This is a genomic window from Rossellomorea vietnamensis, from assembly GCF_008180415.1.
Taxonomy (GTDB): domain Bacteria; phylum Bacillota; class Bacilli; order Bacillales; family Bacillaceae_B; genus Rossellomorea; species Rossellomorea vietnamensis_C.
Genome location: NZ_VTEI01000013.1, coordinates 57672 through 115342, shown reverse-complemented (window position 1 = coordinate 115342; position 57671 = coordinate 57672). Strand labels below are relative to the sequence as shown.

Genomic DNA, 57671 nt, shown 5'->3' with positions numbered 1-57671 from the left:
GGACGCTGCTTCATTAATTCCTGTGGGAGGGAAACTAAGGGCTGGATGCTCCTTTCCCTGTCCCTGTATCTTGTTGACAACGGCTTCAGGAAAACTTGGGAATTTTCCTTTGGAAATGGAGAAGGAATCTTGAAGCGATAGTCCTCATGTTCTCCGCCCAGCAGCTCGAAATAGTACTGAAAGGGCGACAAGGTGGCTGAAAAAAATACGGCTGAAGAGAAGCTTTTGCTTGTGCGGCTTAGAAGTTCAGATGGATTCAGACAGAAAAGCCTGATTATCGTCTCTCTTTTGCCACTATCAATATAGGTAACATAATTCTCATTATATAAGGAGGAAATCTTAATGAAATTATGTGCTGCAAAGTAGGTCTCGAGCAAGGTGCTCTCCCCGCTCTGTCCCGCCAGCTCTGTTTCAGCACTTCCTATGAATCTCTCAAGCAGTTCCAAAAGCTCTGGAAAAGCTTCTTTATAAACTTCCATTCCTGTTTCCTCATACTGCTTTCTCAAACTGATAAAAAAACGATTGATTTCATGGCTGACCGCATATAATTCTTTGTTCTTTTCCTTATAACTGCGTTTAAGCTCTAAGAATGAAGACTTCTCCAGCTCGGCTGAAAACATCGCCCTTCCCCTGTCTACAAGATTATGGGCTTCGTCTGTTAGGAGGACCGTCCGTTTTTTCTGTGAATCAGATAATCTTTTCAAGGAGACCCGCGGGTCAAAGATATAGTTGTAGTCACATATGACAGCATCCGCTATATAGGAAAGATCAATGGAAAATTCGAAGGGACAGACTCTGTGCTTTCTTCCATATTGCTCTATGATCTGCCTGGTCATCCTTGTTTCATTCCTGATTATATCCATTACTGCTTCATTGATTTTGTCGTAATAGCCTTCAGCAAATGGGCAGGAGCCGCTTTGGCAGAGGCCCTCTTCCTTTAAACACGCCTTATCTTTGGCTGTAATAGTAAGCGTTTTGGCCGCCAATCCTTTTTGCTCAAGCATTTCAAAAGCTTCTTCTGCCGTTGTTCTCGTTATCGTTTTTGCCGTTAAATAATAGATTTTGTCTATAGATTCTTCCGCCAATACCTTTACGCTTGGAAAGATCGTAGAGATGGTCTTTCCTGTACCAGTCGGCGCGTTGGCAAATAGGGTTTTCTTTTCCTTTATGGTCTTATAGACAGCTCCTGCAAGATGGCGCTGCCCTTTTCTATATTCAGGGAATGGGAACGGAAGCGCGGCTGCCGATTCATTCCTTTTCTCCTTGTGGGTGGTCAGCAGTTCAGCGAAAGGATAGTAAACTTCAATTGTCTTTGACGCAAAGTCCTCAAGCTGGTTCAGCGTAAAGCGCTGCAGGTAATGAATCATTTCCTCTGTTTCCACGTGGATGTATGTAAGCTTGACCGAAATTTCTTGAAGATTATGATCCTTGGCATAGATATACGCATAAAACTTCCCCTGCGCCCAGTGAACCGGATATGAATCTTCTGCCAGATCACCCAAACTGGACCGGGTCGATTTTATTTCTTCAATGATTACGTCTTCTTCTTCAAAAATGAGTCCGTCACATCTGCCTTCCACTATAAAGGACAAATCATCAAACGGGAGAACAGTGCTCAAAAACTCCTCTGCCCGGTCTCCCTCTTTGTAGTTTTTCTGGATTTTCTTATGAAGACGAGTTCCTTCAGTCATCGAGGAGGTGGTGTGGAATTTCTGATCGATGCTGCCGCTCTTATAAACATACTCAACTAGATTCCTTACAGAAACTCTCACTTCCTTCAAGCCTGGTTCCTCCTCTTCACTTCACTGATGCCTTGTCAAATTTTAAACAAAGGGTATTGTTGCAGGGCTAATGGCGGAATCGTAAGACCCACAGCGGCTTTTAGACCGTATTCGTTCATAACGTATGTTCATTACTTAATCTTTTGAATGAATACTACTTTCAGGTAATCTCCCTGTTTGAACTGGCTGATAGTACGAAAATCTTCAGGAAGGGAGAATTCCTCCATCAATTTATAGGCACTTCCTGATTCTTTAAACGCTTTGTCAATAAAGCTTTTGAATCTTTTCATATCAAAGATGCTTGCATTTGTAGAGGCAACGATGATTCCATTTTTCTCCGTAATGGCTATGGTCTGTTTCAGCAGATCGGTGTAATCCTTTGCTGCTGAAAAAGTATGCTTTTTCGAACGCGCAAAGCTCGGCGGATCGAGGATGACCATATTGAATTTAAGCTGTTTTTTCACGGCATACTTGAAGTAGTTAAAGACATCCATAACAATGATGTCCTGCTCCTCGTAGTCAATTCCGTTTATGCTGAACTGCTCGATGGTCTTGGCTTCGCTCCTGTTTGCCAGGTCAACACTGGTTGTCTTCACCGCTCCGCCGAGGGCAGCAAAGACGGAAAATGCGCCTGTATAAGAAAAGGTGTTGAGAACCGTTTTTCCTTCCGCATACTTGTCCCGAATCAGTTTCCTTACATCCCGCTGATCCAGGAAAACGCCCACCATGGCTCCATCGTTTAAATATACGGCAAAGCTAGCTTCATTTTCTTTCACTATAAGAGGAAATTCTGCTCGCTCACCTGTGACAAAATCATCATCATCTATATACTTTCCGCTTTGGGCAAACCGCTTCTTCTGATAGATGCCTTTACTATCAACAAGCTGCTTCAGCGAAAGAATGATATCATTTTTGAATTGATAAATGCCTTCACTATACCAGTTGATCAGATAATAGCCGTTAAAGTAGTCGATGGTCAGTCCACCTATACCATCACCTTCTCCGTTAAATACACGAAAGGCATTCGTTTCGTCACTTTGGTAAAATTCAAGCCTTTGGCTGATCGCGTTGTTCAGCTTTCTTTCAAAAAAGCCCTGGTCGATCCGCTCTTGCTCCTTCCAGCTCAAAATCCACCCCAGCCCTTTATTCTGTTTGCCGTAATAACCTCTGGCGATAAATTGCTTGCGCCTGTCTACCAGCTTGATGATGCTCCCTTCTTCTTGGAGTCCTGCTGCAGATGCAAGCGCATCGCCGCTGATAAGAGGGAAGCCTTTTTTAAATTTATCTTCGAATTTGGGATTCACGGTCAATATGATTTCTTTCATGATTTCATCCTATCCTTTGTATAATTTAGGCGTTACTACATATATTTCACAGAGAGGGACAAGTATACTCTTTATGGCGCCTCATCGCGGTAAAGCACTGATAAGATTTTCCCTCTTTTCACTTTAAAGCGGTAATGTACATTTCTTATTTATTATCGCATTTTTTATGGTTACGTAAAAATATTTTATAAAGGAAGTTATCTATGAGAGAACGAACGGTCTTTTTCTTTGTGGGGTTAATGATACTCACCTTGGGGGTTGCGTTGATTATCAAAGCCAATTTAGGGGCCTCATCCTGGGATGCGCTGGCCGTCGGGGAATCAACTACTTTCGGGATAACGGTCGGTACCTGTGTCTTCATCAATGGTATCATCCTTATTTTTATCAATGCATTTCTGCTAAAACGGAAGCCTGAACTGCTTGCTGCTCTTTCCATTTTCATTATTGGATTGATGATCGATTTTTGGCTCTTGATCGGTTTGAAAAACTTTGCTCCTGACCACCTTGGTGTGCAAACAGCTGCACTTGTGATTGGAATTCTCGCACTTGGTGTCGGGATTGCAGTGTATTTGCAGGCAAAGTTCCCCTCCAGCCCGATGGACACCGTCATGGTCGCCATTTCTGAAAGGTTTGGATTAAGCCTGCGCAGCTCTCGGCTGATCAGCGAAGGATTGGCCCTTGCTCTTGCTGTGGCGTTTGGAGGCGCAGTGGGGATAGGCACTGTCATCGTAACTCTTTCCCTTGGATTCATCGTCCAGTTTTTCTTCCCTAAGTTTGAAGGCCTGCTTAAAGCCTGGAGCCAGAAGCTTTCTTTTAAGTAGCTCATTTGTTATAGTGGTTTTTGGAAAATAACTACGTATCGAAACTGCCATCCTGGCAGTTTCTTTTTTAACACTTTCAAGAAGTAACGAATCTACCGTTTGGGAGGACAACATGACAAATAGAAATAAGGGAATCCTGCTCCTGCTGGTTTCTTCATTTGGCTTTGCCATGATGGCAGCATTTGTGAAGCTTTCAGGAGACTTGCCCACCGTCCAGAAAACCCTGTTCAGAAACTTGATTTCTGCCATCATATCCTTCGGGTTTGTCATCTACTATAAGGAAAGGCTGTTTGGCAAAAGAGAGAATCAGAAATTCCTTCTTCTTCGTTCAGCACTGGGTACGCTTGGCATAGTTTTTTTCTTTTATGCGATTGATGAACTCGTCTTATCGGATGCAGACATGCTCAATAAATTAAGTCCGTTTCTGACGATTATCTTCTCAGCCATTTTCCTGAAAGAGACAGCCCGCAGATTTCAAATTATCGCCATTATTATCGCATTTCTTGGAACACTGCTAATTATCAAACCTGAATTTTCTGTGGATACGATTCCATACTTGGCAGGTATTTTGTCAGCCGTTTTTGCCGCTGGAGCCTATACCGTTCTCAGAGTATTGGGGCAAAAAGAAAAATTCTATACAGTGGTTTTCTATTTTTCCTTCTTTTCTACTGTCGTTCTGCTTCCATTTGTCATCATGTGGTATGAACCAATGGAAACGCGGCAATTGGTTTATTTGATTCTTGCCGGTATCTTTGCGACTTTAGGCCAGTTTGGGATCACGATTGCCTACAAGTATGCTCCGGCAAAGGAAATCTCGATTTTCTTCTATTCAACCGTCGTGTATTCAGCACTGATCAGCATTGTTTTATTCGGCCAAATCCCGGACATCCTGAGCATTGTTGGATATATCATCATTTTCAGTGCCTCCTTCTATATGTTCATGAAAAATAAAGAAGGTGACAAAGCAGGAGCCTGAAGAAGAGACTTCAATACATTACAGCACTAAAAGGGACTGTCCCTCTCAGTGCTTAAAGTAAAAAAGGAGCGCGGAATAGATTGATTCCGCGCTCCTTTTTGCAGTTTGGAAGGGTTGAAAGTTATTCAAAAACCACCGTCATAACTCGCTCGAAATATCTTGATAAGCAACCAGGAAAGAGCTGCTCTCTCTGTTCTGTTCAAAGCTCCCGCAAATCAAATTTTCCCCATTCTAAATAGGAAGGCAGCCCATTCTATTTAAATGATTTTAATTCCCCGGTGCCCTGCTCCTTATTTGCATTTTTTTGGAGGTGCATGTTTCCCTTTCCTTGAAACTGTCTGTTCAATGGCAAGGCAACTCTGACTTCTGTCCCTTTGCCAAGCTCGCTTTTATAGGTGATTTTCCCCTCCATCGCCTCGACGATCCTCAGCGATACCATCGTCCCCAATCCTGTTCCTTTGTCTTTAGTCGTATAAAACAAGGTGCCGATCCGGCTGAGCTGCTCTTTGGTCATTCCTTTTCCGTTGTCTTTTACAGTAAGCCTCACATCCTGGTCATCAGATGATAGGATAACATTGATTCTTCCCCCAAGTGCGGTAGCTTCTATGGCATTTTTAATGATGTTGACAAGAGCCTGCTTGAATTGGTTGCGGTCTGTGTGTAGATATACTTCTTCTTTCAGTTGGCTGTCCAATTCAACTCCCTGTTTAATCGCCAAGGGTTGAAGAAGGGCAATGACATCAGACATGATTGAAGAAAGTTCCAGCCTTTCAATTTTTTCAAACTGCGGTTTGGCAAAATTCAAGTAATCATTAATAATCGCCTCAGCCCGGGCGAGCTCACTCAACACCAGGCTGAGATATTGGTAATTATCATTCTTTTTTTCCTGGCTTTTCATCAGCTGTAGAAACCCTTTTACAACAGTAAGGGGGTTCTTTACTTCATGGGCTATGGAAGCAGCCAGCTCTCCAAGGGTATTCAGCTTTTCAGCACGCTGCATTTCCTTCCTCATCATGCGCCTTTCAATTACAGCTTCGTGAAGCATAGAAGCAAAACCGATGCCTACAATCTGGATTACGCCAAATAGAAGGACATATACCATTAACTCCCGAAGGTCATTGACAGGATTCTTGGAAAAAATCAGCCAGGAAATCAAGATTGAAAACATAATAAATGATGGCCAAATCCCCAGCCAGATAGCTGTTATAATTCTTTTCCTAGCCTGATACCTCCAAAACCGCTTTACAAATAAAAACGGAACGGATGCAGCAAGGCTGGCACTGATATAGCCAAACAACAGAGCATCGCCGCTCATAAAAGTCCTGGCTCCAATAATCGAAATAAAGGTGATGACCCCTGCGACAGGACCTCCATATAAAACAGAAAGAACCAGAGGAACATAGCGGAGGTCCCAATATAGACCGTAGCTGTAGTATGAAACAGTAAGACACAATACAGCTGAAACCCCATACATCATTCCTATAAAATATGGTGACTGTCCAATGCGCCGGTTTTCAAAAAAGGAGGTGTACACCAAAATAGGAGCCAATATGACAAAAACGTGCAATAACAGCTTTTCAGCAAGCATCAGATTTTCCTCATCTCTTGTAGTATATTGTAAGAATACGACAAGTTCTGGAAATCCCCTGCAAAAGTACTAATATTTTGTTGGATTAGGGTATAAGCATATCTAATTAACAGGCCCTCCGCAGGATACTGGTAGGCCTGACGAAATAAATGTCCGCTGCTGTGGAATCGTATGCATAAATCCATAAAGATGCTCTTTCTCAAAACCTTAATGGCCATTGAGACGGCCTGGCTTGAGAGATATTGGGCCGCAAACCTTCTTTACGGGCCAGTGAGATGGCCTGGCTTGAGAGATATTGGGCCGCAAACCTTCTTTACGGGCAAGTGAGACAGCCTGGCTTGAGAGATATTGGGCCGCAAACCTTCTTTACGGGCCAGTGAGATGGCCTGGCTTGAGAGATATTGGACCGCAAACCTTCTTTACGGGCCAATGAGACGGCCTGGCTTAAGGGATATTGGGCCGCAAACCTTCTTTACGGGCCAATGAGACGGCCTGGCTTAAGGGATATTGGGCCGCAAACCTTCTTTACGGGCCAATGAGACGGCCTGGCTTAAGGGATATTGGGCCGCAAACAAAAATTATGGGCGAGTGACCTGCCCTAATTTAGTAAATAATGAACCATATATTAAATTAACCGGCCAGCGGACAAAAATCCATTGATATACCTGCGGCCCCCTGACAGCAGCCATAAAAACAAAAAACCTCCGAATATTCGGAGGTTCTCCTCTTTATCAAGAAACTTTTTCTTGATCTGGTTTTGCTTCATTTTCCCAGAAGTCAGCATTTTTAATACCCAATTTAACCGGATCAAACACCGGATCAATTCCTTGCTTTTTCTGCTCTTCATAGTCTTTCAATGCTTTCAGTGCAGGCTTATAAAGGAGGACAATCGCAACCATGTTCAGCCATACCATAATGCCAAGACCTACATCACCCAATGCCCATGCAAGTGCAGCTGTTTTCACTGCGCCATACATCGTCGCACCGAGAAGGACAATTTTCAACGCAGGGATAGCCCATTTATTATTTTTTCCTTTTAAAATGTAAGCTACGTTTGTTTCAGCGATATAATAATAGGCCATGATCGTTGTGAAAGCGAAGAAGAATAGTGCGACAGCAACAAATCCTGCGCCGAACCCCGGGAGTACACTTTCAATGGCAGCCTGTGTATAACCAGGACCAGCTTCGACTCCGTTAAGGTTGTTGACGAGCATTGTTCCATCTTCTTTTTCAACATTGTACATTCCTGTAAAAAGGATCATGAATGCAGTTGCTGAACAGACAAGCAGGGTATCAATATAAACCGAAGCGGACTGTACCAATCCCTGCTTGGCAGGATGAGATACTTCAGCTGCCGCAGCAGCATGCGGTCCAGTTCCCTGTCCAGCTTCGTTGGAGTAGATTCCGCGCTTTACTCCCCATGCAATTGCCATACCGACGATTCCGCCAAATGCAGAATCCAGAGCAAAAGCACTTTTGAAAATAAGAGCAAATACAGCAGGCAGTTCCGTGATATTCATGACCACGATGATCAGAGATAAGAAAATATATCCTATTGCCATGAAAGGTACCGCATATTGGGCAACCTTTGCTATACGTTTTACGCCGCCAAAAATGATGACACCAAGAAGAATGACAAGACCTATGGCAGTGATCCATTTATTAAGTCCGAATGCGTTTTCCAGTCCCAAAGCGATTGAATTGGATTGAATCCCAGGCATCAGCAATGCCATTGCTAAAATCGATGCAGCTGCGAAGATGACTCCATACCATCTCCAGCCCATTCCTTTTTCGATATAGTAGGCTGGCCCCCCGCGGTATTGTCCGTCTTGCTTTACTTTATAAATTTGAGCAAGAGTTGATTCAATAAATGCTGAACTTGCTCCTATAAAAGCGATGGTCCACATCCAGAAAACCGCTCCCGGTCCTCCAAACGCGATGGCCGTTGCTGTACCGGCGATATTCCCTGTCCCTACACGCCCTGATAATGACAGCGCCAAAGCTTGGAAGGATGAAACCCCTGCATCTGAACTCTTGCCTTGGAACATCAGTTTAAACATATCCTTGATGTGCCTAACCTGAAGAAAACGAGTCATAATTGAAAATACAAGTCCTATTGCCAAAATTAAATAAATGACAGGCGAACTCCACAACACCCCATTAAGCCAACCTACAAACGCCTCCAAGAATACTCCTCCTTTAACTTTCAGAATTTTGTTTCTATTCGAATTATATTTCATAACTGGAGATTTAGACAATCTTTTTTTTCATAATTTTGATTTTGGCATCCACTTGCAGGCTTATATGGGGATAAGGAAACTTTCTTTCTGTCTGTATGTTGCTGCCAATAAATGAGTAAAAGGCACAAAAAAAGCAGGACACATTCTGCCTGCTTTCACTTTTACTTAATTACCGCCCAGCCTCTGCTTTTTCCAGCAGCGTATTGGATAGATGTGCAAGTGCTTCAGTTGTAAGGTTTATTTCTTTGATAGACTGAACAATGCTGTCCAAATCTGCCTTGTTTCGCTGAAACATATGTATGTATTGCTCCATCTCCATTTTGACAGTGATAAGACCGCCTTTTACATGCTGGACTTTCGATTGTGAATCTTGAGCAGATTGACTCATGGAACTCATCCGGCTGTCCAGATTACTTACCTGTTTGTTGCTTTGGCCAATAAGCGCATTGATGCGGCTGCTCAACTCCTTGGAGCTTTCCGCAAGTTTTCGTACCTCTGTTGCTACAACGGCAAATCCTTTCCCGCCTTCACCAGCCCGTGCCGCTTCAATTGAAGCATTCAGTGCAAGGAGGTTGGTTTGATCCGCGATGGCTTCAATTCCCTTTGTCATTTCAGTAATGGATCCTGATATATCTTTTAACAGGGAGATTCCTTCAAGAGAATGCTTTACATCATTTGCAACTTTTTCGAAGGCTGCAATTAGTTCCGTCATCTGAGTTTCATTTAAATCGGTTAAGTTTAATAAGTTCTTGCTGCTTTTTTCGGTTTGCTCTGTCTCTTTTAAAATCTGCTCAGCTTTTCCGGTGGTTACAGCCATGGAAGCTTCTGTCTGCTGAACGGAGGCTGCCACTTCCTGACTGATGCCGGTAAGCTCAGTTTGGAGCATGCGGTTATATTCATTCAGCTCATTCAACTCTGTTATTCTGGAGTTTATGTAATTCTCCACCACAAGCTGGGAATCAAGGTTGGTCACGTGGGTTACAGCCAGCAATGCTTCCGAAAGCCTATCCGGCATTGTTTGAAGATGCGATACCAGCTGAGGAATCAACAAGGTATTTATTGCGGAATAAGTGCTGATGAACCACTCAACCGGAAGTCCTGCGCCATTATGCGTTCTTCCGATTCTTTTCCTCATTTCAAAAAATTCTTCATCAAGCCTTCCGCTTAGCAAACTTTCAAAGTAGCGGATGAATACTGCGCGCAGCCTGTCTCTATTGGATGATGCTTTCACAATTCCTGCAAGCGCCGGCACTTCGAACAATTGATCCAGCACTTTATTAAGAAGGTCATCCAGCAGCGGAGTAATGGCAGGACTCAACTCTTGTAAAATGGTTAAATGGTTTTTGGAAAATCCCATGTATGCGAGGCGTTCTGACAAGTGGTCATAAGGAGTGGAAATTTTATCTGATGAATCCGGAAACTTCATTTCTGGCTGAAATTGAACAACCTTTGCTTTGCGCTTAACAAACAACATTGTTGTTTCACCTCTGTGTTTTATTTGTATAACTTTTGTACTACTATTATATACCTATTATGTACAACAACAGATTGAATTGCAATAGATTACTAGAGTAGTATAAAAAGTATTTTACTTTTGAGATAGGCTTTTTTTGTAAAGATTGAACCTTAAACGTTATTGATATACATCTTAGCGGATCTGTTACTGATGCTCCCCTCTTACTCGATTTCCTTTTTTGTCCAACTTAAAAAGCATGTGCACACTTATCATTAATAAGCGTGCACATGCTTGGATGGTCTTGCTGCCGGGATTACTTAGGCAGCACTGTTTTAGTTAAGTTACATATCGCCTCGATAGTCATTCCCTCTAAACCTATTATCATTTAAATTTTCGATGTTCTTGCGATCTCTTCTTTCTTTTTCGGAACCGATTCCATCCGTGTCTGTTATTCCTTCCTGACCAGTCACGAAGGGATCATCGTTAGAAGTTCTGTTAAGTGGTTCATTATTACTTTTTTGGTTCAGTCTCTCTTCTCCCTGAATGCGGGAAGAACCCTCTTTATCTAAGTGTACTTCTTCTTTTTTCACAGTATCATGGATATGCTCGGTTTCTTCTGTAGTACGTTTACCGATGACAACCTCATCCGTTACAACAGGCTTTTTCTTGACCTCTACTTTTTCTTCCACAACCGGTATCCTTATTTCCTCTTCATCTCCAAGGTCCGCAGCTGTCCTTGTTTCACCATCCGCTAAATGTCTTTTCTCCACATATACTTCCTCATGCCTTACTGGTACATCCACACTTCTTTCTTCTTCGACTACATCTTTTCCGATGGTAATTTCACCAGTTTTGACTTCCTCTTTATCTACACTTAGGCGCTCTTCACGAAGTTCCATGGATTCTTCTTGATCGGCGGTATTAGTCGTTGAAGAGGTAAACTGATTACTTTCAGTTCCAGGGTTTCCTGGGACTGTCCTGAATTCATCCAAACCAGTCGCAGAATTTGCTTCAACTGCAATAAGTATTTTTCCGTCATTTAAGTCCGATTCGTATCGTCTTGTATCTGTTTCCGAGAGATCATATTGGGAAAGGCGGTTATTGGAAGAAGTCTCTTCATCCATTGTAAAAGCTTCTTTGACTTTATCCCACATAGACTGGTCGTGCTGTGCCGATTCACTCTGTTCTACCTGAAGTCCTGTCTTATTTTCTAAAGAACCGAGACGATCTCTATTAGAAACAACCAGGATTTCTTCCGGAGAATAGCCTTTTCTTGACAGCTGGTCCACTACTGCTGCTGCTTCATTAGTCGAATCATATGCTCCAATAATATGTTTTTCCATCATAATAACCTCCTTCAATTTTTTGATCTTACATATAAGGAATTACCCGTTAGGTTTTGGTAAAAACCCATTGTATTGCTGTAACTTTAACCATTTGTGCTATAAATTACATGTTTAAATTCCTTTGTGTTACTTCTTCGACTCTTTAAAGCATTAAACGGGACAGTCTCTCTTCGCGCTTTAAAGCACTAAAGCGTTTGAAACAAATAAAAAACCCGTTGCGGGCAGCGGGTTTTTACTATATTAAAAATCTCCTCGATAATCATTTGCTTTGTATCGTTCTTTCTGATCTAGATTTTCTGTATTTTTTTCATCACGGTGTTCTTTTTCAGTCTGGTCTGCAGGGCTGTCATCCAGACCCTCTTGTCCAGTAGAATTCCTCTGGGAGGATTCTAGTTTTCCTCCAAGTGTGTTGCCGACATTTCCGCCAATGGTATCTTCTGTTGTATCCACATTTCCTGAACGGAGGTCTTCAGGTTCTGCACCATGGTTGCCAATACTTTTGCCTGCTGTAGGCGAACTGCGGAAGTTCTCTGCCGAAGTATGGTTCCTAGTATGATTTACGTTCCTTACATCATCGTCTTTCAAGTCTTTCTCTTCTCTGGAAACAGGTTCGATAGTTGATCCGGAATCAACCACTTCACCGCCATTGCTCAAAGCATATTTATCTTTGGCGGAAACGGCCACAAGGATTTTTCCATCGTGGAGTTTACTCCGGTAGGTTCCCACTTGATTAAGTGGAATATTATATTGAGAAAGATCGCGATTTTCATTATCATCTTGTTCACTTACTCTGAAGGAATCTTTTATTTTTTCCCACATACTGCGGGACTCTTCATGATTTCCAGACGGGTGTTCTACATGAAGTCCGGCTGTATGATCCAGTGATTGAATGTCTCTTCTATTTGAAATGACGAGGATGTCATCCTCAGTGTATCCGTCTTTTGTCAGACTATTAATTACATCCATTACTTCTTCAGTGGAATCATATGCACCAACTATACTTTTTTCCATCATTTCTTCCTCCTTGAAAGCTGGATGCTGCCTCAGCTTTAATTTTGTCTACACAAGAGATTTACCCTCATAAAAAAAAGGCTAAACCAATCTACATTTCCCAGATTCCTCCACATTCTGAACAGTTTAAAGTTTTGATTGTTCAGAGTAAGGGTAAAGGAACGGAAAAACATTTTATGAAAAAGAGGAGATACTATGACGACTGCAATTCAACACCGCTTGCTGACAAAGGAAGATATGCTAAATCCTGAAAAAGTGCCTCAATGGCTGATTGAAGAGTATAAAACCTTCAGGGATACTGTCACAGACAAAACATTTCCATGCTATTTCGGAATGGCAGGCGAAAAAAAAGGGGAATTGAGGTATTCTTACATAACTCATGAGGACTGGTCCACACTGCCTCAAACACTGGAGCAGTTCAATTCTTTATTCAATAGTCCGAAGCTTATACGACACGGCCTGTTTTTATTCGTGGAACCTGAAAAAGAGGAAAAGGATATTCCTTATTACCGCGAATATTTCTGGAATATTCTTCAATTCCTGCACCACAATGACGAAAAGCCATGGCCTGAAGATTATCCGCAAGACCCTGACCACCACCTTTGGGCTTTCTCTTTTGCGGAGGAACCTTACTTTGTTTTTGGTAATACACCTGCCTATAAACAGAGAAAAACACGTGACCTCGGTAATTCCCTCGTTCTGGGCTTTCAGCCAAGAAGGATATTCGAAGGGCTTGAAGGAACATCTAAAGGGGGAGTCATGTCACGCGAGAAAGTCAGGGAGAGGGTCGAAAAATGGGATAACCTTCCGAAGCATCCCAACATCAGCCACTACGGAGATCCTGAACATCGTGAATGGAAGCAGTATTTTATCGGAGATGACGTAGAACCCATTAAAGGAAAATGCCCGTTTCATCATAAATGATTAAATAACTATATACAGCCTGGGGGAAATAAAAGTTTGTTTATCCTTTTATTCTCTCCAGGCTTTTCTATTCCCGGTTCCTGCTGATTACAAAAGACTGAAGCAGAAAAGAGCATATTTGAAAACTATTTCTTCCAAAAAAAGCAGCCTGATTACTGCTTTTTTTGGGGATCCCCGACAGTACTATCCATACTATCTTTTTAGATGGCTGTTTTCGCATATATTGTTGCTTTCGGATATCCCCGGATACTAAGAGTTTTATCTCTTATTGTGGGAGAGCAGCTCTTTTCTTTTCGGTGTTACCAGTTCCCCCCCTCTTAATAGAGTTATTTTTTCGGAATTAGTATCAAACAGCAGCAAAATTTACGAAAAGAGCCTTTTAGATAGCCATTCGAAACAGCCACTCCATGTATATTCTCTCACTTAAAAGCCAAATTAAGTGAAAGGAGGCTGAATGATGAAGCTGTCGCGAATTTTGATATTACTCTTAATGGCATTTTCCTGGACAATGCTTCCGTTTGCAGGATGGCGCTCCATTAAAAGATTTTTTCCAGCAGCCATGTTTATGAGTTTATTGCTTGTAATCGAAGATTTCATTGCAGAAAAGCTGAAATGGTGGGTAATATACCCCAACCTTTCAAGAAACCTTAGGGGAATGGTTCCCTTTGCAATAGGCCCTTTTTTCACCGGAAGTATCTTTATTCTTAAACTTACATACGGAAGATTTTCCAGGTTTTTTCTTCTTAACCTGGCTGTAGATACCTTTTTTGTTTATCCTTTTTACAGCTGGTTCAAGAAGCTTGGCGTTTGGAGACTTGTGCGAATGAAACAGTGGCAGCTGTTAACGCTTTTTCTGACAAAATCAGTTTTGATGTACGGATTTCACCATATCTTTATTAGCAAAAAAAAATCAATAAGATAAAAAGAACGTCAAGAAAGTTCCCGCGGAATCTTCCTTGACGTTCTTTTTGTCAATCTTCTTCGCTCAGTTCCGCTGATGAATAAAAGACTCTCACTGCTTTCCTCCGGTTTTTATCCCTTTCAGGAATACATCGATCATCCTCTGAAAACTCTCATTTATGCTCAAATCCATTTCAAATCCGCCTTTGTTCTCTAAAGATGCAAAGCCATGAAAAACGCTTCTTAATCCCCGGACAGCATGCAGGGCATCCTGCTCCGAAATCTCCAGGTAATGGAGTGTTCCTAGTGCCAATTCTACTATGCGGTTCCCTGCTGCTTGTACATCCGTATTTCCTGGTTCTGGAGCAAGCAGGGCCGCTTCATATAACCCAGGATGGCTCCTTGAGAAAGCCAGATAGGAATCCCCTAATGCATGGACAGCCTTATCTCCTTCCTTACCTCCTAAGGCCTCCTTCATTTCGTCATGAAGCTGATTTAATCCATAGATCGCCATAACCGTTTTAAGTTCATTCAAGCCTTGTATATGATTGTATAAAGAAGGGGGTTGGATCTTCAGCTTTTTCGCCAGATTGGCAATTGTCACAGATCCTATTCCATCACTATCTGCCATATTTGCTGCTGTCTCCATTATTTTATCTTTAGTCAGTCCCATTCTTGGTGACATCAAATCCCGTCCTTCCTTACTTGTTCATTCTCAATTTTTTACTTGCAGACATTACTGCCTTGTTAATTTCCTCCGCTGGGTTTTCAAGCATTTTACCATGTCCTGCAGCCAGCAGGGAAGGATTATGGCTTTTGATTTATTCAGCGCTGGCCAGCGCCGTTCCTTGCACCAGGTCGCCATGGCAGGGAATGGGAAAGAGAGCACCATGTGCCCGGAAACCGCTGTGCGCCCTCTAGTTTGAAAGGCATCCTCCACAATTACCTGCTGATCCCAGCTATCCAAAAAGGAAATGAATCCTGGCGTATGCTCCGGGGTTTCAAGAGCAATAAAAGAACCGATTCGATCTCCTTCTTTCATTAAAATATCCGCTTTTATGTTCAATTTTTTTGGGAGGCCGCCTTTAATAGGAGTTTGTGATTCATCTGGTTCCAGGCTCCTGTCCCCCCTCATCATCCGTTCTTCCCGCTTCGGATCCATAACTCTATATTCGGATTGATCGCCTTCATTTTTATGAGTGCCCCAATATGAAAGTCCAATCTAGCGGGCTGTCATCACAATGGAATTGGCACAATGCGGCAGAGCTGAATCAATAAATGTTAAACTGTACTCTTCTTCGACCATGTAGCAGTTCACTGGAAAAAATCGGCCATAAATGTTTTATATTAACTAATGCCATTAGTTATTGCACTTCTTTTCATCAAGTTCTAAGCCCAATCTTTTTTCAGCAGCGCAAACTGAAGATGACTTTCCCATGCACCCTTGATCAAAATATTATCCCTCCTGAAGCCCTCCTTCTGAAAGCCTGCCTTCTCGAGCACCCTGATTGAAGGATAGTTCCTCGGCATAACCTCAGCGGATAATCTATTGAGCTCCAAGGTGATGAAGGCGAAAGGCAGAATGAGTCTCAGGCTTTCTGTACCCAGCCCTCTCCCATTGAAGTTTTTATCAAGACAATACCCGATCACTCCTGATTGAAAGGGACCCCGTTTTACTTCATAAAGATTGATAATTCCTATAAGGTTGTGTTTTCTCTTTGTAAAAATTCCAAATGTAAAAAACTGACCCTGCCCCATCCCTGTTTGGAAGTAGCGGATGTTCTGGAGCTGGCCTTCAAATGTATAGTAACCCTCCTGCCAATCGGGTTCCGTTTCGCCCCAAAAGGATTTATTCCGTGTAATGAGTTTATACAAGATCTCTGCATCACTCTCTTCAAATGTCCTCAAATAGATTCTTTCACCTGTCAATACCATGATGAGCACACTCCTCATTGTGTTTTGAATAAATCACTGAGCTCCTGTGAATAGCCGGGGCAGTTTTTTTCCCAGGCGGAAGTGAGGGGTTTTCGAGCTATTGAACTACCAAGAACACCCTAAGTTGCTACAGAAACTTGTTCGACAAATTCCGGGTCGTGACTGCCACTGAGAGACGGGTTTGTGATATAGTATTTCGAGTAACTAAATATTCGTAAGGTTAGCTGGAGGTGTATCTATGAAAAAACCATCTGAAACAGAAAACGAAAGTTATTTCAAAACGGTTATTATTTTAAGCCTGGCGATTTGGCTGGTCGTCATGAATACAACTATGTTCAATGTAGCGCTGCCGAATATTTTACGTGATTTTTCCATAACAGCTTCAGAAGGTGCATGGGTTGTTTCCGGCTATTCTATTGTTCTGGCAATCTGTACCATTACATATACAAGACTCTCTGACTATCTGCCAATCCGCCGGCTGATTGCCATAGGGATTTTGCTGTTTGGCTTATCATCCATTCTGGGATTCTTTGCAGAGAGCTACAGTTTACTGCTATTGGCCCGTATGATGCAGGCTGCTGGTGCTGCAGCCATTCCAGGTTTATCCATGGTATTTGCGAGCAGATTCATCCCTATTTCCAAGAGGGGACGGGCCATGGCGATGATTGCCTCTGCCTCGTCCCTCGGTTTTGGTCTGGGTCCGGTTGTCGGCGGTATGATCACTGAGCACCTCTCATGGAACTACCTGTTTGTCGTAACGCTTTTAGTGACCCTGCTGGTTCCGGTCCTGCTTCGTATTTTACCTAAAGAAGAAGTACAGAAAGGCAAGTTTGACGTTATGGGAGCTGTATTGACGGGCTTTTCCGTCACAGCCTTCCTGTTGTTCCTATCTACCTTTAATTGGTTGTTTTTCGCTGCTGGGATACTAATGTTGTCCTTGCTCTGGCTGCGGATCAATAAGGTTGAGCTGCCATTCATACAGCCCGACCTTGTTAAAGACAAGAGATACCGCCTGCTCCTATATATCAGCTTCCTGGGATTCTTGACTCACTTTGCGATACTCCTGCTCATGCCTTTAATGCTGGGAGTCATTTTTTCGAAAAATCCTTCTGCAATCGGCTTCATCATCTTTCCGGGAGCTATGTTTTCTGCGGTGGCCGCCATTTATGTCGGCAGGCTTATTGACCGTTATGGTAATTACACCGTACTATTGGGCGCACATGGACTGCTTTTGATTTCAACCGTCATCTTCTTTTTCCTTTCTCCAGTGAGTGAATATTGGATAATGGCCGGCTACATGTTCACCAGTTTTGGGTTTTCGAGTCTTTCTTCCAGTTCGACGAATGAAACCTCCAGGATCCTCTCTAAAGAATATGTAGGTTCCGGCATCGGAATGAAGCAATTAACTCATTTTGTCGGAAGTGCTTCCGGTTCCGTGGCAGGTGCCATCCTGCTGGAGTGGAATGGAGATATTTTTACCACAGGAGATTTCCAGAGGGCATATCTTGTCTTGATTGCCGCAATGGCCGTTTCCCTGCTCTTGCTGTTAGTTTATAAAAGACAGGTATAATGAGGGTGAAGGGTTCCGTTTTGAGGTGCTTTTCGAATAAATCAGATTGAAACTGACTTATGAATTGGCATAGGTCAGTTTCTTATTATATCAAGATGGATTAGGCCTCTATCGAGGGAAAATGGCAAGTCAAATGGCAACACTTTCATTCTGGACAACAGCTATTCCCCTCAAAAAAAGGGGTCAAAAATTGTCAATTTCGTGGCCGTTTTCTCAGTCAATGATTACATCAAAAATGTTAAATCAGTAGTCCTTCCTGTGGTAAAATAAGGATAGGTAAATATTGCGAACATTCCATTAACAGTTTAATGGAACATTCCAAAACTAAATCATTGGGGTTTTCCGTCTAATTATTAGCATTAGTTATTATTTAGGAAGGGATGAATTGTACAAAAATTAGCTTAGCGTACTAAAGTAAGGGGTGATTTTTTGGAAGAAAAGACCAACGGAAAAGCAGTTTCATCAATTTTGCTTGGTGCATTATCAACTGTTACACCCTATATTGGCATATTTCTTGGTGTAGTTGGGTTGGTGGGTTCTTTCATCGCACTAAGGGAAATTAAGAACAGCAGGCTAGACGAGGGAGTACATCAAAAAGGTGAAAGTATAGCAGTAATCGCAATTATGCTTTGTATCATTGGAATATTATAAATTTTTATTCTATATTTCACTTTAAACAAATGGGTGCTTTAATTGAAGATCGTTATACCGTCCCCAATTAATATTACAAGGAAAGGACTCGTCAATCGACGAGTCTTTTAAGTTTTTATAGTTGCCAATTTGGGTGGCGATATGAGTGCCATTAGGGCTTGTTTTTTGGTTCGAGCACTTCAAAATGGAACCCTTTATAATGAGGGTAAGGAGTTTTTTTAAAGGCGCGGCGTGTAAGACCACTTGGGTTATTTTCCGGGAGAAGTGGTTTTGAAGCGGAATCTTGAGACCACTTCATACTCGGTTTCTCTCCCAACTGGTCTTTACACGTATCCTTAAGACCGGTTCGTTCTCGGTTTCTTTACTAACTGGTCTTTAAAAGAACCTTTAAGACCACTTCACTTTGGGCTTCTTCTTCAACTGGTCTTAACACGAATTCTTTATAAATCTAACCAAAGCATTCAAACTGGAATCCCACACAACATTCCATGTTCCATCCAACCACAAAAAAACAGGATACCCAGCAAATACGCTGGACATCCTGTTTTCTATTTCAGCTGATTTCCCTCAGCTGGCTGTTGTACAGTTCATAATAGAAACCTTTTTGCTGCAGCAGTTCATCATGGGATCCTCTTTCTGTGATTCTTCCGCTTTGCAGCACGAGTATCTGGTCAGCCGATTGAATGGTGTTAAGACGGTGGGCAATCACGATGCTCGTTCTGCCTTCCATCAATCGCTGAAGCGCCTCTTGGATTTTCACCTCAGTAACGGTATCGATACTGCTCGTCGCTTCGTCGAGAATCAGCAGAGATGGGTCTGATAGAATGGCCCTTGCAATCGAAAGCAGCTGTTTCTGACCCTGGCTTATCCCGCCTCCATCATGGGAGAGGATCGTATCATATTGTTCGGGCAGTTTCATGATAAAGGAATGGGCATTCGCTTCCCGGGCAGCTCTTTCCACTTCAGAGTCACTGGCATCCAATCTGCCGTATCGGATATTCTCTCTGATGGTGCCTTGGAAAAGAAAGGAATCCTGCAGCACAAACCCCATATTTTTCCGCAGGCTCTCCCTTTTGATATCAAGAAGATTCTTTCCGTCTATGGTGATGGTGCCATCGTCATGATCATAGAACCTGGAAAGAATGTTGGTGATGGTCGTTTTTCCAGCACCGGTCGGTCCTACGAGCGCAATCGTCTGGCCTGGTTCGGCTTTAAAAGAAATATCTTCAACTGTTTTTGTTTTCTTATCATAAGAGAAGGTGACATGGGAAAACTCGATTTCACCAGAGATTCCCTCAACAGAAACCGCGGCGCCTTCATCCTTCTCTTCTTTTTCCTCATCAAGAATCTCAAAAACCCTCTCTGCACCAGCGACGGCTGATAACAGGGTGTTGAACTGGTTCGCCAAGTCGTTCAATGGCCTTGTGAACTGGCGGGCATATTCTGTAAAGATGACAATGACCCCGATTGTGATGACACCTTGGACGGCAAGGATGCCCCCCACCCCCGCAATGACGGCAAAGCTGAGGTTATTCAGCATGTTCATCAATTTAGGAATGAAGCCCGAATAGGTCGACGCCCAGTAAGCAGAAGTTTTTAACCTGTCACTTTTCACAAGAAAATCATCCATAACCTTTTCTTCTTGAGAAAACGTCTTGACGATCCGCTGTCCGGAAACCGTTTCTTCTATGTAGCCATTGAGATCTCCAAGATTTTTCTGCGTCTCTTTGAAAAGCTTTCCGGTCCTGTTCGTAATCCATTTAAGTCCGAGGAACATGGCCGGGATGATGAGCATGGTGATAAGGGTCAGAAGCGGGCTCAGCCAAAGCATGACCCCGACAGTACCAACCAGCGTAAGGATACTGGAAAAAATCTGGATCACTGAGCTGTTGAGTGTCGAGCTCACATTTTCCATGTCATTTGTGACTCTGCTCATCAGCTCTCCATGCTGCCTGCGGTCAAAGAATGGGATCGGCAGCTTGTGCAATTGTTCAAAAAGCTCCGTTCTCATTCGAAACACTGTGTTTTGGGCAATCCCGATCATCCAATAGGCCTGCAGCCACATCGCAGTAGAATAGACGATATAGACGACGATCAAGCCAAGGATGAGCTGCATCAGCCCGCTTGCATCACGCGTAACGATAAAATCATCAATTGCCATACCAACCAGGAATGGTCCGAGCAGCCCCAAAGCGGAACTAATCACGACCATCAGGATGACAAGGCCCAATAACCCTTTTTCTTTGGAGAGATAACGCCAAATCCGTCCAACTGTACTTTTCCAGTTTTTAATTTTTGGTTTGTTTTTCGGTTCCTTACTGTAGTGCCTTGGCATGCTCGAGGTTCTCCTCTCCGAATTGAGATTGAAAAATTTTGCCGTAAAGCTGGGACTCATTTAGTAATTTTTCATGACTTCCTTCGGCAATGACCTTTCCTTCTTCAATCAGAAAAATTTTATCCGACTGGATAGCCGTACTAATCTTCTGGGTCACAATTAGAATGGTGCAGGAATAACCGCCGATTGCCTGGATCAGCTTGGACTCTGTCTTTAAGTCCAGCGCACTCGTACTATCGTCAAGAATCAGGATTTTCGGTTTCCTCACCAGGGCACGCGCTATCGAAAGCCGCTGCTTCTGCCCGCCTGAAAGGTTGACTCCTTTTTGTCCGAGGACAGTATCATATCCGCCGGGAAACCCTTCGATTAAATCATGGATCTGCGCTGACCTGGCCGCTTCCACGATTTCCTCCATGGACGCATCTTCCTTGCCCCACGCAATATTTTCTTTTATGCTTCCTGAAAACAGAAGTGCTTCCTGTGGAACAAATCCGATACTCTTCCTCAGGTTCTCCAGTTTGTATTTTTCTACCGGCACATTGTCAATCAAAACTTTGCCGCCTGTGGCTTCATACAGTCTTGGAATCAGCTGGAACAAGGAAGTTTTTCCCGATCCAGTCGCACCAAGAATTGAAATGATCTCACCCTGTTCCACTTTCAGATTGATTTCATCAAGCACATCAGTGTTGGTGCCCGGGTAATGGAAGGATACATCTTTAAACTCAATTTTCCCTTTTTGAACAGCGAGCTTGGGATCACTGTCTTCCGAATCAACCAGATCTATGTCAGTTTCGAGCACTTCCTCAATCCTGCCCGCAGAGGCCCTTGCTCTTGAAAAGCTCATGATAATGAAGGCAAAAACAGAAAAAGCTCCGGTGATTCTTGTAGCATAGTTGACAATCGCCACGACATCACCGACTGCGGCATCGCCATTTGCCACTTCTATATTTCCCATCCAGAGAATGAAAAGGATACTCCCATTCATAACAATGAACAGCACAGGCATAATCGTTTCCATAAGTCTCAAGGCGCTCACAGTTTTTTTCATCAACGTCTTATTTGCCTGGATGAATCGGTTGTTTTCATGATTTCCCCTAAGAAGGGCCTTGATGATCCTCATGCCTCTTAGATTTTCCTGAATGACATCGTTTACGGAGTCAAGCTTCTGCTGAACAAACCTGAACATCGTCCACCCGCTGTTCAGAACCCATAAGAGGAAGACCAGAATAAACGGTATGACAAGCAGCAGGATGAGCCCAAGCTTCACATCGACAACCAGCGCCATGATGGTTCCCCCAAGGACGAGAAGCGGTGCTCTCATCATGATCCTCAGCGCTGTAAAAATAGAATTTTGCAGCTGCGTAACATCATTGGTCAACCTGGTGATCAATGATGAAGACGGAAACTTGCTGAAGTTTGCGAAGGAGAAGTTCTGGATCTTCTCATACACACTTTTCCTGATATCATAGCCTGCCCCCTGGCTCACATGAGAGGCAAAAAAAGAATTCGTCACCCCTGCAGCAAACGCAGTCAGCGCCAAAGCAGACATAATGCCGCCCCAGTACCAGACAGCATCCATATCCTTTGGCAGGATACCTTCATCGATAATCTTCGCCATAAACAATGGCAGCATCAGCTCCACTGACAATTCAATCAGCATCAATGCCCAGGCAATCCCCATCGCCAGGCGGTAATCCTTCAAAAAAGAAAACATTTTCTTCATCTGTGTTCCCCCATAATCCTGGATGCACTCTATTATTTCGGAATCCGTATTTTATCCTATTTATTATAAAGGCTTTTCTCTATTTTTAAAAATAGTTTGAATTTTATTCAGCGCATTAAAGCACGAAAAGGGACAGTCCCTCTTCGTGCTTTAATGCGCTGAAGCAAAAAAACAGCCCAAATAGAAATGACCTGAATATTTCATCATAAAGTCAAAAGACCGTTCTTCCTTAAATCCCTAATACTTAAAAAATGAGTGCCTGCTCTACGAGATCCGGCACTCATCTTTTAAACCTTCACACTTGGAAATAAAACTCCATTTCGAACCGTCTTTTCTTACCCAACCCCCAACAGCAAAATGACATAAGCAATCCCGCCGGCAGCAAATGCCCAAAAACTGCTTTTGCGTTCTTCTGGAATCTCTTCTTTCAATACGTTTAGGATGATACTTCCGGATAAGAACGCGAACAACAGTGCCAGCAGCGCTTCAGGAACTTCTGTTAAAATACCGATTGCCCAGCCAATCACGATTGCTGCACCAAGGACCCAGCGTCCCTCTTGATCATACCGGTCTTTATGGTGCTCACGCAGACCAAAATCGACCACGATAAAGTGAAGAGCCATTGCAGTGCCGTATAAAAACAGGTTGACCAGTCCTTCATCCTCTCTATGTACAAGAAGATATCCTATTAAGCCGTTGTAAATAAAAAAAGAGCTGATATGAACCCAAAATGCTGAACGTGCAGGCTTATCTTCCTGTTCAGTATTCATCTTTTTTGAATCTTGGACTGCCTTTTCCAATCCATAAAAAACAACCAGTCCCAGCATTGCGATTAAATAGGCATGGTGCTCGAGATAAGAAATCAGTGCAGCCGATTCCGCAATCGATTCCTGGTGTTCCTTCAATTCAGGAAGTATATGAATAAAAACATAGGCAACGGAAACCCCTCCGGCAATGGAAAGAAATTTGCTCCTCGGAATCGACTCCAAGAACACCATCCCCCTTGCAGACAAGTGGACCAGTGCAAGGAAGACAGCCAAACCCAATGACGTCCAATCCATAGAAAGACCTCCTTTTAAACTATGTTTTCCCTTCTTTCTGACTGATAATCCTAAGAAAAAATAGTGACCAACAAGACCTTGAACCTTATACAAAGATATCATTTCCACATTTATCCCGTTTACTGCTCCTGACTTTAGCCTAATTACATACTATAGACTTCTTTTGTTAGGGCACTATAGAGGTATCAACATTAATGAGGGTGTGTATTGAATTTGGTGAAATCTCAATATGAATTACTCGATGAAAACGAACATTCAGAAATCGACAGACAAATCAGCAGAATGACCTTCACAAAGAACTTCCGCTCTCCCAGCGCGGAGGAATGGTTTGTGTTCCTCCCTGATTTTCAAGATCCCCTGACCGGCGGAGCGGCCGGGAAAGCGATCATCCACTACGATCTCGAGCTGGTGAACAGGCTGGTCGGTTACGCTGCAACACTGTTTTCGATGCATGCAGGGGAAAACAGCTATGACGCAAAATACAATTAAGTTATGGAGGTTTTAAGATGAATGAATCTGTTATTCAATCAATACAGGAACATTCAAAGGCTTATAAATCCGAACGGGATCTCGACAAGATTCTCCAAGAGATTGGGGATTCACGAATCGTCCTTCTGGGGGAAGCCTCTCATGGGACATCGGAATATTATAAAATCAGAACAGAGCTCTCTAAACGGCTGATAGAGGAAAAAGGATTCAATATCATTGCAGTGGAAGGGGATTGGCCTGCCTCACAAAGCATAAACAAATATATAAAAGGAAATGATGAAACAGCCAATCCCCGGGATGTTCTTCAGTCTTTCAAACGCTGGCCGACATGGATGTGGGCAAATGAAGAGGTCGTCGAATTGATTTCCTGGCTGAAAGAGTACAATGCAAAGAAAGCCTCAAAACAAAAAGCCGGTTTTTACGGAATAGATGTTTACAGTCTTTGGGAATCAATGGAGGAAGTCATCCTCTACCTTGAAAATACAAATTCACCGGATCTGGAAAAAGCAAAGAAAGCGTTCTCCTGTTTTGAACCTTTTAATAAAGAACCACAGGAGTATGCGGTTTCTGCCGGCTATCTTGGTGAGGATTGTACTGAGGAAATTGTCGGGCTGCTCTCCACAATCAGGGCAAACAAAAAGGACTTCGCAGAAAGTCACGAGCAGGAGCTGAACCTGGAAGTCAATGCAATGGTGGCAGCAAACGCCGAACACTATTACAGAGCAATGGTCTCAAATGATGAAAAGTCTTGGAATATCAGGGATGAACATATGGTAGAAGCTTTAAACGCCGTTATGAAATTCTACGGTGAAGAGGCCAAAGTGATTGTTTGGGAACATAACACCCATGTCGGGGATGCGCGGGCGACTGATATGATGGAAGCCGGCATGACCAATGTCGGCCAGATCGTCCGTGAACAGAATCCTAAGGAAGATGTATATATTGTCGGCTTCGGCACGCATCGCGGGACCGTCATCGCCTCAAAAGAATGGGGAGTGAATCTTGAGAAAATGGAGGTTCCACCCGCTCAAAGGGGAAGCTGGGAGGACGCAATGCACCAGGCTGGCAATTACAATCAACTATTGCTATTCAATGATGAAAATAGAAAGCTGTTCCACTCACCGCTTGGCCACAGGGCGATCGGGGTTGTATACCGCCCTCAATATGAGCAGTACGGCAACTATGTACCGTCGATAATGTCTGAAAGATACGACGCGTTCATCTATATAGACGAAAGCAACGCCCTTCAGCCGCTCGAACTCAGCGATGTAAGATTATAAAACCAAAGTCTATGCTGTGAAAAATACACCATTAAACGAAAAAGAAGGCTGATCACCTTACTGATCAGCCTTCTTCTGCTTCCACCGGCATTCTAATAACAAACTTAGTACCCTTGCCTTTTTCACTGAATACATCAATGGTTCCTTTGTGCATAAGCACCAGCTGTTTTACAATCGAAAGGCCGAGACCGAATTCACCGTACGGATTATTGGTTCGCGATAGATCTGCTTTATAGAACCTCCGCCAAATGGACTGTATTTCATCAGGATCCATCCCCATCCCTGTATCTTCAATTTCTATGATCGTTTCCCCAGGAGACGAATACCCTTTAAGCCAGATTGATCCCCCATTAGTAAATTGAATGCTGTTTTTCGTGATGTTGATCAGAATTTGAATGAAGCGGTCATAGTCTGCCTGCACTTTAACATCTGCATCCACTTCAATATGGATTTCATTTTGTTTATCTTCCGCCTGAAAATCCAGCTGATCTTTGATGACTTCAAATACATCAAGCAACGGAAGCGTTACTTTATTAATGCTGATTTGGTTGGAGCGGATTTTTTCGTAATCCAGATTTTCATTCACAAGTCTGATCAGTCTGCGTGTTTCCTGGCTGACAAGGCCGAAGCTCTTTTCTTTTTGTTCTTCGGGAATCATGTCGTTCCGGATGCCTTCCATTACTCCGCGGATGGTCGTCAGCGGAGTTCTCAGTTCGTGTGAAACATCCGCCATGAACTGCCTTCTGCGGTTTTCAAGGCTGTCTATTTCTTCTTTAGAAACCTTCAACTTCATGACCATATTATTGAAGTCGTCTGCGAGGTCACCGATTTCATCAAAGTTCGAACTTGGAACGTGAACATCATAATTTCCAGCGGAAACAAGGGCAGTCGCTTCCCGTATCCGCTGTATCCTTTTCACATGAAGCTTCGATAAGAATAAACTGAGCAAAAATGTAATAGCTAGTGAGATAAGAACAATATATAGCAGATAGTTATTGATTTCACTCAGCATTTCCCTTGTTCCACTGATTGGCGATATGAGGATCAAACCGCCGGTCAAAGTTTCATTAATAATCCGCGGCATAATGACCAGTGATACTGCTTGATTAAACCGGCCAAAATCCTTTTTCAAGGGAACGGTCTCGCCGCGTTCAATCATCTGCCACTCTTCCTCGCTCATCTCAATACGAGGATAGATGTTTCCCCGCGAAAAGGATACCACCCCTTCCTGATTGAAGGTAATCAAGTCTATATCCCTTGCCTGAAGCAAGTTGCTGTATTCCTCAAGGTACTGCGGCCTTCTCGGGCTTGGCCTTTCCAGATCTGACAAAATCTTTTCCCCATAGGAGCTCAGTTCCTCCACCTTATTTTGGTAGACTAAGTCTTCAACATAATGTGAAAATAGGGTCCCCAAAATTAACAAGGCAATGATCAGAACACTCGTATGGCTGAGCAGAAGCTGATAAAGATATCTAATTTTCATCAGAAACCGCTGTTTCATCAAATTTGTATCCTACTCCCCAAACCGTATGGAGATAGGGCTGTTCCTTGCTGCCGATCTTATTGCGAAGCCGCTTGATATGGACATCCACTGTCCTTTCATCTCCATAGAAATCATACCCCCATACCCGCTCGAGCAGCTGTTCTCTGGAAAACACCTGCCGGGGGTGCTGGGAAAGATAATAGAGCAGATCAAACTCTTTCGGAGTCAGGTTTGTAAGAGGAACTCCTTTCAGAAGGACTTCACGGGTTTCTTTGCTGATTTGAAAGTCCGCTGTGGAGATATCCTTTTTGCCCGGAGAGGAATTCTGGTCCGTTTCATAACGCCTTGTCACTGCCCTGATCCTTGCCATCAGTGCGAGCGGCGAGAATGGTTTTGTAACATAATCATCCGCCCCAAGTTCCAGTCCCAGAACTTGATCTGATTCACTGTCCTTCGCCGTCAGCATGATGATCGGAACCTTTCCGCCGCCTTCCCTGATTTTCCGGCAAATGGCCACACCGTCCATGCCGGGAAGCATCCAGTCCAATATCACGAGGTCCCATCTGCCTTCCTTGTACCGTTGGTAACCTTGTACTCCGTCATGAACAAATTCCCCTTGAATGCCTTCTTTTATAAAAAACATTTCCAGCATCGAGGTGACACTTTCATTGTCTTCTACTACCAGAACGTCCATCCCTATCATCCCTTTCCCTGTACAAGCTCTAGTATTATTTTAAATTATAGTCCTTTTCTACCTCTTCTTCTATTGATTTCCCCTTTAACAAAGGGAAAAATCCCGCAGAGATGCGGGGATTTCCTGTTTCATTACACCCTTACAATGTGTCACCTTCAAATTGATCTGATTGCTCAGTGTGGTGTTCAGAACCTTTTTGGTGATGGCCTTTTCCATCCCCATGTCCGTGATGGCCTCTTTTACCTCCATGGAATAAGAATCCTTCCTCCTTATTGAACGGAAAAATGTCCAATTTCTTTGCTTCTTCTCTATGATCCGTCATGATTTCTTTCATGATCTCTTTTGTGGATTTCCCCTCAGTACTGATGCCCAACTCTTTTGCTGCTTTCATGATTGAAGCATCCAACACTTCATGTTTAAGCTCTTTGTGGTCTTTACCCTCGGTTTCGATCCCCAGCTCTTTCGCTGCTTTGACCAGAGCGGCTTCTCTGACCTCCTGGGCAAGCTCTTCAAAATCCTTGCCGCCAGTTTCGATTCCTAACTCTTTCGCCTTTTGCTTTACTAGCGTTTCCCTGACTTCTTGTGCCAGTTCCTCCTGCTGTTTTCCTTCCGGTGATATTCCAAGTTCCTTTGCTTTTGCTTCAAGTTGGACTCTATGAATTTCTTCCATGAGTGCCCGGGAATCCTTGCCCTCAGTATCAATTCCTAATTCTTCTGCTTTTTTCTTCAATTCTGCTTCCATGATTTCTTTCGCTAGTTCCCTTGTCTCTTTATCCTCTGGGTCGATGCCAAGTTCTTTCGCTTTTTCTTTTAACTGTTCTTCATTGTAGTGAAATTTCCCATGGCCGCCAAATACCGGCTCACCGGCTGATACTTCCCTGTTTGATTGAGCGTAGTCCTCTTCAGCGGCGAAGGCAGGAATCGCCCCAAGGATACCTACGGTTAATGCACCTGCCATTACATACATGAGTGTTCTTTTCTTGTTCATTTTTTTCCTCCTTATATCTTTGCTAGAAGCTCGAATCCTTGTATGTAAAAGGCTGTTTCTACAAATATTGCTGCTTTCGGATATCCCCGGATACTAAGAGTTTTACCTCTTATCGAGCGAAAGCAGCTCTTTTCTTTTCGGTGTTACCAGTTCACCCCTCTTAATATGGTTATTTTTTCGAGATTAGTATCAAACAACAAAGTTTACGAAAAGAGCCATGTAAAAACACTGCAGACAGGGATTCAGTGCTCTGCAGTGTTAGTATTTCCAAAAGTTATTGCCAAATTATGAACAATCCGTTGCCGGCGGTTTTTTAACTTTTAAGGAGGTTTTCTATTTTATATTCTTCCTTTTGTTCTTGCAGCCAAGCAGGATATTCTGTTTGAAGGGCCTGGTCAAAGAGAATATTTTTGACTTCTTCTTGATGGTCTTCAAGGACCGCTTCCTTCGCGTCTTTCTTATCCGTTACTTTAATGATATGGTAACCGAACTCCGTTTTGACGGGATCACTTATTTCATCTGCCTTCATTGAAAAGGCCTTCTCTTCGAATTCGGCAACCATATCCCCTTTGCTAAAGAAACCAAGTTCTCCGCCTGATTCAGCATTGGAAGTATCCGTAGAGTATTCTTTGGCCAGTTGGGCAAAGTCTCCTCCATCGTCCAGCTTTTTCTTTACTTCTGTTGCTGCAGCTTCATCTTCCACCAGGATATGGCTTGCCTGGACTTGCTCCTGCTGCGCAAAAGTTTCCTTGTTGGCTTCAAAGTATTCTTTGATTTGGTCATCCGTAATAGTCACTCTGTCATTCAGCAACTTTTCAGTTAGTAAATAAGATCGGATATTTTCTTTCACACTCTCCATACTTGCACCGCTGGAGGTTAAAGCCTCGTTGAACGCTTCATCGTTTTCATATGAGCTTTTGAGCGTCTTTAATTCAGCTTCTATTTCACTATCTTTCACTTTTATATCTTTTTTATCGCTTTCTAATTCAACGATTTTATTGGCAATTAGTGTGTCCAATGCAGCTTCGCCGTATTGATCCACCATCATGGAGTACAAGTCATCTTTGCTTATAGAATTGTTCCCCACTTTTGCTACAACTTCCCCTTTTGAAAAAATAAACCCGGTTATAATTAGACTAACGACGACCACACTGCCAATTAAACCTAGTAATTTACTATGATTGTTCTTTTTATCCACGATACCGCTCTCCTTTTTTATTAGAGGTGCCTGGCAGATATTCTCCCAGACACCAGAAAGATTATTTTAGATTAGTTAATCATGCTATTGCTAGTAAGAGTCAAACTGATGGACATCTTTTCAGCACCGCGATAAATTGTCATATCTGCCCTATCGCCTACTTTAAGGTCAGAATACAACTGCCTTCTTAAATCTGCTGGTGTTTCAACTGGTTGTCCATTTAGTTCGGTAATGACATCTCCAGCTTGAATTCCCCCTTTTGCTGCGGCTGACGTTTCGTCGATGTTCGCCACAATCACCCCGGCACTCACTTCATTCGGAAGCTCCTCCAAGTAGTTCCTTGGAACATCCGACAGACTAGTCATTCCTATCCCGATATAAGGGCGCTCTACTTTTCCTGTTTCAATGATTTCGTTGACAATCGGCAAGAACTCTTTACTTGGTATGGCGAACCCGAGACCTTCTACTCCAGAAGTTGAAATCTTCAAGCTGTTAATTCCGACTAATTCACCCTTGCCATTGATTAGAGCGCCGCCGCTATTTCCTGGATTGATAGCTGCGTCTGTCTGAATGACATTCAATTCCGACTCACCGGCAGAGGTTGGCACGGCTATCGTACGGTCCACCGCACTGACAATTCCTTGTGTTACGGTTCTCGATAAATCAAGACCTAATGGATTTCCTATTGCGATAACTTGTTCACCGGCACGAAGTTCACTGGAATCTCCGACTTCAAGCAGGTTATCCGCATACTTGCCATCAACTTTCAAGACGGCTAGATCTGTCAACGGATCCGCTCCGATCAACTCTGCTTTTGTCTTTTGGCCATCATGCAGAGACACTTCTATGTTAGAGGCATCTTCAATGACGTGATTGTTAGTGATGATATAAGCAAAGTCACCGTCTTTTTTGAAGAGGACCCCTGACCCGGTCCCGGCATTGGCTTTCTGAGGGGCTCCAGTATAGCGGTTGCTTTGTTCCTGATAATTAACAATGCCCACTATCGCCTTTGATGCGCCTTCTACAATGTTAGCGATATCCCCTCCGTTTGAGACATTAACAGCATTGATACCAGCTGTTTGGGAGGTTTCCGCCTGCTGCGTAATTCCTGCTGTATTCTGAATGCTGTCCTGAGCAAGATTTTGATAATAATCTGTTTGCGGCAGGACACTCAGTGTAAGGACAGAACCGATGACACCTGCACCAACAGTAGAAAGAAATCCTCTTCCTTTGAATTTTTTATTTTGCTTTTCATATCTATGTCTTTCTCCTGTTACAGGCTGCTCTGTTTCCGGCTGTGGTGAAACTGTATGCTGAACTTCTTCATTATTATTTTGATTGTTTTGTTCAAACATTCTATTTCCTCCTCTATAGGTAATAGCTATTTATCTGCTGACTAATCTAAAGTTTTAAGTTGTTGTATCGCTTTCTCTTGGTGCTTGATTTCATCTTAAAGGGAAAATATTACGAAATTATTAACAATCTATGTACAGGTTGGGAAGTTTTAATGAATGGGTATTAAACAAACGTTTGATTAATTAACCCTTAAGCTCCCTATTTTAGAACAGCAGCGTTGAAAGCCTGTACTTTGTCAGCCAGTTTTATAGTGCATCATGAAAAGCGCAAGCGACCCTTTTAGACCCGACAGGCAAATATTCCCCGGAGAAAAAAGACGGTCTTTCCCTTTTATTCTCCGGGAATTATTAAATCCCAGAAAGGAAAAGAGGCTGATTTTCATGGAGATATATATGATGAGGAGTGAGGCTGCTTCGGTCGGGAAGGGCTCGTTTTCGTGGAGATTTGTATGAAGTTGAGGCTGCTTCGGTCGGGAAGGGCTCGATTTTCGTGGAGATTTGTATGAAGTTGAGGCTGCTTCGGTCGGGAGGGGCGGATTTTCATGGAGATTTGTATGAAGTTGAGGCTGCTTCGGTCGGGAGGGGCGGATTTCCTTCAAGACATGGATGAAGGGCGGTTACTTCGGTTGCGAGAGCCGCGTTTCCCTTCCAGATTCATATAATGACCAGTGGATACGAACGCTTGTGCGCTGCGGCTGGCCTAAGAAACGCTGCCTATTCAAATCTATAATTCATTACTTTTCTAATGGTAAGGTTGTTTTCGTATATATTCTTGCTTTCGGAAAAATCCCAAGAGCCGGATTTTCCCCCGGATACTAAGAGTTTTGACTCTAAACGAGAATAGGCAGCTCTTTTCTTTTCGGTGTTACCAGAATTCATCTCCGTAATAGGGTTATTTTTCAAAATTAGTATAGAGTAGCAACAAAGTTTACGAAAAGAGCCAACCGTAAAAAAGACCGCCAAGTGATGGAGGTCTTAAACATACTCTTATCTTTCTATATATTTGCGGATGTTCTCGAGCACTGCCTGGTAATAGGAGTTTTCGTGAGGCACAAAGTCTTTCTTTTTAGCAATTAACACTTTCTTTTCTCTCTTTCCATCAAAGGTAATCTGAAATCCTTTTAAATGGATGTTCTCTATCCCACCATCTATCAACTTTTCAAATTGGTCAAACTCTGCCCGGAAAATACCGCATACCTCCTCTTCCTCTAAAGAGAAGTCCTCCATCGATCCTGTAAACTCATATAAGAAAAGGCGGGCTCTTTCTCTATCAATAAAGTTCTCTGTAGTAACCTCATACGGAATGATTCCCACGGGAACCAAATCTGCAAAAGATACCTCTATCCCTGTCTCTTCCCTTACTTCCCTGATTCCTTCCTCAAAGGTTTCATGAGATAAGATATGGCCTGCTGCGGTGATATCCAGCAGATTGGGGTAATCTTTCTTTTTGAGGCTTCGCAATTGAAAATAGAGATAACAGCTGCCTTCCTTTCTCTCAATAAACCAGCAATGGAACGTTTCATGCCAGTACCCCTTTTGATGAACCTCATCACGCGGGGCAGTCCCAATCGGTACTCCTTCATTATTAAAGATCGTAAGAGTTTCCTTTTCCATCTTCGTCCTCCCTAAGCCTCAGCTCTTTAACGTACTTAATTTCCGTTTTCTAATAACCTGGTTGATCACTTCGGAAAAGACAAGACCAATAGCAATCGAACCTGAAATCATAAACGCTTTGGCAGCTAAGTTTATTGCCGAGTTATAATCATTCTGAACAAAGTTCCTCATCGCATCATAAGCCATCCCGCCAGGAACCAATGGGATGATTCCAGCCACACTGAATATAATGATGGGTGTTCGATAAATTTTAGAATAAATTTGGCTTAGAACAGCGACCAGAAATGACGCGGTTACAGTAGCAAGCACAATATCGACCTCGTTCATTGTCATCATAATATAAACGACCCAGCCGAACATCCCGACACTTCCGCACTTAATCAAAGACTCCCTCGGCGCATTAAAAATGATGCCAAAAGCTGCTGAAGCAATGAAGCTCGTGATAACTTGTTCTATTATATACACTTTGCCGATCATCTCCTATTTCTTAATTCCATTAGAAGGGCGAGGGTACAGTCATAAACCCCTGGCTGTATTCTTGAACCTAAACCTGATCATAGCAGTCCTTGCCGGCCTAAAGCACTCTCTATTAAACGAACGTAAAAACAATTGCAATCCCAGACCCTATGGCAAAAGCCGTCAGAAAAGCTTCAGCCCCTTTGGATAATCCTGAAACAAGATGCCCAGCCATCAAATCTCTTACAGCATTTGTAATCAGCAATCCCGGCACAAGGGGCATGACTGAACCAATAATGATCTTATCCAGCTCAAAACCAACTCCGCTCCATATAAATCCGAATGACAACATACCAATTGTGAAGGATGCAAGAAATTCAGCGAAGAACTTAATCGGCACAACTTTATGAAAATAAATCAGACTCAAAAACCCTATCCCCCCTGTTACTACTGCCGGAAGGAAATCATGCCAGCTTCCTTGGAACATGATCAGAAAACACCCGCTGGCAATAGCAGCAGCCAAAATCTGAATATAAAAAGGAAACGGCATCGTAGCAGCATCGGCCTCTTCCAATAGTTCATAAGCCTTGTCAATTGATAGCTCCCCGCTGCTGATTCTCCTGGAAATGCTATTCACTACAGTTACCTTCTTTAAGTCTGTCGTTCTCTCTGAAATCCGGATCAGCTTTGTTTTCGTTGGTTCTGAAGTTTCAATCGAAAAGATGATTCCCGTTGGCGTAACGTAGCTGTGGGACTCTTTTATTCCGAAAGAGGCGGCGATTCTCATCATTGTATCTTCTACCCTGTAGGTTTCCGCCCCGCTCTGCAGCATAATCTTCCCGGCAAGAAGGCAAACCTCCATGATGTCATATTTAATCTCCATTTGTTTTTCCATGCATTCACTCTCTCCAATAAACACCTTAAGGTTTTGTAGCTACAATTCTATAGGAAATAGGATTGTATAAGCAACACTTCACGCTTTAAAGTACTAAAAGCCACCTAACAAAAAGAAGAAGCTGCGGACAGCTTCTTCTTTTCGCTCTATTATTATTATTTGATTCCGCCCGAAATATTGGATCCTTCGATAAAGTGCTTTTGGAAAAAGAAGAATAACAATACCACCGGTGCCAGGACCATGACGGACATGGACATCAGATAGTGCCACTGCGTCTGCATCTGCCCTTTGAAAGTCTGCAGTCCTATCTGCAGGGTGTACATGCTTTCATCATTAAGATACAGAAGCGGTCCGAGCAGGTCATTCCATGCTCCATTAAAAGAGAAAATGGCGACGGTTATCAATGCCGGCTTTGTCAGCGGCACCATGATATGCCACCAGATTTGAATATGGTTGGCGCCATCCAATACAGCCGCATCAAGAAGCTCATTGGGAATGGTAAGTGAAAACTGTCTAAGCAGGAAGATAAAAAACGCACTTCCCAGGAAAGAGGGAACAATCAAAGGAAGATAGGAATTAATCCAGCCAAGCTTTGAAAACAGAATATACTGCGGCACCATCGTTACAAATCCTGGAATAAGCATAGTTGACAAAACCAATACAAATAATGTGTTTCTTCCTTTGAATGGAATTTTGGCAAAAGCGTAGGCCACCAGTGAGTTAATGAATACACTTCCAATCGTACCTATGGTGGCGACCATCAATGTATTAAGCGTCCATCTGGTAAACGGCGCAGTCTGCCATGCTTGCACATAGTTTGAAAACTGAAATGTCTCCGGAATGAATGTCGGCGGATACTGAGCAATTTCTTGAGGTGTTTTCAAGGAAGTTGAGATCATCCACCACAGCGGAGAAAGAATGACGACGCTCCCAGCTATCAATATGAAGAGAATGAACCACTTATGGGCTTTCTCCCTGAATTTTTTGGATTGATGAAATTTTAGTTTTTCTGTATTCTCCATTACTTCCTGTCCCCTCCTTCATAATAAACCCATTTCTTCCCAAGCTTCAGGTTGATGAAGGTCAAGAAAAGGACAATAACGAATAAGAACCAGGCCATTGCCGTTGCATAACCCATATCAAAAATTTCAAATGCATTATTCCACATATGAAGATTGTAAAATAATAATGAATTCGCAGGGCCTCCGCTGCCATTATCCGTCATGACATAAGCTTCCTGGAATATTTGGAACGAACCAATCGTACTTGTGACAATATCAAAGAAAATGATTGGCGTTATCATCGGCAGAGTAATATAGAAAAACTTATGAAAAATATTAGCTCCATCAAGTTCTGCCGCTTCATACATTTCTTTCGATACCCCTTGAAGCACTGCCAGATAAAGAAGCATTCCTCCTCCAACACTCCAGAGCTTCATAATAATCAGGGAAGGCTTGGTCCATTCTGGATCAAACAGCCATGCCGGTCCGTCTACCCCAAACCAGGCAAGGAACGTATTGATCATTCCTGTGCTGGGACTCAGAAGCTGCATCCAAAGGAAGTAGACAGCTACTCCGGAAAGAATGGATGGCAGATAAAAGATCGTCCTGAAGAATTTCATTCCTCTGACCTTCTGATTCAACAGGACCGCCAGGAGAATGGCTCCTGCGGTTGTTGCCGGAACTGAAAAAAGAACAAAATAAAGTGTGTTCCAAAGAGATGTCATAAACATCTCATCGATTGTGAACATCTTTTTATAGTTATCCAAACCAATAAAATTCATTTTTGAAGTGATATTATAGTCCGTAAAACTTGCTGCCAATGAAAATATCATCGGTCCCAGTGTCAATCCAAAGAACCCGAGCAGCCATGGACTGATGAACAAATAACCAAATAGATTATCCTTTGTTTTTTTATTAATAATTTTTTTCTTCTTCACCGGCTTATCAACTGCTCTGATTCCGGCTGCTTCGTTTTTTCTTTTTAACTTGACATTTCCAGAGTGAAGACCGGTTGACCTGCCGGATTCAGTAGTGTCTGAAATTACTTCTGCGTTGGACCCCTTCATAGGAATACCCCCCTTTTTATTAACCCGAGTGCTGGAGCATCATAAAAATGAAAAAATATTTTTATTGACCAAAAGAGAGAAGGAAACCCTTCTCTCTGAATGGCAATTACCTTTTCATTTTCTCTACCGATTCCTGAGCAGATTTTAGCGCTTCTTCTGCTTCAAGCGAGCCCATCATGAACTCATCGACCTTTGGATTCAGGAGATTTTGATAATCAGGGTATTCAACCGGCATTGGATGCAGCTGAGTGAACTCCAGATTATCGATAGTCGCCTGATAAATTTCTTTATCTTTTCCTTCTAACTCTTCAGCTGCTTGCTCGGCAGCAGCGGCATTCGCTACGTTATCAAAGTTCTGCATAGCCCAATATTTCTGAGCTTCTTCGCCTGTTAAATATTTAATGAATTCTGCTGCAGCTTCCGGATTGTCAGCCCCCTTAGGAATTTCAGCAACAAACCCGCCGCCGTCACTCCATGGCTTACTGCTTTCATCATAAGCAGGTACAGGTGCTACCCCAAAGTCCATATCCTGACCGAATTCTTTGATCTCGGTATAGAAGTTACCTACATTGACCCACATCGCTACTTTACCGCTGATGAAAGGGTTGGACTGCTGGCTTCCAAATTCAGCCTGGAAGCTTTGAACGGTTTTATCACCGATTCTGTCTTTCCAGCTCTTGATCCATTCAATCGCCTCTACTTTCCTTGGCGTATTGATGAATACTTCTCCGTCTTCCACTAACTTTTGGCCTTCATCGCCATTGACCATCCATGAATTTGCTCCGATGCTTCCCCACAGCGGATAAAACCCTACGCGCTCATAGCGGTCACCGTCTTTTACATCCAGTTTTTGTGCGTATTCTTCAAGCTCTTCCCAGGTTTTCGGCGGCTGTTCAGGATCCAGTCCGGCTTCCTTGAACGCTTCTTTATTGTAGAAAAGCATGCGTGTATCTGTATTGAAAGGCACGGCATACGGCTTCCCTTCATATTCAACCGTATCCCAAAGGTGTGGATAGTATTGTTCCTTAAAATCTTCTCCAATATATTCGCTTAAGTCTTCAACCTGCTCATTTTCTGCCCGCTGTGCAACCGAGTTGATATCATTAATGATGACATCAGCTGGATCTCCTGCAGCGATGGAAGCAAGATTTTTTGTCCAAATATCGCCCCAAGGCAGATATGTATGTTTAACAACGATTTCGTCCTGAGATTCGTTAAAGTCCTTAATGATTTTCTCTATCATAGGCTTTCTGGTTTCAGAGCCCCAGAACGTCCAGAAATCAACAACTTTTTTACCGTCTTCCGTGACATTTGCACTTGCTCCCTCATCGTTACCGCAGCCGGCTAAAAAGCCTGACATCAGCAGAACAAGAGAAAGAAGCATAGCTAAACTTCTTTTCTTCATTTGTTACTCCCCCTAAACTTAATAAATATTACAATAAACTTACAAATTACTTCTGCTTCTTCTTCTACCCCGCTTCTTCTTCTCCTTAAACATCTTTCTACAAATAAACTAAATTTTCGTCAGCCTTTCCATTCCATTTCTGTGGCAGCTTGATTCCGTTTGATAAGCAGAAAGCGCTTCATACCACTGATCGGAAGCACTTTGATGGAGCAGAGAATTTGACAATTCCACCTAAATATTTTCACGCATATTCTTTAGAATGAATTTATTGACTTTGAATCCTCTTTTCCAGAAAATGAAGATATATCTATTTAAATAAGGAGTACACATGAAAACTAAAACCGAAGAACTATATCACTTTTTGATTGATAATGTCCCTTCCTTTACCGAAGACTGGCTTCAATTTCAGGAAATAAAGACCGGTTCGCATTATTCACTAGATGCCCCTCCTGAGGTTCTGGAGAAAATTAAGGAGCAAAACGGCAAGTATGTAAGACTTGTTGCCGAGTCGCTGCTCCAGGATGAAGAAGAAATGCGAAAGAGCATTGCAGAGTGGACTATGCAAACAGCGTCAGACAGAGCCAAATCTGATACTTCATTAACGGAAGTGACGAGAAACGGCGGTTACTTCCGCTCAGTTCTTATTGATTATGTCGAAAAATTCGCCACACAGGCAGACCTTGATCTCAGTATGGAGGACTTGTTTCTCTGGGTGAAAAAAGTTAACAGAACCTTTGATTATGTAATGGAGACTTTCACGGATAACTTCCTGAAAATCCTTTTGAGCAGGCTGTCTTCCCAATCCATGCTGATCAATGAATTGAGCGCCCCTGTCATCACCCTTACGGAAGATGTAGGTCTTCTTCCTATCATCGGAGATATCGATACCTCTAGAGCCAAGAGTATTTTGGAAACCACTTTGCAACAGAGTGCCGACTCAGGAATTTCTTATCTGATCATTGATTTATCAGGTGTGGTCATGGTTGATACGATGGTCGCACACCAAATCTTTCAGCTCATAGAATCCCTGAAATTGATTGGAGTGGAAACGGCACTGACCGGCATACGTCCGGAAGTGGCAATGACAGCCGTTCAGCTAGGAATCGATTTTTCTGAGATCAAGACAGAAAGCTCTTTGGAGAGAGTTATATTGACTTTAGCCAAAAAATTAGATGAAAACATGAAACCCTAAGGTTTATATGGGGGTGCGTTCATCAGGATCGCACCCCTGTTTAGTGTTTCTTCCCTAGACAAGGGGAGACGGGGCATGGAAAAGCTCTTCGTGAAGTAATGTCCGGGAAAACGGATTTTGCGGCCCAATGAGACTGCCTTTTTGGAATGGCCCGCAAAAAAGATTTGCAGCCCAAACAAGCTTCATGCGGACAAGCAATAAAATTTAAGGGGGAGAGAAATTGCGAAAATGGCTTTCAGCCGCAGCTGGAATAATTTTATTGGCATTGTTTTTATACTGGCAGAACAATTCTATAGTAAAGACGGAAATAGACATTGCCTCTGGTGATCTCCCTGCTGCATTCAATGGTTATAAAATCATTCAGCTTTCCGACCTCCACAGTAAGTCATTTGGAAAGAATCAAAAGAACATACTGGAAAAAGTCCTAAGCTCCCAGCCGGACTTAGTTGTTTTCACAGGAGATTTAGTGGACGGGAAGAATTACGATGAGGAACCCAGTCTCTTGTTAATGAAAGAACTGCTGCAAATAGCACCGGTGTTTTTTGTGACAGGAAATCATGAATGGTGGTCTGGAAACTTTCAAGAACTGGAAAAGAAGCTTCTGACCCTTGGAGTAACAGTTCTGAGAAATGATCATGTGGAAATTGAAAAGGATAATAGCAAAATGACGATACAAGGAATTGATGATCCCGATGGTGGACTTTCTGCGGAAGAAACTATGGATATTACAGCACCTGGGACCTCAGAAGGATTCCGAATCCTCCTTGCTCACAGACCCCAGCATTTTCAACTTTATGAAAATCACCAGTTTGACTTGATTTTCTCCGGTCACGCCCATGGCGGACAATTCAGGCTTCCCTTTGTCGGCGGGATTATTGCTCCTGACCAGGGGTTCCTGCCGGAGTATGATGGCGGGAGATATCAATCTGGAGATTCAGTCATGATTGTCAACCGGGGACTCGGCAACAGTATCATTCCCCAACGTCTTTTTAACAGACCGGAAATCATCGAAACCACCTCCTTTCTAAATAACCTTGCAAAGAGCCATGCGGCAGCTGTCCGTATGGCTCTTTGTTTCGGAAAGCGAGTAAGCAAACCTGGTAACCCAGTTTAGGTTCCCGCGTTTATATAATTGCATGACTGGCACTCAAGAGCCTCCCTTTATTTCTAGATGCAGTTTTTACCTCTTTTAAAAGCAGTTCTATTGCACATATTAAATAATGGTCAATGGGCCTAAAAAAGGAGGTAATAACAATGAAGATAAAGCTTAAATCTTTTCTTATATGCGCCATCGCACCCTTGATGATACTGACAGCTTGTAATGGAAACGGAAATAATGAACTTGCTGATCCCCAGGATGTAAACTACGATCCTGTAAGCTTCAATGGTGAAAACCCAAACATGAACGAAAACGGCAATGGAAATGCAGGTACAAATCGTGATCCTGGAGACCCTGCTGTACAGCGTCAGGGACGTAACCTGTTTACACAGCGTTACCTGATTCCAATGGATCCCCGTAATGGCGGTCAGCGTTATGCTCAAAGAAATGAGCAGGGTAATCAGGGGAATGGCCAGCAAGCCGCTCAGGAACCTGAAACACCTCAGCAGCCTGCAGATGATAATGGACAGAATGCTGAAGCACAGAACGGAAATATGGATGAATATGTTCAGCAGGTTATCGACTTAACAAACGGTGAACGCAAAAAGAATGGGCTGCCGGCATTAAAACCTCATGCTGAATTATCCAATGTGGCCCGCATTAAATCAGAAGACATGGTGAATAAAAATTACTTCTCCCACACGTCCCCTACTTATGGGTCTCCATTCGAAATGATGGAGAACTTCGGGATTGAATACAGCACGGCAGCTGAAAATATTGCTGCAGGCCAGAACTCCCCTAAAGAAGTTGTTCAAGCATGGATGGACAGCCCGGGACACCGTAAAAACATTATGAACAATCAAGTGACCCATATCGGAGTCGGCTATGCTGAAGACGGCGGCATGGGGATTTATTGGACACAAATGTTTATTAAGTAAAGCAGTAAAGACCCTTTCAATAGTCTAAGGGGGCTTATTATTAAGCAAGGCAGACACCACAAAAAAATCCCGGCGGAATTCTCCGCCGGGATTTTCAACCTTATTACAGGTTAGTGTTTGTTCCATTGTTTACTCTTACATTTTCAGGATAAGTGTGCGTATTCATTGCATTATTATTGGAGAAATGACCATACACTTTATCTTGACGGTCTTCATCCGCTTCAACAAGCACCACAATATGTCCCTTATTTAAATAACCTTCATATTCCTTTGCATGTTCTTCAGGAATACCTGCTCCTGTTAAAGCACCAACAAGTCCGCCGCCGCCGGCACCAATTGCTGCACCGCTCAACGCTGTTGCTAACGGCCCTGCTGCAGCCAGTACACCAATACCAGGGATGGTCAGCAATCCGACCTCAGCAATGATACCAGCGATACCGCCGAGCACACCGCCCGTTCCGGCACCTATACCGAATCCTTTACCTGCATTCTTGCCGCGTCCGCTGTCTTTTTCAGTCACTTCACTGTCCGTTTCATGCTGAATTCCTTTAACATCATCATTATCTTTTGCAAAAATTGAGATATCTTCTTTTGTATAGCCCATGTCATGAAGAGCTTCAATCGCCCGCACTGCTTCATCCTTGTTTCTGAATACTCCACCGATTATAGACTTATTCATATATATACCTCCTCAAAAGATTTCTTCATAAAGTGTAATTCCCCTATAGCCAGCAGCTAAACGTGCAATTATTTAAAAGCTGTCATTTAATAAAAAATGTTAGGTTTTTCATTTATAAAAATTGCTGTTAAATCTGCTTTGCTTGCTCTGAATTTCTTTTGACAAAATACCTGCCGAATTTGTCACAAATAACCTAACTTGGACTTGCAGTTAACGGGCTTCCCACACGCTGTCACTCGAATAATGGCAGAGCCGCATATAATCGGCTTGTTATGACCAAAGATAAAGTCATCTATCCTTCCTTAAATAGGAAGAGAAGTTGACTTTTTTCTTTAAATGCAATGGATATACTGCTCTCTTTACTACATTAGCTTAAAAATCGTTGGATGTTTTTTAAAACAATTTGCCGGCCGGGGCTGGAACGGTACTTTATCAACTAGTCGATGGAAAGAAGCTGAATCAAGGAGTGACCGGTGGCACTCATCCATGTCGTTCAGTATTTTGGATAGTAAATAGAGGAAAAAAAGTCCTTTATTTACTACAAAACACTAAAAAGAGCTAAAATAGGGGTATAAATTTCCCTTATTTAACTTAATACAATAGAAAAATGTGCTTTCTTTTCATATAAAGGAAAAAAGTTCCTCTATTCACCCCAAAATGAGCTTGAATTTGCAATTAAGGAAAAAAATTCTCTTATTTTTTTCCGCTGTGTACCCAATTAAGGAAATGACATGCCGCTTTCGCTATAAAGCACATTTCATCAGGCACACACCCCAGGGGAGCGGGCATTTTGAACGGAAATCAGCACTTTCATACATTTGAAGCGGAAAAGGCACGATTCTGTATTAAAGGTCTTTGGTGGACTTTTCAATGCCCTTGGAGAGACCTTTTGCCTTTTTGCATCAGCAGTTTAAAACGCCCAATTCCCTTTTCTAAAGACTGCTTCGGCTGACCCATCCTTATACAGCCCGTCAATATCCATGTTTGCAGACCCTATCATAAAGTCTTCATGCACAATGCTGTCATTCAGACCTGAAGCCTTCCTCTCATCCTCTGATAGTGCTTGTCCTCCTTCGAAACAAGTAGGATAGGACGAACCGATTGCCAGATGGTTGGAAGCATTTTCATCAAACAACGTATTGAAAAACAGGATGCCTGTATTTGAAATCGGGGATTTATGCGGAACCAAGGCCACTTCTCCCAGGTATTTTGCTCCTTCATCTGTATCCATCATTTTTTCAAGCAGTTCCTGACCAGTCTCTGCTTCGGCCTTGATAATTTTTCCATCCTCGAAGGTCAGCTTAAAATTATCAATGACGTTTCCTTGGTACGCCAGCGGCTTGGTGCTGGTAACATAGCCGTTCACCCCATTTTTAAGCGGGACAGTATATACCTCTTCCGTCGGCATATTGGCAATGAAGACGTTCCCTTCTTTATTTGTAGAACTTCCTGTCAGCCACAAGTGTTTTTCCGGAAGTTCAATCGTCAAGTCTGTTCCAGGTGCAGTATAATGAAGCTTCCAAAAATGTTTCTCGTTTAATTGAGAAGCTTTAGCTTGCAGTGTTTCAATATGGCTGCGCCATTCATCGACAGGATCGTCCTTATTGATCCTGACAGCTTCAAAAATTTTATCCCATAGAGCAGACACCCTTTCCTCTTCTGGAAGGTCAGGAAAGACTTTATCTGCCCATTTTTGTGAAGGCATCGCAATGATGGACCAGCTGATCCGGTCTGTCTCTATGGCTTCATAAAAGCTCTCAAGGGCATTGCCTCTCGCCTTTTCAAAGGTTAACAACCTTTCGGGGGGAATACCTTTCAATAAATCAGGATCATCTGCTTCGACCTGTAAGAATGCACCGCCTCTTTCAGCAACAGTATCGAAAGCGGACGCCATCCACTCCGGAAACTGCTCAAAGGCACTATCAGAAGCAAGTTCATAATGTGTCCTTTTTATCTCTTCGTCGTACCATTGTACATGTACTTCTCCTGCTTCAGCCAGGTACGCCTGCTTCACGATTTTCCTCACAAGGCGCTCAGTCCCCATAGGTGCGGAAATCCACATGTATTGGCCTTTTTGTATGTTGACTCCGGCTTTCACCGCAAGCTCAGCATATTTATCCAAATTTCGTTCAAAGTCCATTTCAATTCCTCCAATTCATTATGTAACCTGTATACTACAGCGATCAATCATCACCACAGGACTTATCCAAACCTTACTCCTAATCACCGGAAAACATCAAGCTAAAGGCAGTTGATTAGCCTTCTAAAGCAAAAAAGGGCAGTCCCTCACAGCGCATTAAAGCGGTGAAAAACCGTCCCCTCTATCTTATTAAGCTGATGGTGATACCTGTGTTTGCTGCTGAAGTTTTTTCCCTCTTGCTTCTTTGATAGTCAAGACCATAGCGATCAATAAGAATGCGCTTGAGATCTGGAAGAGTGTTCCTGTGCCAACGAATTGAGCAAGAATCCCAAAGACCAGCCCGCTCAAGCCGATTCCAAGGTCAATTGACGAGAAGAACATCCCGTTGGCAACCCCTCTTCTGTTAGCAGGTGTCTTGGAAAGCACCCACGATTGCAGAGTCGGAATCAAAGAACCGAATCCTACTCCAAACAGGACACCGGCAATAATGATCGGCAGGTTTGAATGAGCGAAAGACAATACCCACATACCGATAAAGGTCACTCCTGTACAGAATAATATCAATCCAATCGGTCCTTTTTCGTCAAACCACTTCCCTGCTATGGGGCGTGAAAGAGAAGCCATGATAGCATTGAAAAGATAGAAAAGGAAAATCTGATCGATACCGCGTTCCTCTCCGAAAATGACGATAAAGGTCACGATCGAGCCATAACCGAATGTGGCAATCATTGTGATGATCGCTGGATAAATACTTGACTTTTCAATGAGAGAACCAACATAAGAAAACTTTAAGTCCTCTTTCTTCGCTTCTTTCACCGCCTGCGGAGTGTGATAATGCACTGTCGAGAGAAGAATAAGTGCAATGATCCCCAAGGCAGTTGAAATATAAATGAGATTGCTGAACGATGTCACTTGAAACAAGTAAATACCTAAGCTTGGTGCGACAATCATCCCAATCGTTATTGATAAACCATAGTATCCCATTCCTTCACCAAGCCTTGAGTTTGGAACAACATCAACAGCAGCAGTTCCGTTAACAGTTGTGGACCAGCCCCATGCGAGCCCGTGCACGAAACGGAACATTAGAAAAATCACGACGATTTGCGAGAGCGGATAGATGACCGTGATCAAAAGCAGCAAAAGCGCTCCGATCAGCACCAGCGGCTTCCTCGTTTTATATTCCAGCATATAGCCGATAAAAGGCCTGCTCAATACAGCACCTACGGAAAATAAGGTTGTGACAAGTCCGATCTCCAATCCCGATGCCCCTAGAGATTTAATATAAGGAGGCAAAGTAGGAATCAGCATTTGAAAGGACATGAAAACAAACAAATTCCCCACCATCAGCATGATGAATGATTTGGTCCAGAGTGTTTCTTTCACTTGAAGTACCTCCTGTTTCAGCCTTTAGTTTCAGGCTTTTTTCACAAAAATAAAGGCAGTTTTCCAAAAGCATTTGTGTTTAAAGGAACATAGAGAGCCAATACACAACAAAGCTTTCAAAAACAGCCAAAATAAAAAACAATCTTCTCAGCGGAAGATTATTAATTCATTTAAATAATATTTCGGATTACTAAATAATAGCACAGGTTTATTGAAAATGGAACCATAAAATCAAAAGCGTAAGCGCCTTGGTCAGCCCCGACAGGCAAATGTTCCTCAGAGAAAAAAAGGTGCTCTTTCCTTTTATTCTCTGAGGGTTATTTGACCCCGAGGGGCTAGGCGCTGAAGCTGGACGGATCAAAAGCGTAAGCGCCTTGGTCAGCCCCGACAGGCAAATGTTCCTCAGAGAAAAAAAGGTGCTCTTTCCTTTTATTCTCTGAGGGTTATTTGACCCCGAGGGGCTAGGCGCTGAAGCTGGACGGATCAAAAGCGTAAGCGCCTTGGTCAGCCCCGACAGGCAAATGTTCCTCAGAGAAAAAAAGGTGCTCTTTCCTTTTATTCTCTGAGGGTTATTTGACCCCGAGGGGCTAGGCGCTGNCTGAAGCTGGACGGATCAAAAGCGTAAGCGCCTTGGTCAGCCCCGACAGGCAAATGTTCCTCAGAGAAAAAAAGGTGCTCTTTCCTTTTATTCTCTGAGGGTTATTTGACCCCGAGGGGCTAGGCGCTGAAGCTGGACGGATCAAAAGCGTAAGCGCCTTGGTCAGCCCCGACAGGCAAATGTTCCTCAGAGAAAAAAAGGTGCTCTTTCCTTTTATTCTCTGAGGGTTATTTGACCCCGAGGGGCTAGGCGCTGCAGCTGGACGGATCAAAAACGTAAGCGCCTTGGTCAGCCCCGACAGGCAAATGTTTCGAGGCTGGAGAGGGGCATTTTTGGTTATAGAGCTGCTTCGGTCGGGAGGAACCTATTTCCGTCGAGATATGTATAATGTTAAGGCTGTCGAGCGTTAGGAAGATTTAATCTAGTTCTTTTCTTTCTAAAAAGGCAGTTCTCGCTGACATTGCTGCTTTCGGATATCCCTGGATACTAAGGGTCTTCTCCCTAAAAGGGTAGAGCATCTCTTTTCGTATCATGATCACCGGGTTATTCCGCTGAATTATGGTTATTTTTCTCATAGTTAGTATCGAATAGCAACAAATTTCACAAAAAGAGCCATTAAAAAAAGAAGCCTCCCTCTGTAAAAACCAGCAAGAGGCCTTCTTCTCTTTTACCTTAAATCTTCCCAATCTGTTTTGAAAGAAAATTTCCATAAAACAGGAGCCAAAATCAACAGGATAGCCAAATAAATAAAGCTTCCATAATTAAACAGGAGGGCCAGGAAATGAATTCCTACAAAGACCCCGTTTAACAAAAAGTAAGGAACAAGTTTCCATCCTTCACTGTCCTGAGCCGCTTCGAATGACCTTGAAAAGGGCAATGTCCCTTTGATCATGCTGAATCCGATAGTGATATAGACAATGCTGCTTAAGAAAATGATGACAACATCCTCAATAATTCTAATTCCAAAGAGGAAGACAAAGATGAGGCTGATCACCACATATACCGGAAGGAAAAGCCTTACCATGACAGCTTTAATGGTTCCAGTATAAATGCTTCTCAACTGACTTACAGGAGCAGTCCTATAAATCCAGGACGCTTTATGTTTTCCTGAATACTTTACCATCATCAGCACATTCGGAATCATCAGCATGGTGAAATACAAGGACAGAAACCACTTACTCTCCCTGATACTGTCAAATGAATCCATCTGGAGCTGATTGAAAATGAAAATGAACGGAAATATCAGAGAAAAGCCAAGTGAAGGATAAACCTTCAGCTTGAAATCACGTTCCGTTTTAATCATCGATCTGGCAAAACGGTAAAATGCCCTCTCCTCTCCATTGCGGCAAAAGAAGGCAGCTTCCCAGTTCAAGTACCTCTGCGCCGTCTTCTTTTCCTTTCCGCTATGGCTGGACAACTTCTGCAGATTCCTTTCGAAGGAAGGCATCATTCTAGCGTAGATGAACAGTGCTATAATTGGAATAACAAAAGTCAATACGGTAAAAGCAATGATATAGGGGCCGCCTTCCCCTTGTAAAAATAACTGAAATGGCCCCCCAAACCAGACAGGAGGGATCAGGAACTGCCACCAAGCCGGAGAGAATGCCACTCCGAAATCAACCAATTCAAAAGACCTGGCGACAAACTGATACCCGACTGCCAAGCCGATGGAAAGACCGATCTGGACATAGTTGATGATATCCTTCAGTTTTTCTCCATCAAAAAAGCGTAAAATCGTGAAATACAATATTGCTGTTATCACCACTATCAGGAAATCCATCAAAATAATTTCCACTAAAAACAGCAAAAAGAATAATGGCCCATGAGAAAACAGGCTGACCACAAGAGGAATCGCAGCAATGGCTGCTGTCAGGAAAAACAAATAGATACAGACATGCAGGGTTTTCGCCAGACTGATGGTCCTCTTATCCACAGGCTTCGTATGTAAAATATTCCGATCCCGGACATCAAGCAGGACTGAGGAAAAATCAGAAATCATGGAGGTCATAATAATGAACATCAGTACTCCGAATGTAATGCTCATTTGGAATAGATAACTGTCTCCCATAAGCATGAATGGCACAAGAAATAATCCGTATAAAGCATATATCCATAATGACTTGATGAAGCGGTTGATATCATCTTTTTGTTTCTTATTGGACTGGTTTAATACCGTCGGCACCCTTCTGCCGTCCATGGTCAGTTTGACTTGCAGGATTTTTCTCAGCAGCTTGTAGTCAATGCCCTGCTTTGTGAACATCCAGCGAAAAAAATCCAGAAACCGAAGTGTAGGAAAGTCTTTCATCCTTACACCCCGCCTTTGACAATTTCGACAAACCGCTCAGCAATCTGGCCGTGCTCATTGAACCCTGTAAGTTCATTGAAAATCTGCTCCAGCGTGCCATCCATATTTTTCCCCTTTAATTCCGCAAATGTACCATCGGCCACAATCCGTCCATCATGAAGAAGCATGATCCGGCTGCTGATCTTTTCCACGACATCCATGATGTGAGAAGAATAAAAGATCGTCTTCCCCTCCGCTGCCAGCTTCGCTAATATCTCTTTGAACACCATGACGCTATTCGCATCAAGTCCATTGATTGGCTCATCAAAGAACAAGAGCTCGGGATCATGAAGAAGACTTGAAATGATGAGTACTTTTTGTTTCATCCCTTTTGAGTAAGAGGCTATTTTCGAATGAAACACACCCTCCAAGCCGAATATATTCATCAACTTGAATGCTTTATCTCCCGCTTCCTCTGCGGTCATTCCATAAAGCTCCCCGATAAATGTCATATATTCATTCGCTGTCAAATTATCATAAATCTCCGCAATCTCCGGGACATAGCCAATTTTTCTCTTATAATCTATGTTACTATCAGAAATCTTTTCACCAAAAACCTCTATCTCGCCCCGATCTGCCGTTTCCAGGCCGAGCAGGATTTTAACCGTTGTACTTTTTCCTGCACCATTCGGACCAATATATCCAATGATCTGCCCCTTTTGAACCTCTAAATCAATCCCTTTCAGGACATGCTTCGAACCAAAACTCTTCTGAAGTTCCCTTATCGATAGAACCGTCTCTCCCTGAACTCCCAAAACATCACCCTCTTTTTGGGTTAATTGTAACATATTAGGCAGGGAAATTGTTCCTATTCGTGACAGTCACCACCCGGGATTTGTCGAATACAAAACAACATGCTTTCACCAGCCGCCTCCTCTTCCCTTTAATAATGGATTCAATCAAAAAAGGATGGTCGAGGGTCGAAAAATTTCTTCAACATCGCCATCCAGTCTGGTTTTTTTAAAGCCTCTTCTAATCATTAAACGAAAATCTCATGGCCATTCCGCACACATCAATACAAGAGTTCAAACACTCCATTCAACTGATAACCCCGCTCCAGGTCACCAGCTTCGTTCGCATGATTGATTTCATTATCAAGAATACTCTCAAGCGAACGGATTTCTTCCTCACTGAGATCCCTGACGAAGGCACCTTCGGATGCGTAATGCCCCTGCTCGATTTTGTGGTTGATTTCCCTCATTAAATCGTTTTCCTCTGTATAGTTGGAAAGCACTTCCCGTAAATACGCTAAATTCTGATCCATTTCCACCCCTCCTTTGCACCACTGTTTATAGAATTAGGATGAGTAAAAAAGGCAGAAATATGCGGCACCTCCATGAATTAAAAGAGAAAGGAATTATTCGACAAATTCCGGGGGTGACTGTCACTGGGCAGGGTATAATAGAGGAATATTTAACCATAAAGAAGGAGTGATTCCAATGTGGGGCAATTTATCTCGGGCATGGAAAATCTGTTTTGAGCAAGCCTGGCTTTCTTATTGCAGCGGCTCTTTTCCTATCGGTGCGGCGATAACGGATGAAAACGGCAAGGTGATCTCGGCCGGCAGGAATAAGGTATATGAGAAGTCACAAGAACCAGGCCAGATCTGCAACAACAAGATTGCACATGCTGAAATCAATGCCATCTTGAAAATCGATAATCTGGAAACTAACAGAAACAGGAAGAAGTACAGTATCTTTTCCACGATGGAACCCTGCGCTTTATGCTTCGGGGCCATCGTCATGTCAAGCATCAAAAACATTCATTATGCAGCAGGGGACGGCCTGGCTGGAGCCGCAAACCCGGTAAATGGGAATGATTATATCATTGAGAAATCCATTTCAGTCCATGGTCCCCATAAAGAGCTGGAAATCGTGCAGCTCGTTCTAAAAACTGATTTCGTACTCCGAAGAGGACATGATATTGACAGGATTATCACTCCATGGAAAAGGGATTGCCCAAAGGGGGTTGAACTTGGTGAAAGGTGGTTGAACTTGGTGAAAGGTGGTTCAGCGAAGAAAAACTACAAGAGGCTAAACGAAAGGGCAGGCCATTCGAAGACGTCTTTGATGAAATAGTGGAAGAAGCACGGCAAATTTTTTAAAGATCCCCTTCTGCCTTCACTGCATAATTCCATCCCTGCTGGAAAGATTATCACTATCTGGATACATAATGCGGGAGGCTTTTAAATGATTGAAACGTTAAAAGAAACATTGATCGTCCTTGGAAGGATCATTACCATACTGCCTTTGCTTTTATTCATTACAATTTATATGGGAAAACGGGCAATCGGCGAACTGCCCATCTTTGATTTTCTGATCATCTTGACACTGGGATCCGTTGTCGGTGCAGATATCGCCGATCCGGAAGTGCAGCACCTACAGACGGGGATTGCCATCATCGCCATCGGAATTCTTCAAAAGATTGTATCCAAGCTGAAGATTGCCAATCGATTCATCGGAAGGCTCTTAACGTTTGAACCGACGATAGTTATTCAAAATGGAAAACTTTTGAGGAAAAACATTAAAAGTATTAATTACTCTGTGGACAATGTGCTTCAGATGCTGAGGGAAAAAGATGTTTTTACGATTGACGACATCGAAACTGCCATCATTGAGTCAAGTGGATCTCTAAGCGTCTACAAAAGAGCACAAAAGCAGACAGCCACAGCGGGAGACCTTGGTATCCTCCACTCTTCTCCCGGCATATCCGTGCCTGTTATTATGGAAGGGACCATCTATCAGAATGTCCTCCACCAATTCAACCTCAATGACCAATGGCTGGATCACCAGTTGCAGAGGAAGGGGATACATGACACCAATGACATTTTTTATGCTTCCATTAATAAAAATCATGAGCTGCATATTTCCCTGAAAGAGGAAAATCAAGGGAATATCCCTTACCTTTTTCATTAAAAACAGGTTTCAGATAGCCCTCTTAACCTCAAGGTAAAGGAGACCGGTCAGTTCTGCTGCCGGGTTCTGCGCTGATAATCTGCCCCACTGCACAGATTATCAGCGCAGACTGCGGCTGCCGACCGAAAAGCCCTGATATTAAAACAACTCCCCTGCTAATCATTTTCCCCTTTTGATATAATAAAAGAACACTTTCTTAAAGGAGTCTCCGCCATGTTCGACTTACTTTTCACGATGCTCGAAAGACTCGGGCTCATCGTAACAATTGCCTTTATTTTAACGAGGTTCCGCTTCTTCCAGAGCATGGTCTATCAGGATAAATTACGCGGAAGGCAGCAGATTGTCGCCATCCTATTCTTTGGTTTTTTCGGTATCATCGGAACCTACTCTGGACTGTCCTTCAACACAGAAACAATGGATTTCAACCGTTGGGCAATGAACCTCGGAACCGATGAGGCGATTGCCAATTCCCGGGTAATCGGGGTGGTTCTTGCAGGCCTTCTCGGAGGCTATCGGGTTGGACTCGGAGCCGGCTTGATTGCAGGAATTCACCGTTTCACCCTCGGCGGATTCACGGATATCGCCTGCGGAATCGCCTCGATTGCCGCGGGAATCGTTTCAGGTATATTCCATCAGCGGAATAAGCATGTGAAGCTGCCGACAGCTTTCCTCATAGGGGCACTCGCCGAAACAATCCAAATGATCATCATCCTTTTGGTGGCAAAACCTTTTGAAAAAGCACTGGCACTCGTAGAAATGATTGGTGTCCCGATGATTCTTGCCAATGGTCTCGGCTGCGCCCTGTTTCTATTAATTATTAAAAATGTCGTGAATGAAGAAGAAAAAGCCGGTGCACTGCAGGCCCAAAAGACACTGAGAATCGCTGACCAGACACTGGCTTACCTGAGAAAAGGGATGAATACCGACTCTGCCAAGGCTGTCTGCGAAATTCTTTTTAAAGAAATTAATCCATCTGCCGTCGCCATGACCAATAAGACGAGCATCCTTGCCCATACAGGAAAAGGTGATGACCATCACCGGGCAGGCAGTCCACTGCAGACCCACATTACCAAGGATGTCATCAAGCACGGGAAACTGGTGGTTGCAAATGATGAGACCATCCACTGTGTGAACAAGGATTGCCCGCTTGGTGCAGCCGTCATCGCTCCTTTAAAGCAGCGCGGGGAGACCATCGGCACACTGAAATTTTATTTTTCCTCTGAAAAAGAGATTTCCAATGTCATTCTTGAATTGATTTCCGGCCTGAGTGTCCTTCTCAGCAATCAGCTTGAAATCGCGGAAGCTGACAAAGCCCTTCAATATGCAAAAGAAGCCGAGATCAAAGCTCTTCAGGCGCAAATCAGCCCGCACTTTTTGTTCAATTCCATGAATGTCATCGGCTCCCTGATCCGGATTGATCCTGCTCAGGCACGAAAGCTCCTCATCTCCCTTTCGCACTTTTTAAGACAGAACCTGACGGGCACAACTGCTGAAATCACGTCTTTGGAACAGGAATTAAAACATGTAAGAGCTTATCTCGCCATTGAGGAAGCCCGTTTTGTTGATAAGCTGAAAGTGGAATATGATATAGATGAGCAATCGTTATCCCTGATGATTCCTCCCCTTACTCTCCAGCCAATAGTGGAAAATGCCATCAAGCACGGCATCAAGGATAAGCGGGAAGACTGTCTTGTGAAAATAACGATCACTAAAAAGACTCATGGGTCAGCCATCTCGGTACATGACAATGGACAAGGAATTCTTCCAGAACGTTTAAAGCTCCTCGGAGTGAACAGCCTTGAATCCGAAACCGGTACCGGATTTGCTTTATATAATATCAACAGAAGACTGACGATGATGTTTGGCGAAAAAGCTGCCCTGAACATCTTGAGTGATTACGGAAAAGGAACAGAGGTCTCCTTTTTCATCCCTGAAATGGAGGAATCCGAATGGAAAAAACAATAAAGGTACTGGTCGCTGATGATGAACGGTACAGCCGGGATGAACTCAAGCATCTGCTTAGCGAGTATTCCTCCATTGAAGTTGCCGGAGATGCCGACTCTGGTGAAAGTGCCATCCTTCAGTCCATCCAGCACAGTCCAGACGTCGTATTCCTGGACGTCGAAATGCCGAAGTTGAATGGCATGGAAGCTGCCAAATCCCTTTTAGAACTGAAGAAGCCGCCGCTGATTGTTTTCGCCACAGCTTATCCTCAATTTGCGGCAGAAGCATTCCGTTACGAGGCTGTGGACTACTTATTAAAACCTTATGACGAAGAACAGTTAGAACAAACAATAAAAAGAATTGAAAAGCAGCTGCTTCCCTCTTCCCTCCCTGACACAGAAATTTCCAGGCAGCCAGGCAAGCTGGCAGTCGAAGGCGAAGGAGAAATCCTGTATCTCGATCCTGCTCAAATCCTGTATATATGCAGAGAAGAAAAAGTATCACAAATCATAACGAAGACTGCCCAATACGAGGTCAAAACACCTCTTAAGGATCTGGAAAGCCGCCTCGGCGCCTTTTCCTTTTTTCGTATTCATAAAAGTTATATCGTCAATCTGGATTATGTCTCGAAATTAACCCCTTGGTTCAACGGAGCCTATCAGCTTGAAATCCAAGGATCCAAAGAAAAACTCTCCGTCAGCAGAAATTATGTGAAAGCACTCCGACAGAAGCTCGAACTGTAACATAACAGAGATGCACCTTATGCATCTCTATTTTTAATTGAAGTTAGGCAGCGTTTTCGGAAGTCAGTTCCAGCGCCCGAGGGTCTGTACCCACCGGAACGGACTTTGCACCTCGGGGTCAAATAACCCCCGGAGAATAAAAGAAAGACCGCCTTTTTTTCTCCGGGAAACATTTGCCTGTCGGGGCATTACAGGGCGCTTCCGCTTTTTATCAATCCAGCTGCTGCACCCTGCCCCTCCGGGTCAAATAACCCCCGGAGAATAAAAGAAAGACCGCCTTTTTTTCTCCGGGAAACATTTGCCTGTCGGGGCATTACAGGGCGCTTCCGCTTTTTATCAATCCAGCTGCTGCGCCCTGCCCCTCGGGGTCAAATAACCCCCGGAGAATAAAAGAAAGACCGCCTTTTTTTCTCCGGGGAACATTTGCCTGTCGGGGCATTACAGGGCGCTTCCGCTTTTTATCAATCCAGCTGCTGCGCCCTGCCCCTCGGGGTCAAATAACCCCCGGAGAATAAAAGGAAGACCGCCTTTTTTCCTCCGGGGAACATTTGCCTGTCGGGGCATTACAGGGCGCTTCCGCTTTTTATCAATCCAGCTGCTGCGCCCTGCCCCTCGGGGTCAAATAACCCCCGGAGAATAAAAGAAAGACCGCCTTTTTTTCTCCGGGGAACATTTGCCTGTCGGGGCATTACAGGGCGCTTCCGCTTTTTAGTGTAAAGGCTTTCAATCAACTGCATCTTAATCCTTCCTGACTGCATCTTAATCCTCCATTTTTGCATCTTGCTCTCAAAATCCACTATTCTGCCACAATCAATCTTATAATCTATGTAAACGCATTCATATTACTCTTAAGGAGGATTTATCATGTATACATTTTTAGCCGGAATTGCATTATTGATTGTTGGTTATTTTACGTACGGCAAGTTTGTCGAAAAAGTTTTCGGTGTGAAGGAAGGCAGAACGACACCTGCTTATACTCATCAGGATGATGTCGACTACCTTCCAATGAATACACCTAAAAATTCATTGATTCAGCTATTGAATATCGCTGGTGTCGGACCGATTTTCGGGCCGATCATGGGAGCTCTATACGGACCCGTGGCATTTATCTGGATTGTCATTGGATGTATCTTCGCTGGTGCTGTCCATGACTACCTTACCGGAATGATTTCCATTCGCAACCGGGGCGCTCACCTTCCTGAGCTTGCGGGTAAATTCCTGGGCAAGTTTATGAAGCACGTGGTAAACGCATTCGCTGTCTTACTTTTATTATTGGTCGGTACGGTTTTCGTTTCAGCACCTGCTGATTTGCTTTTCAACCTTATGGACGGCTGGGCTGCAATGGGATTAATCCTTGGCGCCATCTTCATTTACTACATCCTGGCTACTCTTCTTCCAATAGATAAAATCATCGGACGGTTCTATCCGATCTTCGGGGCTCTTCTATTAATCAGTGCCTTCGGAGTCGGCGGTATGCTTATTTTTACAGGAGCACCTATTCCTGAATTGTCACTTTCTAATTTCCACCCTGACAATGCACCAATCTTCCCATTACTATTTTTGACTATCTCTTGCGGTGCCTTATCGGGATTTCATGCAACACAAACACCCATCATCTCCCGTACGACTCAAAGCGAGAAGAACGGAAGAAAGATTTTCTATGGCATGATGATTGCCGAGGGAATCATTTCCATGATTTGGGCTGCTGCCGCAATGAGTTTGTTTGACGGCTATAACGGCCTGAATGACTTACTTGCAAATGGAGGACCTGCCGGAGTTGTCAGTGAAGCTTCCACATTAATGCTTGGTGCTGTCGGAGGAACACTTGCTGTTCTGGGTGTCATCATTCTTCCAATCACTTCAGGTGATACAGCATTCAGAAGTGCGCGTATGATAATCGCAGACTACTTCAATTTTTCACAAAAGAAAGTCTCAAGCCGTCTATGGATTGCTCTTCCATTATTCGCGATTTCCTTTGCTCTGACGAGAATTGACTTCACGCTTCTATGGCGTTACTTCTCTTGGGCAAACCAGTCAACGGCCGTCATCGCCTTATTCGTCGGTGCAATGTACCTATATGTGGCCAAAAAGAATTTCTGGATCCCACTCATTCCTGGTATCTTCATGCTGATGGCTACGACAACTTACATCTTGAACGCGCCTATCGGATTCGGTATGGCACTCAGCACTTCTTACATCGGAGCTGCAGTCATCTCTGTCATCTTAACAGTCACCTTCTTCGTGGCTGCCAAAAAGGCAAGGGCTAACAACATCCCTCTTGAAGATGATGTTTCCAACTGGAAGCCGGCTGCCTGATGGGCTGCTGCAGTCACAATTATCGTAAACAGTGAACGAGGAAGAAGTAAGAATTAATGAGAAAGGGAGCGATACGCTCTCTTTCTCATTTAAATTCATTCTGATAGCAGCCTCTGCAGTTGCCGTGCTTGCTATTATACTGATTTGACTAACCAAAACCTCGGGAGCTGTTTTTTCCCGGGGTTTTGGGTTTGTTGGAGGTTGATTTTTGGGGATTGGGATAGATTCTGGTTTTTGAGCCTGGCTCAGATCCACCTTTTGGAGCCTGGCTCAGATCTACCCTTTTGAGCCTGGCTCAGATTCACCTTTTTGAGCCTGGCTCAGATTCACCTTTTTGAGCCAGGCTCAGATYCACCYTTTKGAGCCTGGCTCAGATCYAYCCTTTTGAGCCTGGCTCAGATCCATCCTTTTGAGCCTGGCTCARATCCAYCCTTTTGAGCCTGGCTTAGATCCACCCTTTTGAGCCTGGCTCAGATTCACCTTTTTGAGCCAGGCTCAGATTCACCTTTTGGAGCCTGGCTCAGATCTACCCTTTTGAGCCTGGCTCAGATCCATCCTTTTGAGCCTGGCTCAAATCCACCCTTTTGAGCCTGGCTTAGATCCACCCTTTTGAGCCTGGCTCAGATTCACCTTTTTGAGCCAGGCTCCACACAATTACAACTTGTTATAGAAACTGCCTTTATTTAAATTTAGTTCCACGTAACTTTTGTAAGTTTTTTTAGAGCCACCACAAAGATTTTCAATGATTTTATTACTGTTTATTATTGGCTCTTCATAATTGGCTATGAAAGTTTTATAACTGCTCCAAGGGTATTGTTCTGGATTTTTCACCATTCCCGCTTTCACTGGGTTTAAGTGAATATACCTGCTAGTATCCATCATGTGTTTCCAATCTTTAATGATTTTATCGTCAAAGCGGTTTTGGAACAGATGCCCTATATATCTATATTTGTTATTGAAATATCTAGCATAGAGGGAGTGGATGTAATGAATGATTACTGAGGGTGAATGTTTTTCTGTTTCTATTAATAAGTGGATATGGTTGGGCATGAGGCAATAGGAGTGGAGTTTAAAAGGAAAACGATTTTGAGATTTTTCAAGCAGATGGAGATAATAAATGTAGTCATCTTTTTCATGAAAGATAGTATCTTTTCGATTCCCGCGAGATGTTATATGGTACATTGCACCTGGAAACCATATTCTCTTTTTTCTTGGCATTGGATCATCCTCTCAATTTTATAAACTATCTATTCTATAAAAAGGGCAGCAATCCTGCTTTTGGACATCACCCTAAATCTATAAACAAGGAGACTGAAAACATGAAAATATTAATAGTAGGAGCCGGCGCGGTCGGCGGTTATTTCGGCGGGCGGCTTGCAGAAAAGGGCGAAGATGTGACTTTTCTTGTACGTGAACGGCGAAGGGAGCAGCTTGAAAAGTCCGGGCTCTCTATTCAGAGTGTTCATGGAAATATTGATGTGAAACCGAAAACTGTCGTATCTGGTAATAACCCCAGCCCCTATGATGCTATTATACTATCTGTGAAAGCGTATCAACTGGAAAGTGTAATGGACAGCATTGAACCGTATGTCGGCGGGGAAACAATGATTCTGCCTCTGTTGAACGGGATGTCGCATGTGGATACACTGGTTGACAGATTCGGTGAGCATAATGTCATTGGCGGACTTTGTTTTGTAGAGTCTACTTTGGATTCGGAGGGGCGTGTCGTTCAATCAAGTCCAATTCATGATGTGGTTTTTGGTGAGCGGTCAGGGAAGAAAACTCCACGGATTTTAAAGCTGCAAGATGCCT

Annotated in this window: 47 protein-coding genes and 2 pseudogenes (2 of these 49 cut by a window edge); 16 read left to right on the top strand and 33 right to left on the bottom strand. The window is 43.3% G+C overall.

All coding sequences use genetic code 11. The features are described from left to right. Both FZC78_RS18745 and FZC78_RS18740 read right to left on the bottom strand, forming a co-directional pair. A pseudogene (locus tag FZC78_RS18745) lies at nucleotides 1-1781 on the bottom strand (ATP-dependent DNA helicase); it reaches 497 nt to the left of the window's first position. Nucleotides 1782-1912: 131 nt separating this feature from the next. After that, nucleotides 1913-3109, bottom strand: coding sequence for a class I SAM-dependent rRNA methyltransferase (locus FZC78_RS18740; protein ID WP_148941603.1), 1197 nt, complete (start codon nucleotides 3107-3109; stop codon nucleotides 1913-1915). A gap of 200 nt (nucleotides 3110-3309) precedes the next feature. Between FZC78_RS18740 and FZC78_RS18735 the strand changes: the two genes are divergently transcribed. Together FZC78_RS18735 and FZC78_RS18730 are read left to right on the top strand one after the other, a co-directional pair. Continuing rightward, the gene (locus tag FZC78_RS18735; protein WP_148941602.1) at nucleotides 3310-3927 is read left to right on the top strand and encodes a YczE/YyaS/YitT family protein; all 618 of its coding nucleotides are present in this window, start codon (nucleotides 3310-3312) and stop codon (nucleotides 3925-3927) included. Nucleotides 3928-4039: 112 nt separating this feature from the next. Next, a complete protein-coding gene (locus FZC78_RS18730; RefSeq protein ID WP_148941601.1) occupies nucleotides 4040-4903 on the top strand; it encodes a DMT family transporter in 864 nt (287 codons plus the stop codon). Between the two features lie 253 nt (nucleotides 4904-5156). Here FZC78_RS18730 and FZC78_RS18725 read toward each other — a convergent pair whose 3' ends face one another. The 5 genes from FZC78_RS18725 to FZC78_RS18705 all read right to left on the bottom strand — a co-directional run bounded on the left by FZC78_RS18725 (nucleotide 5157) and on the right by FZC78_RS18705 (nucleotide 12547). Next, entirely contained in the window at nucleotides 5157-6491 is a 1335-nt protein-coding gene (locus FZC78_RS18725) for a sensor histidine kinase (RefSeq protein WP_148941600.1), read from the bottom strand. A gap of 731 nt (nucleotides 6492-7222) precedes the next feature. Next, nucleotides 7223-8677, bottom strand: coding sequence for an alanine/glycine:cation symporter family protein (locus FZC78_RS18720; protein WP_148941599.1), 1455 nt, complete (start codon nucleotides 8675-8677; stop codon nucleotides 7223-7225). 223 nt (nucleotides 8678-8900) lie between these two features. Further along, nucleotides 8901-10205 carry a globin-coupled sensor protein gene (locus FZC78_RS18715; RefSeq protein ID WP_148941598.1) on the bottom strand — a complete coding sequence of 435 codons (1305 nt, stop codon included), beginning with the start codon at nucleotides 10203-10205 and terminating at the stop codon, nucleotides 8901-8903. Nucleotides 10206-10528: 323 nt separating this feature from the next. Beyond that, a complete protein-coding gene (locus tag FZC78_RS18710; protein WP_148941597.1) occupies nucleotides 10529-11533 on the bottom strand; it encodes a YsnF/AvaK domain-containing protein in 1005 nt (334 codons plus the stop codon). Nucleotides 11534-11773: 240 nt separating this feature from the next. Beyond that, the gene (locus FZC78_RS18705; RefSeq protein WP_148941596.1) at nucleotides 11774-12547 is read right to left on the bottom strand and encodes a general stress protein; all 774 of its coding nucleotides are present in this window, start codon (nucleotides 12545-12547) and stop codon (nucleotides 11774-11776) included. Between the two features lie 192 nt (nucleotides 12548-12739). Between FZC78_RS18705 and FZC78_RS18700 the strand changes: the two genes are divergently transcribed. Next, complete coding sequence (locus FZC78_RS18700) at nucleotides 12740-13468, top strand: YqcI/YcgG family protein (protein ID WP_148941595.1); 729 nt, start codon at nucleotides 12740-12742, stop codon at nucleotides 13466-13468. A 435-nt stretch (nucleotides 13469-13903) separates the two neighbouring features. Here FZC78_RS18700 and FZC78_RS23840 read toward each other — a convergent pair whose 3' ends face one another. From FZC78_RS23840 to FZC78_RS18680, 4 genes and pseudogenes are all read right to left on the bottom strand, one after another. Further along, the gene (locus tag FZC78_RS23840) at nucleotides 13904-14155 is read right to left on the bottom strand and encodes a hypothetical protein (protein WP_187445005.1); all 252 of its coding nucleotides are present in this window, start codon (nucleotides 14153-14155) and stop codon (nucleotides 13904-13906) included. Between the two features lie 325 nt (nucleotides 14156-14480). Next, nucleotides 14481-15053, bottom strand: a complete 573-nt coding sequence (locus FZC78_RS18690; protein WP_187445004.1) for a TetR/AcrR family transcriptional regulator — start codon at nucleotides 15051-15053, stop codon at nucleotides 14481-14483. A gap of 16 nt (nucleotides 15054-15069) precedes the next feature. Further along, nucleotides 15070-15707, bottom strand: a pseudogene (locus FZC78_RS24905) (MBL fold metallo-hydrolase). A gap of 50 nt (nucleotides 15708-15757) precedes the next feature. Continuing rightward, complete coding sequence (locus FZC78_RS18680; RefSeq protein WP_187445003.1) at nucleotides 15758-16303, bottom strand: GNAT family N-acetyltransferase; 546 nt, start codon at nucleotides 16301-16303, stop codon at nucleotides 15758-15760. Nucleotides 16304-16541: 238 nt separating this feature from the next. On the opposite strand from FZC78_RS18680, the gene FZC78_RS18675 reads away from it, so the two are divergent. Then, the gene (locus tag FZC78_RS18675; RefSeq protein WP_148941593.1) at nucleotides 16542-17873 is read left to right on the top strand and encodes an MFS transporter; all 1332 of its coding nucleotides are present in this window, start codon (nucleotides 16542-16544) and stop codon (nucleotides 17871-17873) included. Nucleotides 17874-18302: 429 nt separating this feature from the next. Further along, nucleotides 18303-18524 (top strand): hypothetical protein, encoded by a 222-nt coding sequence (locus tag FZC78_RS18670; protein ID WP_148941592.1) that lies wholly within the window; start codon nucleotides 18303-18305, stop codon nucleotides 18522-18524. A gap of 553 nt (nucleotides 18525-19077) precedes the next feature. On the opposite strand, the gene FZC78_RS18665 is transcribed toward FZC78_RS18670, so the two are convergent. The 3 genes from FZC78_RS18665 to FZC78_RS18655 all read right to left on the bottom strand — a co-directional run bounded on the left by FZC78_RS18665 (nucleotide 19078) and on the right by FZC78_RS18655 (nucleotide 23643). Beyond that, entirely contained in the window at nucleotides 19078-20859 is a 1782-nt protein-coding gene (locus tag FZC78_RS18665) for an ABC transporter ATP-binding protein (RefSeq protein ID WP_148941591.1), read from the bottom strand. Further along, entirely contained in the window at nucleotides 20840-22582 is a 1743-nt protein-coding gene (locus tag FZC78_RS18660; protein WP_148941590.1) for an ABC transporter ATP-binding protein, read from the bottom strand. Before FZC78_RS18660 ends, FZC78_RS18665 begins: the two co-directional genes overlap by 20 nt. Nucleotides 22583-22917: 335 nt before the next feature. Further along, complete coding sequence (locus tag FZC78_RS18655; RefSeq protein ID WP_148941589.1) at nucleotides 22918-23643, bottom strand: hypothetical protein; 726 nt, start codon at nucleotides 23641-23643, stop codon at nucleotides 22918-22920. Between the two features lie 213 nt (nucleotides 23644-23856). Here FZC78_RS18655 and FZC78_RS18650 point away from each other — a divergent pair, with 213 nt between their 5' ends. Then, nucleotides 23857-24132 carry a hypothetical protein gene (locus FZC78_RS18650; protein ID WP_148941648.1) on the top strand — a complete coding sequence of 92 codons (276 nt, stop codon included), beginning with the start codon at nucleotides 23857-23859 and terminating at the stop codon, nucleotides 24130-24132. 17 nt (nucleotides 24133-24149) lie between these two features. Then, on the top strand, nucleotides 24150-25412 hold the full coding sequence (locus FZC78_RS18645; RefSeq protein ID WP_148941588.1) for an erythromycin esterase family protein: 1263 nt from the start codon (nucleotides 24150-24152) through the stop codon (nucleotides 25410-25412). 64 nt (nucleotides 25413-25476) lie between these two features. On the opposite strand, the gene FZC78_RS18640 is transcribed toward FZC78_RS18645, so the two are convergent. From FZC78_RS18640 to FZC78_RS18590, 11 genes are all read right to left on the bottom strand, one after another. Then, nucleotides 25477-26895, bottom strand: a complete 1419-nt coding sequence (locus FZC78_RS18640) for a sensor histidine kinase (RefSeq protein ID WP_148941647.1) — start codon at nucleotides 26893-26895, stop codon at nucleotides 25477-25479. Next, entirely contained in the window at nucleotides 26885-27589 is a 705-nt protein-coding gene (locus FZC78_RS18635; RefSeq protein ID WP_148941587.1) for a response regulator transcription factor, read from the bottom strand. Before FZC78_RS18635 ends, FZC78_RS18640 begins: the two co-directional genes overlap by 11 nt. A 139-nt stretch (nucleotides 27590-27728) precedes the next feature. Continuing rightward, on the bottom strand, nucleotides 27729-28577 hold the full coding sequence (locus tag FZC78_RS18630) for a hypothetical protein (protein WP_148941586.1): 849 nt from the start codon (nucleotides 28575-28577) through the stop codon (nucleotides 27729-27731). A 313-nt stretch (nucleotides 28578-28890) separates the two neighbouring features. Then, nucleotides 28891-29775, bottom strand: coding sequence for a foldase protein PrsA (locus tag FZC78_RS18625; protein ID WP_353733581.1), 885 nt, complete (start codon nucleotides 29773-29775; stop codon nucleotides 28891-28893). Nucleotides 29776-29846: 71 nt separating this feature from the next. Further along, nucleotides 29847-31130 (bottom strand): S1C family serine protease, encoded by a 1284-nt coding sequence (locus FZC78_RS18620; RefSeq protein ID WP_148941584.1) that lies wholly within the window; start codon nucleotides 31128-31130, stop codon nucleotides 29847-29849. Nucleotides 31131-32117: 987 nt separating this feature from the next. Beyond that, on the bottom strand, nucleotides 32118-32744 hold the full coding sequence (locus tag FZC78_RS18615) for an NUDIX hydrolase (RefSeq protein ID WP_148941583.1): 627 nt from the start codon (nucleotides 32742-32744) through the stop codon (nucleotides 32118-32120). 18 nt (nucleotides 32745-32762) lie between these two features. Further along, nucleotides 32763-33209: a threonine/serine exporter family protein gene (locus FZC78_RS18610; RefSeq protein WP_148941582.1), complete on the bottom strand. Its 447-nt coding sequence runs from the start codon at nucleotides 33207-33209 to the stop codon at nucleotides 32763-32765. Nucleotides 33210-33333: 124 nt separating this feature from the next. Continuing rightward, nucleotides 33334-34095, bottom strand: coding sequence for a threonine/serine exporter family protein (locus tag FZC78_RS18605; protein ID WP_148941581.1), 762 nt, complete (start codon nucleotides 34093-34095; stop codon nucleotides 33334-33336). Nucleotides 34096-34250: 155 nt separating this feature from the next. Continuing rightward, on the bottom strand, nucleotides 34251-35117 hold the full coding sequence (locus FZC78_RS18600) for a carbohydrate ABC transporter permease (RefSeq protein WP_148941580.1): 867 nt from the start codon (nucleotides 35115-35117) through the stop codon (nucleotides 34251-34253). Continuing rightward, on the bottom strand, nucleotides 35117-36163 hold the full coding sequence (locus FZC78_RS18595) for a carbohydrate ABC transporter permease (protein WP_148941579.1): 1047 nt from the start codon (nucleotides 36161-36163) through the stop codon (nucleotides 35117-35119). Before FZC78_RS18595 ends, FZC78_RS18600 begins: the two co-directional genes overlap by 1 nt. Before the next feature lie 106 nt (nucleotides 36164-36269). Then, a complete protein-coding gene (locus tag FZC78_RS18590; RefSeq protein WP_148941578.1) occupies nucleotides 36270-37568 on the bottom strand; it encodes an ABC transporter substrate-binding protein in 1299 nt (432 codons plus the stop codon). Between the two features lie 328 nt (nucleotides 37569-37896). On the opposite strand from FZC78_RS18590, the gene FZC78_RS24620 reads away from it, so the two are divergent. From FZC78_RS24620 to FZC78_RS18575, 3 genes are all read left to right on the top strand, one after another. Next, complete coding sequence (locus tag FZC78_RS24620) at nucleotides 37897-38760, top strand: STAS domain-containing protein (RefSeq protein ID WP_148941577.1); 864 nt, start codon at nucleotides 37897-37899, stop codon at nucleotides 38758-38760. Between the two features lie 220 nt (nucleotides 38761-38980). Beyond that, nucleotides 38981-39874: a metallophosphoesterase gene (locus FZC78_RS18580; protein WP_148941576.1), complete on the top strand. Its 894-nt coding sequence runs from the start codon at nucleotides 38981-38983 to the stop codon at nucleotides 39872-39874. 140 nt (nucleotides 39875-40014) lie between these two features. After that, nucleotides 40015-40797 carry a CAP domain-containing protein gene (locus FZC78_RS18575; RefSeq protein WP_252183680.1) on the top strand — a complete coding sequence of 261 codons (783 nt, stop codon included), beginning with the start codon at nucleotides 40015-40017 and terminating at the stop codon, nucleotides 40795-40797. A 103-nt stretch (nucleotides 40798-40900) separates the two neighbouring features. Here the strand turns inward: FZC78_RS18575 and FZC78_RS18570 are convergent, their stop codons facing one another. The 6 genes from FZC78_RS18570 to FZC78_RS18540 form a co-directional block, all read right to left on the bottom strand. Next, nucleotides 40901-41476 (bottom strand): general stress protein, encoded by a 576-nt coding sequence (locus FZC78_RS18570; RefSeq protein ID WP_148941574.1) that lies wholly within the window; start codon nucleotides 41474-41476, stop codon nucleotides 40901-40903. A gap of 910 nt (nucleotides 41477-42386) precedes the next feature. Then, on the bottom strand, nucleotides 42387-43616 hold the full coding sequence (locus tag FZC78_RS18565) for an aminopeptidase (RefSeq protein ID WP_148941573.1): 1230 nt from the start codon (nucleotides 43614-43616) through the stop codon (nucleotides 42387-42389). 189 nt (nucleotides 43617-43805) lie between these two features. After that, a complete protein-coding gene (locus FZC78_RS18560) occupies nucleotides 43806-44999 on the bottom strand; it encodes an MFS transporter (protein WP_435874175.1) in 1194 nt (397 codons plus the stop codon). A gap of 1265 nt (nucleotides 45000-46264) precedes the next feature. Next, on the bottom strand, nucleotides 46265-47902 hold the full coding sequence (locus FZC78_RS18550; protein WP_148941572.1) for a hypothetical protein: 1638 nt from the start codon (nucleotides 47900-47902) through the stop codon (nucleotides 46265-46267). A gap of 2 nt (nucleotides 47903-47904) precedes the next feature. Further along, entirely contained in the window at nucleotides 47905-48696 is a 792-nt protein-coding gene (locus FZC78_RS18545) for an ABC transporter ATP-binding protein (protein ID WP_435874174.1), read from the bottom strand. Nucleotides 48697-48953: 257 nt separating this feature from the next. After that, nucleotides 48954-49205 carry a sigma-G-dependent sporulation-specific acid-soluble spore protein CsgA gene (locus tag FZC78_RS18540; RefSeq protein WP_148941570.1) on the bottom strand — a complete coding sequence of 84 codons (252 nt, stop codon included), beginning with the start codon at nucleotides 49203-49205 and terminating at the stop codon, nucleotides 48954-48956. A 175-nt stretch (nucleotides 49206-49380) separates the two neighbouring features. Between FZC78_RS18540 and FZC78_RS18535 the strand changes: the two genes are divergently transcribed. The 4 genes from FZC78_RS18535 (at nucleotide 49381) to FZC78_RS18520 (ending at nucleotide 53543) form a co-directional block, all read left to right on the top strand. After that, on the top strand, nucleotides 49381-50019 hold the full coding sequence (locus tag FZC78_RS18535) for a nucleoside deaminase (protein ID WP_252183679.1): 639 nt from the start codon (nucleotides 49381-49383) through the stop codon (nucleotides 50017-50019). 111 nt (nucleotides 50020-50130) lie between these two features. Next, the gene (locus FZC78_RS18530) at nucleotides 50131-50856 is read left to right on the top strand and encodes a DUF421 domain-containing protein (protein WP_148941569.1); all 726 of its coding nucleotides are present in this window, start codon (nucleotides 50131-50133) and stop codon (nucleotides 50854-50856) included. 213 nt (nucleotides 50857-51069) lie between these two features. Further along, nucleotides 51070-52821, top strand: coding sequence for a sensor histidine kinase (locus FZC78_RS18525; protein WP_148941568.1), 1752 nt, complete (start codon nucleotides 51070-51072; stop codon nucleotides 52819-52821). Further along, nucleotides 52806-53543 (top strand): LytR/AlgR family response regulator transcription factor, encoded by a 738-nt coding sequence (locus FZC78_RS18520; RefSeq protein WP_148941567.1) that lies wholly within the window; start codon nucleotides 52806-52808, stop codon nucleotides 53541-53543. The genes FZC78_RS18525 and FZC78_RS18520 overlap by 16 nt, the downstream gene beginning before the upstream one ends. 563 nt (nucleotides 53544-54106) lie before the next feature. Here FZC78_RS18520 and FZC78_RS18515 read toward each other — a convergent pair. Next, nucleotides 54107-54301, bottom strand: a complete 195-nt coding sequence (locus tag FZC78_RS18515) for a hypothetical protein (protein ID WP_148941566.1) — start codon at nucleotides 54299-54301, stop codon at nucleotides 54107-54109. A gap of 106 nt (nucleotides 54302-54407) precedes the next feature. On the opposite strand from FZC78_RS18515, the gene FZC78_RS18510 reads away from it, so the two are divergent. Continuing rightward, nucleotides 54408-55859 (top strand): carbon starvation CstA family protein, encoded by a 1452-nt coding sequence (locus FZC78_RS18510; protein WP_148941565.1) that lies wholly within the window; start codon nucleotides 54408-54410, stop codon nucleotides 55857-55859. 654 nt (nucleotides 55860-56513) lie between these two features. Here the strand turns inward: FZC78_RS18510 and FZC78_RS18505 are convergent. Then, a complete protein-coding gene (locus FZC78_RS18505; RefSeq protein ID WP_148941564.1) occupies nucleotides 56514-57077 on the bottom strand; it encodes an REP-associated tyrosine transposase in 564 nt (187 codons plus the stop codon). A gap of 101 nt (nucleotides 57078-57178) precedes the next feature. On the opposite strand from FZC78_RS18505, the gene FZC78_RS18500 reads away from it, so the two are divergent. Further along, nucleotides 57179-57671, top strand: the 5' portion of a protein-coding gene (locus FZC78_RS18500; RefSeq protein WP_148941563.1) for a ketopantoate reductase family protein. Its footprint extends 416 nt past the window's final position; the window shows 493 of its 909 coding nt (coding positions 1-493); its start codon is at nucleotides 57179-57181; its stop codon lies beyond the right edge, outside the window.

Coding starts and splice junctions, on each gene's coding strand:
- FZC78_RS18725 (WP_148941600.1), bottom strand. CDS start 6,491: ATGCTTGCTGAAAAGCTGTTATTGCACGTTTTTGTCATATTGGCTCCT.
- FZC78_RS18575 (WP_252183680.1), top strand. CDS start 40,015: ATGAAGATAAAGCTTAAATCTTTTCTTATATGCGCCATCGCACCCTTG.
- FZC78_RS18540 (WP_148941570.1), bottom strand. CDS start 49,205: ATGGATCAGAATTTAGCGTATTTACGGGAAGTGCTTTCCAACTATACA.
- FZC78_RS18705 (WP_148941596.1), bottom strand. CDS start 12,547: ATGATGGAAAAAAGTATAGTTGGTGCATATGATTCCACTGAAGAAGTA.
- FZC78_RS18660 (WP_148941590.1), bottom strand. CDS start 22,582: ATGAAGAAAATGTTTTCTTTTTTGAAGGATTACCGCCTGGCGATGGGG.
- FZC78_RS18700 (WP_148941595.1), top strand. CDS start 12,740: ATGACGACTGCAATTCAACACCGCTTGCTGACAAAGGAAGATATGCTA.
- FZC78_RS18690 (WP_187445004.1), bottom strand. CDS start 15,053: ATGTCACCAAGAATGGGACTGACTAAAGATAAAATAATGGAGACAGCA.
- FZC78_RS18600 (WP_148941580.1), bottom strand. CDS start 35,117: ATGGAGAATACAGAAAAACTAAAATTTCATCAATCCAAAAAATTCAGG.
- FZC78_RS18535 (WP_252183679.1), top strand. CDS start 49,381: ATGTGGGGCAATTTATCTCGGGCATGGAAAATCTGTTTTGAGCAAGCC.
- FZC78_RS18675 (WP_148941593.1), top strand. CDS start 16,542: ATGAAAAAACCATCTGAAACAGAAAACGAAAGTTATTTCAAAACGGTT.
- FZC78_RS18680 (WP_187445003.1), bottom strand. CDS start 16,303: ATGGTATTGACAGGTGAAAGAATCTATTTGAGGACATTTGAAGAGAGT.
- FZC78_RS18715 (WP_148941598.1), bottom strand. CDS start 10,205: ATGTTGTTTGTTAAGCGCAAAGCAAAGGTTGTTCAATTTCAGCCAGAA.
- FZC78_RS18590 (WP_148941578.1), bottom strand. CDS start 37,568: ATGAAGAAAAGAAGTTTAGCTATGCTTCTTTCTCTTGTTCTGCTGATG.
- FZC78_RS18635 (WP_148941587.1), bottom strand. CDS start 27,589: ATGGACGTTCTGGTAGTAGAAGACAATGAAAGTGTCACCTCGATGCTG.
- FZC78_RS18665 (WP_148941591.1), bottom strand. CDS start 20,859: ATGCCAAGGCACTACAGTAAGGAACCGAAAAACAAACCAAAAATTAAA.
- FZC78_RS24620 (WP_148941577.1), top strand. CDS start 37,897: ATGAAAACTAAAACCGAAGAACTATATCACTTTTTGATTGATAATGTC.
- FZC78_RS18570 (WP_148941574.1), bottom strand. CDS start 41,476: ATGAATAAGTCTATAATCGGTGGAGTATTCAGAAACAAGGATGAAGCA.
- FZC78_RS18550 (WP_148941572.1), bottom strand. CDS start 47,902: ATGAAAGACTTTCCTACACTTCGGTTTCTGGATTTTTTTCGCTGGATG.
- FZC78_RS18605 (WP_148941581.1), bottom strand. CDS start 34,095: ATGGAAAAACAAATGGAGATTAAATATGACATCATGGAGGTTTGCCTT.
- FZC78_RS18620 (WP_148941584.1), bottom strand. CDS start 31,130: ATGTTTGAACAAAACAATCAAAATAATAATGAAGAAGTTCAGCATACA.
- FZC78_RS18640 (WP_148941647.1), bottom strand. CDS start 26,895: ATGAAAATTAGATATCTTTATCAGCTTCTGCTCAGCCATACGAGTGTT.
- FZC78_RS18510 (WP_148941565.1), top strand. CDS start 54,408: ATGTATACATTTTTAGCCGGAATTGCATTATTGATTGTTGGTTATTTT.
- FZC78_RS18655 (WP_148941589.1), bottom strand. CDS start 23,643: ATGGATTGGACGTCATTGGGTTTGGCTGTCTTCCTTGCACTGGTCCAC.
- FZC78_RS18565 (WP_148941573.1), bottom strand. CDS start 43,616: ATGGACTTTGAACGAAATTTGGATAAATATGCTGAGCTTGCGGTGAAA.
- FZC78_RS18615 (WP_148941583.1), bottom strand. CDS start 32,744: ATGGAAAAGGAAACTCTTACGATCTTTAATAATGAAGGAGTACCGATT.
- FZC78_RS18730 (WP_148941601.1), top strand. CDS start 4,040: ATGACAAATAGAAATAAGGGAATCCTGCTCCTGCTGGTTTCTTCATTT.
- FZC78_RS18505 (WP_148941564.1), bottom strand. CDS start 57,077: ATGCCAAGAAAAAAGAGAATATGGTTTCCAGGTGCAATGTACCATATA.
- FZC78_RS18530 (WP_148941569.1), top strand. CDS start 50,131: ATGATTGAAACGTTAAAAGAAACATTGATCGTCCTTGGAAGGATCATT.
- FZC78_RS18595 (WP_148941579.1), bottom strand. CDS start 36,163: ATGAAGGGGTCCAACGCAGAAGTAATTTCAGACACTACTGAATCCGGC.
- FZC78_RS18735 (WP_148941602.1), top strand. CDS start 3,310: ATGAGAGAACGAACGGTCTTTTTCTTTGTGGGGTTAATGATACTCACC.
- FZC78_RS18645 (WP_148941588.1), top strand. CDS start 24,150: ATGAATGAATCTGTTATTCAATCAATACAGGAACATTCAAAGGCTTAT.
- FZC78_RS18710 (WP_148941597.1), bottom strand. CDS start 11,533: ATGATGGAAAAACATATTATTGGAGCATATGATTCGACTAATGAAGCA.
- FZC78_RS18520 (WP_148941567.1), top strand. CDS start 52,806: ATGGAAAAAACAATAAAGGTACTGGTCGCTGATGATGAACGGTACAGC.
- FZC78_RS18515 (WP_148941566.1), bottom strand. CDS start 54,301: ATGCAGTCAGGAAGGATTAAGATGCAGTTGATTGAAAGCCTTTACACT.
- FZC78_RS18630 (WP_148941586.1), bottom strand. CDS start 28,577: ATGAACAAGAAAAGAACACTCATGTATGTAATGGCAGGTGCATTAACC.
- FZC78_RS18525 (WP_148941568.1), top strand. CDS start 51,070: ATGTTCGACTTACTTTTCACGATGCTCGAAAGACTCGGGCTCATCGTA.